At 66.8% G+C, this 54,800-nt stretch carries 57 protein-coding genes and 1 pseudogene (1 of these 58 running past the window's edge); 20 read left to right on the plus strand and 38 right to left on the minus strand.

Annotation, left to right across the window (positions count from 1 at the left end):
• From AC5RWD_RS02535 to AC5RWD_RS02580, 10 genes are all read right to left on the minus strand, one after another.
• The coding region (locus AC5RWD_RS02535) for a 3-oxoacid CoA-transferase subunit A (protein WP_494018544.1) at positions 1 to 664 on the minus strand (664 nt) is incomplete at its 3' end.
• A gap of 3 nt (positions 665 to 667) precedes the next feature.
• The gene (locus AC5RWD_RS02540) at positions 668 to 1,870 is read right to left on the minus strand and encodes a thiolase family protein (RefSeq protein WP_494018545.1); all 1,203 of its coding nucleotides are present in this window, start codon (positions 1,868 to 1,870) and stop codon (positions 668 to 670) included.
• Between the two features lie 77 nt (positions 1,871 to 1,947).
• Positions 1,948 to 2,460: a 4-carboxymuconolactone decarboxylase gene (pcaC, locus tag AC5RWD_RS02545; RefSeq protein ID WP_494018546.1), complete on the minus strand. Its 513-nt coding sequence runs from the start codon at positions 2,458 to 2,460 to the stop codon at positions 1,948 to 1,950.
• Positions 2,457 to 3,275, minus strand: coding sequence for an alpha/beta fold hydrolase (locus tag AC5RWD_RS02550; protein ID WP_494018547.1), 819 nt, complete (start codon positions 3,273 to 3,275; stop codon positions 2,457 to 2,459). The genes pcaC and AC5RWD_RS02550 overlap by 4 nt, the downstream gene beginning before the upstream one ends.
• Positions 3,268 to 4,752 carry a lyase family protein gene (locus AC5RWD_RS02555; RefSeq protein ID WP_494018726.1) on the minus strand — a complete coding sequence of 495 codons (1,485 nt, stop codon included), beginning with the start codon at positions 4,750 to 4,752 and terminating at the stop codon, positions 3,268 to 3,270. Before AC5RWD_RS02555 ends, AC5RWD_RS02550 begins: the two co-directional genes overlap by 8 nt.
• 98 nt (positions 4,753 to 4,850) lie before the next feature.
• Entirely contained in the window at positions 4,851 to 5,441 is a 591-nt protein-coding gene (pcaG, locus tag AC5RWD_RS02560) for a protocatechuate 3,4-dioxygenase subunit alpha (RefSeq protein ID WP_494018548.1), read from the minus strand.
• On the minus strand, positions 5,434 to 6,327 hold the full coding sequence (gene pcaH / locus AC5RWD_RS02565) for a protocatechuate 3,4-dioxygenase subunit beta (RefSeq protein ID WP_494018549.1): 894 nt from the start codon (positions 6,325 to 6,327) through the stop codon (positions 5,434 to 5,436). The genes pcaG and pcaH overlap by 8 nt, the downstream gene beginning before the upstream one ends.
• 29 nt (positions 6,328 to 6,356) lie before the next feature.
• Positions 6,357 to 8,285 (minus strand): bifunctional sugar phosphate isomerase/epimerase/4-hydroxyphenylpyruvate dioxygenase family protein, encoded by a 1,929-nt coding sequence (locus AC5RWD_RS02570; RefSeq protein ID WP_494018550.1) that lies wholly within the window; start codon positions 8,283 to 8,285, stop codon positions 6,357 to 6,359.
• Complete coding sequence (locus AC5RWD_RS02575) at positions 8,285 to 9,166, minus strand: shikimate dehydrogenase (protein ID WP_494018551.1); 882 nt, start codon at positions 9,164 to 9,166, stop codon at positions 8,285 to 8,287. The genes AC5RWD_RS02570 and AC5RWD_RS02575 overlap by 1 nt, the downstream gene beginning before the upstream one ends.
• Before the next feature lie 162 nt (positions 9,167 to 9,328).
• The gene (locus tag AC5RWD_RS02580; RefSeq protein WP_494018552.1) at positions 9,329 to 10,213 is read right to left on the minus strand and encodes an IclR family transcriptional regulator; all 885 of its coding nucleotides are present in this window, start codon (positions 10,211 to 10,213) and stop codon (positions 9,329 to 9,331) included.
• Positions 10,214 to 10,435: 222 nt separating this feature from the next.
• On the opposite strand from AC5RWD_RS02580, the gene AC5RWD_RS02585 reads away from it, so the two are divergent.
• The gene (locus AC5RWD_RS02585; RefSeq protein ID WP_494018553.1) at positions 10,436 to 11,755 is read left to right on the plus strand and encodes an MFS transporter; all 1,320 of its coding nucleotides are present in this window, start codon (positions 10,436 to 10,438) and stop codon (positions 11,753 to 11,755) included.
• An 81-nt stretch (positions 11,756 to 11,836) separates the two neighbouring features.
• Here AC5RWD_RS02585 and AC5RWD_RS02590 read toward each other — a convergent pair whose 3' ends face one another.
• Positions 11,837 to 12,904: an ATP-dependent DNA ligase gene (locus AC5RWD_RS02590; protein ID WP_494018554.1), complete on the minus strand. Its 1,068-nt coding sequence runs from the start codon at positions 12,902 to 12,904 to the stop codon at positions 11,837 to 11,839.
• A 173-nt stretch (positions 12,905 to 13,077) separates the two neighbouring features.
• Between AC5RWD_RS02590 and AC5RWD_RS02595 the strand changes: the two genes are divergently transcribed.
• Both AC5RWD_RS02595 and AC5RWD_RS02600 read left to right on the plus strand, forming a co-directional pair.
• Positions 13,078 to 14,049, plus strand: a complete 972-nt coding sequence (locus AC5RWD_RS02595) for a TIGR03885 family FMN-dependent LLM class oxidoreductase (RefSeq protein WP_494018555.1) — start codon at positions 13,078 to 13,080, stop codon at positions 14,047 to 14,049.
• Positions 14,046 to 15,740, plus strand: coding sequence for an alpha-amylase family protein (locus tag AC5RWD_RS02600; protein ID WP_494018556.1), 1,695 nt, complete (start codon positions 14,046 to 14,048; stop codon positions 15,738 to 15,740). The genes AC5RWD_RS02595 and AC5RWD_RS02600 overlap by 4 nt, the downstream gene beginning before the upstream one ends.
• A gap of 34 nt (positions 15,741 to 15,774) precedes the next feature.
• On the opposite strand, the gene AC5RWD_RS02605 is transcribed toward AC5RWD_RS02600, so the two are convergent.
• The gene (locus tag AC5RWD_RS02605; RefSeq protein ID WP_494018557.1) at positions 15,775 to 17,571 is read right to left on the minus strand and encodes a glycoside hydrolase family 13 protein; all 1,797 of its coding nucleotides are present in this window, start codon (positions 17,569 to 17,571) and stop codon (positions 15,775 to 15,777) included.
• Between the two features lie 319 nt (positions 17,572 to 17,890).
• Here AC5RWD_RS02605 and AC5RWD_RS02610 point away from each other — a divergent pair, with 319 nt between their 5' ends.
• Together AC5RWD_RS02610 and AC5RWD_RS02615 are read left to right on the plus strand one after the other, a co-directional pair.
• Entirely contained in the window at positions 17,891 to 18,277 is a 387-nt protein-coding gene (locus tag AC5RWD_RS02610) for a fumarylacetoacetate hydrolase family protein (protein WP_494018558.1), read from the plus strand.
• A 185-nt stretch (positions 18,278 to 18,462) separates the two neighbouring features.
• Entirely contained in the window at positions 18,463 to 18,699 is a 237-nt protein-coding gene (locus tag AC5RWD_RS02615) for a hypothetical protein (protein WP_306920070.1), read from the plus strand.
• 5 nt (positions 18,700 to 18,704) lie between these two features.
• Here the strand turns inward: AC5RWD_RS02615 and AC5RWD_RS02620 are convergent, their stop codons facing one another.
• From AC5RWD_RS02620 to AC5RWD_RS02630, 3 genes are all read right to left on the minus strand, one after another.
• Positions 18,705 to 18,992, minus strand: a complete 288-nt coding sequence (locus AC5RWD_RS02620; RefSeq protein WP_387102536.1) for a MoaD/ThiS family protein — start codon at positions 18,990 to 18,992, stop codon at positions 18,705 to 18,707.
• Positions 18,993 to 19,001: 9 nt separating this feature from the next.
• On the minus strand, positions 19,002 to 20,132 hold the full coding sequence (locus AC5RWD_RS02625) for a WD40/YVTN/BNR-like repeat-containing protein (protein WP_494018559.1): 1,131 nt from the start codon (positions 20,130 to 20,132) through the stop codon (positions 19,002 to 19,004).
• A 75-nt stretch (positions 20,133 to 20,207) separates the two neighbouring features.
• The gene (locus tag AC5RWD_RS02630) at positions 20,208 to 20,492 is read right to left on the minus strand and encodes a hypothetical protein (RefSeq protein ID WP_494018560.1); all 285 of its coding nucleotides are present in this window, start codon (positions 20,490 to 20,492) and stop codon (positions 20,208 to 20,210) included.
• Between the two features lie 177 nt (positions 20,493 to 20,669).
• Between AC5RWD_RS02630 and AC5RWD_RS02635 the strand changes: the two genes are divergently transcribed.
• Positions 20,670 to 21,101, plus strand: a complete 432-nt coding sequence (locus AC5RWD_RS02635) for a LexA family protein (protein WP_494018561.1) — start codon at positions 20,670 to 20,672, stop codon at positions 21,099 to 21,101.
• Positions 21,094 to 22,377 carry a Y-family DNA polymerase gene (locus AC5RWD_RS02640; protein ID WP_494018562.1) on the plus strand — a complete coding sequence of 428 codons (1,284 nt, stop codon included), beginning with the start codon at positions 21,094 to 21,096 and terminating at the stop codon, positions 22,375 to 22,377. The genes AC5RWD_RS02635 and AC5RWD_RS02640 overlap by 8 nt, the downstream gene beginning before the upstream one ends.
• A gap of 40 nt (positions 22,378 to 22,417) precedes the next feature.
• Here the strand turns inward: AC5RWD_RS02640 and AC5RWD_RS02645 are convergent, their stop codons facing one another.
• Positions 22,418 to 22,618: a hypothetical protein gene (locus AC5RWD_RS02645; protein WP_494018563.1), complete on the minus strand. Its 201-nt coding sequence runs from the start codon at positions 22,616 to 22,618 to the stop codon at positions 22,418 to 22,420.
• A 177-nt stretch (positions 22,619 to 22,795) separates the two neighbouring features.
• On the opposite strand from AC5RWD_RS02645, the gene AC5RWD_RS02650 reads away from it, so the two are divergent.
• The 4 genes from AC5RWD_RS02650 (at position 22,796) to AC5RWD_RS02665 (ending at position 26,741) form a co-directional block, all read left to right on the plus strand.
• The gene (locus tag AC5RWD_RS02650; RefSeq protein WP_494018564.1) at positions 22,796 to 23,302 is read left to right on the plus strand and encodes a universal stress protein; all 507 of its coding nucleotides are present in this window, start codon (positions 22,796 to 22,798) and stop codon (positions 23,300 to 23,302) included.
• Positions 23,303 to 23,604: 302 nt separating this feature from the next.
• Positions 23,605 to 23,961 carry a metal-sensitive transcriptional regulator gene (locus AC5RWD_RS02655; protein ID WP_494018565.1) on the plus strand — a complete coding sequence of 119 codons (357 nt, stop codon included), beginning with the start codon at positions 23,605 to 23,607 and terminating at the stop codon, positions 23,959 to 23,961.
• A 61-nt stretch (positions 23,962 to 24,022) separates the two neighbouring features.
• A complete protein-coding gene (locus AC5RWD_RS02660; protein WP_494018566.1) occupies positions 24,023 to 24,253 on the plus strand; it encodes a heavy-metal-associated domain-containing protein in 231 nt (76 codons plus the stop codon).
• Between the two features lie 82 nt (positions 24,254 to 24,335).
• Positions 24,336 to 26,741, plus strand: coding sequence for a heavy metal translocating P-type ATPase (locus tag AC5RWD_RS02665; RefSeq protein ID WP_494018567.1), 2,406 nt, complete (start codon positions 24,336 to 24,338; stop codon positions 26,739 to 26,741).
• A 9-nt stretch (positions 26,742 to 26,750) separates the two neighbouring features.
• Here the strand turns inward: AC5RWD_RS02665 and AC5RWD_RS02670 are convergent, their stop codons facing one another.
• Complete coding sequence (locus AC5RWD_RS02670; RefSeq protein ID WP_410556494.1) at positions 26,751 to 27,023, minus strand: DUF2277 domain-containing protein; 273 nt, start codon at positions 27,021 to 27,023, stop codon at positions 26,751 to 26,753.
• Positions 27,024 to 27,237: 214 nt separating this feature from the next.
• On the opposite strand from AC5RWD_RS02670, the gene AC5RWD_RS02675 reads away from it, so the two are divergent.
• On the plus strand, positions 27,238 to 27,501 hold the full coding sequence (locus AC5RWD_RS02675) for a hypothetical protein (protein ID WP_494018568.1): 264 nt from the start codon (positions 27,238 to 27,240) through the stop codon (positions 27,499 to 27,501).
• A gap of 79 nt (positions 27,502 to 27,580) precedes the next feature.
• Here AC5RWD_RS02675 and AC5RWD_RS02680 read toward each other — a convergent pair whose 3' ends face one another.
• The gene (locus tag AC5RWD_RS02680) at positions 27,581 to 28,579 is read right to left on the minus strand and encodes an EamA family transporter (RefSeq protein WP_494018727.1); all 999 of its coding nucleotides are present in this window, start codon (positions 28,577 to 28,579) and stop codon (positions 27,581 to 27,583) included.
• Positions 28,580 to 28,710: 131 nt separating this feature from the next.
• On the opposite strand from AC5RWD_RS02680, the gene AC5RWD_RS02685 reads away from it, so the two are divergent.
• Positions 28,711 to 29,256 (plus strand): CGNR zinc finger domain-containing protein, encoded by a 546-nt coding sequence (locus AC5RWD_RS02685; RefSeq protein WP_494018569.1) that lies wholly within the window; start codon positions 28,711 to 28,713, stop codon positions 29,254 to 29,256.
• A gap of 106 nt (positions 29,257 to 29,362) precedes the next feature.
• Here the strand turns inward: AC5RWD_RS02685 and AC5RWD_RS02690 are convergent, their stop codons facing one another.
• The 3 genes from AC5RWD_RS02690 to AC5RWD_RS02700 all read right to left on the minus strand — a co-directional run bounded on the left by AC5RWD_RS02690 (position 29,363) and on the right by AC5RWD_RS02700 (position 31,871).
• Entirely contained in the window at positions 29,363 to 29,764 is a 402-nt protein-coding gene (locus AC5RWD_RS02690; protein WP_494018570.1) for a hypothetical protein, read from the minus strand.
• Positions 29,765 to 29,877: 113 nt separating this feature from the next.
• On the minus strand, positions 29,878 to 30,471 hold the full coding sequence (locus AC5RWD_RS02695) for a hypothetical protein (protein WP_494018571.1): 594 nt from the start codon (positions 30,469 to 30,471) through the stop codon (positions 29,878 to 29,880).
• Between the two features lie 47 nt (positions 30,472 to 30,518).
• Positions 30,519 to 31,871: an MATE family efflux transporter gene (locus AC5RWD_RS02700; RefSeq protein WP_494018572.1), complete on the minus strand. Its 1,353-nt coding sequence runs from the start codon at positions 31,869 to 31,871 to the stop codon at positions 30,519 to 30,521.
• A gap of 158 nt (positions 31,872 to 32,029) precedes the next feature.
• On the opposite strand from AC5RWD_RS02700, the gene AC5RWD_RS02705 reads away from it, so the two are divergent.
• Positions 32,030 to 32,464 (plus strand): DoxX family protein, encoded by a 435-nt coding sequence (locus tag AC5RWD_RS02705; protein ID WP_494018573.1) that lies wholly within the window; start codon positions 32,030 to 32,032, stop codon positions 32,462 to 32,464.
• A gap of 141 nt (positions 32,465 to 32,605) precedes the next feature.
• Here the strand turns inward: AC5RWD_RS02705 and aztD are convergent, their stop codons facing one another.
• Positions 32,606 to 33,976, minus strand: a complete 1,371-nt coding sequence (gene aztD / locus AC5RWD_RS02710; RefSeq protein ID WP_494018574.1) for a zinc metallochaperone AztD — start codon at positions 33,974 to 33,976, stop codon at positions 32,606 to 32,608.
• A 151-nt stretch (positions 33,977 to 34,127) separates the two neighbouring features.
• Here aztD and AC5RWD_RS02715 point away from each other — a divergent pair, with 151 nt between their 5' ends.
• Positions 34,128 to 35,102, plus strand: a complete 975-nt coding sequence (locus AC5RWD_RS02715; protein WP_494018575.1) for an acyl-CoA thioesterase — start codon at positions 34,128 to 34,130, stop codon at positions 35,100 to 35,102.
• A gap of 17 nt (positions 35,103 to 35,119) precedes the next feature.
• On the opposite strand, the gene dnaB is transcribed toward AC5RWD_RS02715, so the two are convergent.
• Positions 35,120 to 36,505: a replicative DNA helicase gene (gene dnaB, locus AC5RWD_RS02720; protein WP_494018576.1), complete on the minus strand. Its 1,386-nt coding sequence runs from the start codon at positions 36,503 to 36,505 to the stop codon at positions 35,120 to 35,122.
• A 706-nt stretch (positions 36,506 to 37,211) separates the two neighbouring features.
• Here dnaB and AC5RWD_RS02725 point away from each other — a divergent pair.
• Positions 37,212 to 37,688, plus strand: a complete 477-nt coding sequence (locus AC5RWD_RS02725) for a hypothetical protein (protein ID WP_494018577.1) — start codon at positions 37,212 to 37,214, stop codon at positions 37,686 to 37,688.
• Positions 37,689 to 37,690: 2 nt separating this feature from the next.
• Complete coding sequence (locus AC5RWD_RS02730; RefSeq protein ID WP_494018578.1) at positions 37,691 to 38,257, plus strand: hypothetical protein; 567 nt, start codon at positions 37,691 to 37,693, stop codon at positions 38,255 to 38,257.
• Between the two features lie 24 nt (positions 38,258 to 38,281).
• Here the strand turns inward: AC5RWD_RS02730 and AC5RWD_RS02735 are convergent, their stop codons facing one another.
• Together AC5RWD_RS02735 and AC5RWD_RS02740 are read right to left on the minus strand one after the other, a co-directional pair.
• Positions 38,282 to 38,626, minus strand: coding sequence for a TFIIB-type zinc ribbon-containing protein (locus AC5RWD_RS02735; RefSeq protein WP_494018579.1), 345 nt, complete (start codon positions 38,624 to 38,626; stop codon positions 38,282 to 38,284).
• Positions 38,627 to 38,663: 37 nt separating this feature from the next.
• Entirely contained in the window at positions 38,664 to 39,290 is a 627-nt protein-coding gene (locus AC5RWD_RS02740) for an FMN reductase (RefSeq protein ID WP_494018580.1), read from the minus strand.
• A gap of 108 nt (positions 39,291 to 39,398) precedes the next feature.
• On the opposite strand from AC5RWD_RS02740, the gene AC5RWD_RS02745 reads away from it, so the two are divergent.
• A complete protein-coding gene (locus AC5RWD_RS02745) occupies positions 39,399 to 39,821 on the plus strand; it encodes a DUF1801 domain-containing protein (protein WP_494018581.1) in 423 nt (140 codons plus the stop codon).
• A 119-nt stretch (positions 39,822 to 39,940) separates the two neighbouring features.
• Here the strand turns inward: AC5RWD_RS02745 and rplI are convergent, their stop codons facing one another.
• The 4 genes from rplI to rpsF form a co-directional block, all read right to left on the minus strand.
• A complete protein-coding gene (gene rplI / locus AC5RWD_RS02750) occupies positions 39,941 to 40,393 on the minus strand; it encodes a 50S ribosomal protein L9 (protein WP_076799464.1) in 453 nt (150 codons plus the stop codon).
• 18 nt (positions 40,394 to 40,411) lie between these two features.
• Positions 40,412 to 40,651, minus strand: coding sequence for a 30S ribosomal protein S18 (gene rpsR / locus AC5RWD_RS02755; RefSeq protein ID WP_003800144.1), 240 nt, complete (start codon positions 40,649 to 40,651; stop codon positions 40,412 to 40,414).
• Between the two features lie 129 nt (positions 40,652 to 40,780).
• Positions 40,781 to 41,362, minus strand: coding sequence for a single-stranded DNA-binding protein (locus AC5RWD_RS02760; RefSeq protein ID WP_494018582.1), 582 nt, complete (start codon positions 41,360 to 41,362; stop codon positions 40,781 to 40,783).
• Positions 41,363 to 41,417: 55 nt separating this feature from the next.
• Positions 41,418 to 41,723 carry a 30S ribosomal protein S6 gene (gene rpsF / locus AC5RWD_RS02765; protein WP_003800148.1) on the minus strand — a complete coding sequence of 102 codons (306 nt, stop codon included), beginning with the start codon at positions 41,721 to 41,723 and terminating at the stop codon, positions 41,418 to 41,420.
• Positions 41,724 to 42,011: 288 nt separating this feature from the next.
• Here rpsF and AC5RWD_RS02770 point away from each other — a divergent pair, with 288 nt between their 5' ends.
• Entirely contained in the window at positions 42,012 to 42,347 is a 336-nt protein-coding gene (locus AC5RWD_RS02770) for a YnfA family protein (protein WP_494018583.1), read from the plus strand.
• A gap of 98 nt (positions 42,348 to 42,445) precedes the next feature.
• On the opposite strand, the gene AC5RWD_RS02775 is transcribed toward AC5RWD_RS02770, so the two are convergent.
• From AC5RWD_RS02775 to AC5RWD_RS02810, 8 genes and pseudogenes are all read right to left on the minus strand, one after another.
• Complete coding sequence (locus AC5RWD_RS02775) at positions 42,446 to 43,876, minus strand: amino acid permease (protein ID WP_494018584.1); 1,431 nt, start codon at positions 43,874 to 43,876, stop codon at positions 42,446 to 42,448.
• Positions 43,877 to 44,112: 236 nt separating this feature from the next.
• Positions 44,113 to 45,447, minus strand: a complete 1,335-nt coding sequence (locus AC5RWD_RS02780; protein ID WP_494018585.1) for a M18 family aminopeptidase — start codon at positions 45,445 to 45,447, stop codon at positions 44,113 to 44,115.
• A 21-nt stretch (positions 45,448 to 45,468) separates the two neighbouring features.
• Positions 45,469 to 46,149 (minus strand): annotated as a pseudogene (locus AC5RWD_RS02785) (intradiol ring-cleavage dioxygenase); the annotation flags it as partial.
• A gap of 68 nt (positions 46,150 to 46,217) precedes the next feature.
• Complete coding sequence (locus AC5RWD_RS02790; protein ID WP_494018586.1) at positions 46,218 to 46,943, minus strand: response regulator; 726 nt, start codon at positions 46,941 to 46,943, stop codon at positions 46,218 to 46,220.
• Positions 46,940 to 48,286: a sensor histidine kinase gene (locus tag AC5RWD_RS02795; protein WP_494018587.1), complete on the minus strand. Its 1,347-nt coding sequence runs from the start codon at positions 48,284 to 48,286 to the stop codon at positions 46,940 to 46,942. The genes AC5RWD_RS02790 and AC5RWD_RS02795 overlap by 4 nt, the downstream gene beginning before the upstream one ends.
• Before the next feature lie 17 nt (positions 48,287 to 48,303).
• A complete protein-coding gene (locus AC5RWD_RS02800; RefSeq protein WP_494018588.1) occupies positions 48,304 to 49,182 on the minus strand; it encodes an ABC transporter permease in 879 nt (292 codons plus the stop codon).
• A gap of 4 nt (positions 49,183 to 49,186) precedes the next feature.
• Positions 49,187 to 50,131: an ABC transporter ATP-binding protein gene (locus tag AC5RWD_RS02805; RefSeq protein ID WP_494018589.1), complete on the minus strand. Its 945-nt coding sequence runs from the start codon at positions 50,129 to 50,131 to the stop codon at positions 49,187 to 49,189.
• A gap of 163 nt (positions 50,132 to 50,294) precedes the next feature.
• A complete protein-coding gene (locus AC5RWD_RS02810) occupies positions 50,295 to 51,797 on the minus strand; it encodes a bifunctional phosphatase PAP2/diacylglycerol kinase family protein (RefSeq protein WP_494018590.1) in 1,503 nt (500 codons plus the stop codon).
• Between the two features lie 126 nt (positions 51,798 to 51,923).
• Between AC5RWD_RS02810 and AC5RWD_RS02815 the strand changes: the two genes are divergently transcribed.
• Positions 51,924 to 53,120, plus strand: coding sequence for an MFS transporter (locus AC5RWD_RS02815; RefSeq protein WP_494018591.1), 1,197 nt, complete (start codon positions 51,924 to 51,926; stop codon positions 53,118 to 53,120).
• Between the two features lie 18 nt (positions 53,121 to 53,138).
• Here AC5RWD_RS02815 and AC5RWD_RS02820 read toward each other — a convergent pair whose 3' ends face one another.
• Positions 53,139 to 54,800, minus strand: the 3' portion of a protein-coding gene (locus AC5RWD_RS02820) for an ABC-F family ATP-binding cassette domain-containing protein (RefSeq protein ID WP_494018592.1). It continues 21 nt past the right edge of the window; 1,662 of the gene's 1,683 nt are visible here — the last part of the coding sequence; its start codon lies off the right edge, out of view — the gene reads right to left on this strand; its stop codon occupies positions 53,139 to 53,141.

Genomic DNA, 54,800 nt, shown 5'->3' on the forward strand with positions numbered 1-54,800 from the left:
CGCGGGAATCAATACGGACGATGCTGTTGACGTAAATGCCGGGGGTCACGATGTTCTCCGGGTCCAGCGCGCCGGTGGGCACGATCTCGGACACCTGGACCACCGTGTGCCTTGCCGCGGCGGCCATGATCGGGCCGAAGTTCCGGGCGGTCTTGCGGTAGACCAGGTTTCCCACGCCGTCGGCCTTGAGCGCCTTGATCAGCGCGACGTCGGCGTGGATGGGGGTCTCGAACACCTGGCCGCGGCCGTCGATGATGCGGGTTTCCTTGCCCTCGGCCAGCATGGTGCCGTACCCGGTGGGCGTGAAGAAGCCGCCGATGCCGGCGCCGGCGGCGCGGATGCGTTCGGCCAGGTTGCCCTGCGGCACCAGCTCCAGTTCGATCTGCCCGGCCTTGTATTTGGTGTCGAAGTGCCAGGAGTCGGACTGCCGCGGGAACGAGCAGATCATCTTCCGTACCCGGCCTTCCTTGATGAGCAGCGCCAGGCCCTGGTCGCCCTGACCGGCGTTGTTGTTCACCACCGTCAGGTCGGTGGCGCCGCTGTCCAGCAGCGCGTCGATCAGTTCGAAGGGCTGGCCGGCGTTGCCGAACCCGCCGATCATCACGGTGGAGCCGTCCTTGACGGCCGCGACGGCCTCGCCGGCCGTGTCAACGAAATTCAGCATCGCCTATGCCTTTCCTGTAGAAGCAGTCACGTTTTCGAGCACGACGGCCAGGCCCTGGCCCACGCCGATGCAGATCGCCGCGACACCCCAACGCTGCCCGGAGGCCTGCAGGGACCGGGCCAGGGTGCCCAGGATCCGGGTACCGGACGCGCCGAGCGGGTGGCCCATGGCGATCGCACCGCCGTGACGGTTCACGATCGCGGGGTCGATGCCCCAGGCGTTGATGCAGGCCAGGGACTGCGCGGCGAAGGCTTCGTTAAGTTCGACGGCGCCCACCTGGTCCCAGCCGATGCCCGCCTTCGCGAGGGCCTTGTTCGCCGCCTCCACCGGGGCGTAGCCGAAGTACTGGGGGTCGTTGGCGTGCGCGCCGCGCCCGGCGATCCGCGCCAGCGGGTCCAGCCCGAGCAGCCCGGCGGCAGCCTCGCTGCCCACCCAGGCCGCGGAGGCCCCGTCATTCAGCGGCGATGCGTTGCCCGCGGTCACCGTGCCGTTCTCGGTCCGGAACACCGTCTTCAGCCCGGCCAACTTTTCCGCAGACGAACCCGCGCGGATGCCCTCGTCGCGGACCAGATCCGTCCCCGGCACCGGGGCAACGAGGTTGTCGTAAAAACCCTCATCCCACGCCGCAGCCGACAGGTTGTGCGAGTTCGCGGCGAACTCGTCCTGCTGCGCCCTGGTCACGCCGTACTTCTCGCGCAGACGTTCGGTGGCCTCGCCCAGGGAGATGGTCCATTCCTTCGGCATTGCCTTGTTCACCAGGCGCCAACCCAGCGTGGTGGACGCCAGGGTCATGTCCCCGGCCGGATAGGGCTTCTCCGTCTTGGGCAGCACCCACGGCGCACGGGACATCGACTCGGCACCGCCCACCAGCACCAGGTCGGCGTCGCCGGCATTGATCTGCCGGGACGCGATGATCGCCGCGTCAAGCGACGAACCACACAAACGGTTGACCGTGGTGCCCGGAATCGAGACCGGCAGGCCCGCCAGCAGCGTGCCCATCCGCGCGATGTTCCGGTTCTCCTCGCCGGCACCGTTCGCGTTGCCGAACACCACCTCATCGATCCGCTCAACGTCAAGCTGCGGGGTGCGCTTCACGGACTCGCGGATCACATGCGCGGCAAGGTCATCCGGGCGGACCGCGGCGAGGCCGGAGCCGAACTTCCCGAACGGCGTACGTACGGCGTCGTAAACAAAAGCCTGGTTCATGAATTCCTCGAATTGTCTGGACCCAACCGGGTAGCATTTCAGGGCGTTCTGGGGTCTCAGAACGCCCAACCTGCTACCTACTTGGGTGGGATGGGGGTGGTGTCGGGCCCGGCGCTGTCCATGTCGGTGTTGTCCATTTCATGGAACACCTGCTGGGCTGTCTTGAAGGCGGTGTTGGCGGAGGGGACCCCGCAGTAGATGGCGGTCTGCAGCAGGATCTCCTTGATCTCGTCCCTGCTCAGTCCGTTGGTGATGGCTGCACGGACGTGCATAGCCAGCTCTTCCCAGTGCCCGTGGGCCACCATGGCGGTGATGGTGACGGCGGAGCGCATCTGGCGCGGCAGGCCCGGGCGGGTCCAGATGCCGCCCCACGCGATGCGGGTGATCATGTCCTGGAAGTCCTCGGTGAAGGCGTCCTTCTTGGCGTTGGCCCGGTCCACGTGCGCGTCGCCGAGCACTTCGCGCCGGACCACCATGCCGCCGTCGTAAATCTCCTGGCTGGTGGCGTCCGGCTGGACCACACCGTTGCGCCGGGGGTCGACAGTCTGGGTGCCGGCCGCTTGGGTACCGGTAGCTTCGGCGCCGCTCATTTGCTTCCTCCGCGGGTTTCGGTCCAGGACATGAGGCTCCGCATCAGCTCGGCCACGTGGGCCGGCGCCTCGGCGGGCGCCAGGTGCGCCACGCCCTCGAGCGTGGCTGCGGACGCTGTGCCGCCGCCGGCGGTGATGCCTGCGGCCACCTCTTCGGCGAACGACGGCGGGGCCACCCCGTCCAGGGCGCCCGCCACCACCTGCGTCGGGACGGTGATGCTGCCGAGCTGGTCGCGCACGTCGAAGCCGGCCAGCGCCTCGCAGCAGAATGCGTAGCTGAACCGGTCGGCGTCGCGCAGGGAGTGCAGGAGCCGGCTGCTGTATTCCGGTTCGCGGTCCATGAACCCCGGCGCGAACCAGCGTTCGGCCGAGCCTTGGATCATCACCGGGGTGCCCTGGGTACGGACCGTCTCGGCGCGTTCCAGCCAGCCTTCCGGGGTGCCCAGCTTGGCACCGGAGCACTGCACGGAGAGGCTCTTGAGCCGGTCGCCGTGCTTGATGCCCAGCTGCAGGCCCGTGGCCCCGCCCAGGGATACTCCGGCGTAGTGGAACTTCTCGCCGGGGGCGATCGAGTCAACGAGTTCGACGACGGCGTCCGCTAGATCCGCGACGCTGAACGTTTCGGCGGCGGGGGCAGAGACACCGTGTCCGGGCAGGTCCCAGGCGACGACGTCGAACTCGTTGCCCAGGAGCGAGCCGACCTGGGCCCACAGCACCGAGGAGGTGCCGAGCGACGGCCCGACGATCAGGAGCGGTTTGTCCCCCAGCGCGCGCTGGGGGGAAAGCAGCACGGCCTTCACTGCTGGTTTAGCCACGGGAATCTCCGTTTCCGTCTGGTTCGGTTGAAGTAAGCGCAAAATCCGGGAAAGCCGCCAGGATCCGCCGCGAGATCTCGGCTGCCTGCCCCAGGTAGCTGGCGGGGTCGAGCAGCTTCTCCAGCTGCGCGTCGGAGAGCCTGTCCGCGGGGACGGCCTCGCGCAGCAGCCGGCGGTAGGTGGCGGCCTGTTCGGCCTGCGGTGCCTGGAGCGTCTTATCGACGACGGCCTGCAGCTGCTGCTTCCCGTCCAGGCCGGCTCCGTCGGTGCCGCCGCCGGCTCCATCGGTGGAAAGCAGCGGCGCCACCGCGGCGGAGACGCCCTCGCTGAGCAGCAGCGGGCCGGACAGGTCCAGGTTCCGCCGCATGCCGTCGGGGAAGACCTGCAGCCCCTCCACGAGTTCCCGCACGTGCCCGGCGGCGCCGAGGGCAAGGGCGAGCAGCTGGCGCAGGGCCGGCCATTCAGTGTGCCACGCACCGTCAGGGCGTTCGTCGTTGAAGGTGGCCGCGGCAAGGTGCAGCTGCGCAGCCAGGCCGGGCGCCTGCAGGGCCGCGCTGCGGACCAGCACAGACAGCACGGGGTTCTGCTTCTGCGGCATCGCCGAGGACACTCCGCGGCCGGGGGCGCGCGGTTCCGCCACCTCGGCCACCTCGGGACGGCTCAGGAACAGGACATCCGCTGCGATCTTGCCGAGCGCGTCCACCACGGAGGCCACGGCGTCGCCCAGCGAGGTCACGGCCAGCCGGTTGGTGTGCCACGGTGCAGGCGCGGCGGCGAGCCCCAGCTGGGCTGCCAGCGCGTCAGACAGTGCGAAGGGGTCCGTGGCCGGGCCGGAACTCGGCCCGGCTTTTGAAGTCAGCCCGGCTTTTGAAGTGAGAACAGTGCCAGCGGCCAGCGTGCCGGCCGCGCCGCCGAACTGCACCGGCAGCTTCAGCGCTTCAAGCCGGCGTGCCGCGGCTGCCAGCCCGTGGAACCACTGCGCCGCCCGAAGCCCGAAGGTGAACGGCAGTGAATGCTGGGTCAGGCTCCTGCCGACGCACAGCGTGTCCGCGTGCTGTTCCGCCAGGCGGGCGAGCACCGCCGTCGTGCCTTTCACATCGGCGAGCAGCGCCGCAACAGTGTTGCGGGCCACCAGCATCAGGGCCGTGTCCAGCACGTCCTGGCTGGTCAGCGAGGTGTGCACTGCCTTCGCGGCACCGACGCCGGCGGCGTCCAGCGCCTTGGCCTGGCTCCGGAGGTCGCCCAGCAGCGGGATCACCGGGTTTCCGCCGCCCTGCGCCCGCCTGGCAATATCGGCAACATCGTACCGGGAGGCGTCGGCGGCGTGGGCCACCACGGCAGCGGAGCCGGCGGGAGCGAGGTCATGCTGCTCCAGCACAGCTGCCCAGCCGGCCTCCACGGCGAGAATCGCAGCGAGGACGGCCCGGTCGCCGGTCAGTGCCGCCACGAGGGGCGACGCCGACACAGGGCTCAGCAGGCCGACGTCGCCTAACCCGGCGTCGCGGCGAAGCGCAGTGTCGCCGTGGAGCGCAGCGTCGCCGTAAAGCCCGCCGGTGCACGCTGCCTGGAAGCCGGTCACTTTGCGGCGCCCCCGGTGCCGGTTCCCTCGAAGTCGAGGAAGACGGTTTCGTCCTCGCCCTGCAGGCGGATGTCCCAGGTGAGGCCGCCGTCGGCGTCGCGGCGTGCGATCAGCGTCTTGCGGCGCTCGGGGTCCAGCGAGGACAGCAGCGGGTCCTTCTCCAGTGCTTCGGCGTTCTCCGGCAGGTACACGCGGGTGAAGAGGCGGTTCATCAGGCCGCGGGCAAAGACCGCGACGGAGATGAAGGCTGCTGCGCCGGGTTCGGTGGGTCCGGGGTTCACCGTGGTGAAGGTGTAGACGCCGGTGTTGCCGACGGCGCTGCGGCCGAATCCGGTGAAGGTGTAGCCGTCCCGGACCAGGGAGCCGGTCCGGTGGACAATGTTGCCCTCGGAGTCCGGCTGCCAGATTTCGAGGATGGCATCCGGAATCGGGTGCCCGGCGCCGTCGTAGACGGTGCCCTGGAGGCGGATGGAGCCCGGCGATCCGGGGGCCAGCAGCTCGCGGTCCTTGTTGTAGGGCAGGGCGTAGCCGTAGAACGGGCCTACGGTCTGGCCGGGGGTGGGAACCAGCTTGGTGGAGTTACTCATGGTCGTCGCCTTCCGCGCCAAGCGCCTCGTTCTCGGTCCAGGTCCGCTTGGAACCCGTCAGGATGATGTCCCAGTTGTAGCCCAGCGCCCATTCTGGCTGGGTGAGGCTGTGGTCGTAGGCGGCCACGAGGCGGTCGCGGGCATCCTGGTCCACGATCGACTGGTAGATCGGGTCCAGCGGGAAGAGCTGGTCGCCCGGGAAGTACATCTGGGTGACGATCCGCTGCGTGAATGCCTGGCCGAACAGCGAGAAGTGGATGTGCGCGGGACGCCAGGCGTTGAGGTGGTTCTTCCACGGGTAGGCGCCCGGCTTGATAGTGACGAAGCGGTAGGAGCCGTCGGGTCCGGTGATGCAGCGCCCCACGCCGGTGAAATTGGGGTCCAGCGGTGCCGGGTGCTGGTCGCGCTTGTGGATGTAGCGGCCGGAGGAGTTGGCCTGCCAGATCTCCACCAGCTGGCCGGCTACCGGGCGGCCGTCGCCGTCGAGGACCTTGCCCTGGACGATGATCCGCTCACCCAGCGGTTCGCCGTTGTGCTGGATGGTCAGGTCCGATTCCAGCTCGTGTACGTCCTGGTGCCCGAACGCCGGGGAGTACAGCTCGATGGTTTCCGGGTCCGCGTGGTGCAGGCTCTTGGTGGGGTGGCGCAGGAGGCTGCTGCGGTAGGGCGGGAAGTCCAGGCGCGGCTGGGTTTCCGGCGCCGCACCGTCCTTGAGCGCGCGGGCGTAGGCATCTCCGATGGCCTTGATCTCCGCGTCGAGATCCTGCTGGGTTTCCACACGGGGTGCTTCAGCGGGGACAGCCGCCGGGGTTGCGGGTACTGCGTCCGACAGGTCCTCGGTCAGCGCGTCGGCGTTGTACGTTGCGAGATTCACGTCTTCAGGCACAGCAGCCTCCTTTCAATCTGTGGTTGGAATCAGTGGTTGGTTTGGGTCAGGTCGTGCAGATGGTCGTACTGGACGGCGTGGCGCACCGGTGCGTTGGGCGCCCCGTAGCCGTCGTAGTTGCCGCGGCGTTCCACCATTTCGAAGAACACGCTGCCCACCGTGGCGGTGTAGAAGTGCAGGAATTCGCCGTCGGCGTCGCGGTCGTACAGCAGGTTGAGGTCCCGGAGCGTGGCCAGGAAACCGGGGTCGAGGTCGAAGCGGGCGTCCAGGTCCTCGTAGTAGTTTTCCGGGATCTGCAGGAAGGCCAGCCCACGGTCGCGGGCGGCGCGGGCGGTGGCCACCAGGTCATCCACCGCGAAGGCGATGTGCTCCTGGTAGGTCTTCCGCGGGGCCGCCCCCGGGTCCGCGCCGTCCTGCTGGATGACCGGGGCCAGGTTCAGGACCAGGCGCACGTCCCGGTCCGAGGTCTGCATGACCTGCGACCGGACCAGCCCGCTGGGGCTGGCCACCTCGGCGTACGGCAGCGGCTCCAGCGCCAGGGCGCTCGTGTAGAAGAGGACAGCCTCGTCGAAGTGCTGCCACGGCTGGGCCAGGTTCACGTGGTCGATCACCGCGCTCCGGGCGCCGGAGGGCACCTCGAGCCCCTCGCCGAATTCACGCGTCCAGGCGGCGGTGCCGTCCGGGCTGCCCTGGCACAGGAAGATCTCGGTGGAGTCCGGGGCGGCGAAGCCCTGGAACACTTCCTCGTTGGCCTGGCTCTTCCGGGGAACCACGGGGGCCTTGAGCTGCTGGGCGCGGGCTGAGGCAATCACCGGGGAGTCGACGTCGAACCCCAGGGCTGCGATGGCGGGTTCGGCAGCTTCGGGGGCCTGTTCGTTGATGATCACCCGGGCGTGGCCCATGGTCCAGAGCTGGACGTCCTTGGTGCGGTGGCGGCCGTTGAACTCGAAGCCGAGCTGGCCGAGGACGGTTTCCAGCACTCCGGTGTCCGCGGCCTTGACCTCGGCGAAGTTGAAGCCGGCAGGCTCTGCCACCTGCGGGAGCGTTGCCAGTTCCATGGGATAGCGGCGGCGGGCGGCGGCCGGAGGACCACCAGCAACAGTGCCGCCGGCACCGACGGAGGAGGCCGGCGCGTTGGCGTCCAGCCACTTGGCGCTCTGCTCCTCCAGCCAGATCAGGGAGCGCATGGCGTCGACGGCGGTGCGTTCGACGTCGGACTGGCGGAAGACGTCGTTGAAGACCTCCAGGGACACCGGCCCAGTGTAGCCGGCGCGCACCACGTGGCCCATGAACTTCGCAAGCTCGAACTGGCCCTCGCCCGGGAAGACGCGGTAGTGCCGGCTCCAGGAGAGCACGTCCATGGAGAGCTTGGGGGCGTCGGCCACCTGCACGAAGAAGATCTTGTCGGCGTTGATGTCCTCGATGGGCGCGGTGTCCCAGTCCCGGGACAGGATGTGGAAGGAGTCCAGGCAGGTGCCGAGGCTGGGGTGGTCCACCTTCTCCACGAGGCGGTGGGCGTGCTCGTAGTCGTTGACGTACTTGCCCCAGGCGAGGGCCTCGTAGGCAACCTTAACGCCGTGCTCACCCGCCAGGTCCGCCAGGGCGGCGAGCTGCTCGGCGCGGAGGTCGTCGTCGTCGATCGTGGCGGTGGCGACGTTGGTGCAGACCAGGATGGTGTTCATGCCCAGCCGGGACATGAGCCGGAACTTGGCCGCCGCCCGGCGCAGGTTGGCTGCCAGCAGGTCCTCGGCCACGCTGTCGAAGTCGCGGAACGGCTGGTAGAGGTCCAGCGTGAGGCCCAGGTCCGCGGCCATCTTGCGGACGTCCTCGGGGCTCAGCGACGAGGTGACCAGATCCTGCTCGAAAATCTCGATGCCGTCGAAGCCCGCGATGGCGCAGGCCTGCATCTTTTCCTTCAGCGTGCCGGAGAGGCACACGGTGGCGATCCCGGTGCGCATCAGACGGCCACCTCTTCGGCGGCAATGAGCTCCAGGAAGTGGGCGCGCATCCGTTCGGCGTCGGGCTCGAGTCCGGTGAAGATCCGGAAGGCGTCGGCGGCCTGGCCCACTGCCATGCGTCCGCCGTCGAGCACCCGGCAGCCTTTGGCCCGTGCTTCGCGGACGAGTTCGGTTTCGATGGGGCGGTAGACGATGTCCGCCACCCAGTGCCGGGGCTCCACGAGGGCCATGTCCAGCGGTGTGCCGGGGTGGGCGGCCATGCCCACGGGCGTGCAGTGCACCAGCCCGTCCGCGGCGGGCATCAGCTGCGGCAACTCCGCCGTCGTGCGAGCGGAGACGGTACGGTCCGGGAAGAAGCCGGCCAGTTCGGCGGCGCGTTCGGCACTGCGCGCCGGATCCATGTCCACAAGCTCCAGCGTCTGCACGCCGGCCGTGAGCAGGGCGTAGGCGACGGCGGATCCGGCGCCGCCCGCTCCCAGCTGCACCACCCGGTCCAGCTTGGCGTCCGGAAGCCCGGAGGCGAGGGCGGCGGCGAAGCCGGAGAAGTCTGTGTTGTGGCCGATGAACCGGCCGTCCTGGATCACCACGGTGTTGACGGCACCCAGGCGTTCGGCGTCCGGGGCGATCTCGTGGAGGTGCTCGAGGACCAGCTGCTTGCACGGGTGCGTGATGTTCAGCCCGTTGAAGCCCATCCGGTGGGCGCTTTGCAGCAGGTCGCCGACGGCGGTGGCCGGCAGGCCGAGCTCGTGCAGGTCGATGGGCCGGTACAGGTAGCGGACGCCCTGGACGTCGCCTTCGCGCTCGTGCATGTGGGGCGAGAGCGATGGCATCACGCCATCCCCGACAAGTCCTATGAGGTAGGACTCGGTTCGATTGCTCATGCGTGCGGCTCCTTTGACAACGGCACTCGACCGCTTGGGGCGCCTGCTGCGCCCCGCGCTGGCCGGGTGATACGGATAACAGTACAGGAAAAGTTCATATGATGCACTCTTGTTCTAGATACGAACAAGGGAGATTGTAGCCGCAGCGTTTTCCGGTGCGGGTTACCGCTGGGGCAGCCGGGCGGAAAGCTCAACGGCGGCCGCCTGCAGCAGCGGAACCAGCGCCACCAGCGCCTCCATGCTGAGCCGGAACACCGGAACGGCGGTGGCCAGGGACGCAAAGGCCGTGCCCTGGGAGTTGAAGACCGGCACCGCCACGGCGCGCATGCCCAGCTCGTTTTCCTCATCCATGACCGCATACCCCTGCCGCCGCACCTTCTCGATCTCGGCGCGGAAGGCGTCCCGGTCGGTGATGGACAGGGCGGTCAGCGGCTCCAGCGGAAGCTCCTCGAGCAGCCGTTCGCGGTCCTCATCCTCCGCGAATGCGACGAGCGCCTTGCCGACGGAGGTGGTGTGGAGCGCGCCGAGAAACCCGGGGTCACTGGTCACGCGGAATGTCTGCGGCCCGTCCACCTTGTTCACAGTGAGGTGGTGGATGCCGTCGCGGACGGAGAGGATGGTGGCCTCCCCCGTTTGCTCGGTGACGCGGCGCAGGATGGGCAGCGCCGTGCCGGCGAAGCCGTGGTGGTTGGAGACCGCCTGGCCCAGCTGGAAAATGCGAAGGCCAAGGTGGTAGCGGCGGCCGTCCGGCTCGTAGTCCACGAACCCGTCGCGGGTGAGCGAGCCGAGGAGCCGGTAGGTGGTGCTGAAGGGGAGGTCAGCGCGCCGGGAAATCTCCGCCGCGCTGGCTCCGCGGGGCTCATCCCCCAGCAGGACCAGCAGGCCCAGGGCCTTGCCCACCATATCGGTGCGGGATTCCCCCTTGGCGGGCTTTGCTTCCCCAGCAGGGGCGTCCGGTTCAACGGTGGCATCTGGTTCCGTGGCGGCATCCGGCTCAACGGGGGCACTTGGGGAGGCGTCTTCGCCTGTGGCTTCCTTCACACTCATAACTCGATGTTGCCACAATGTGAGAGCTATTTCTAGATCGTGAGCAGGTTTCTTGACAGGTGACTGCCCTCACAGCCATCATTGCTGTATCGCACAAGTAGCTCTCACCATGTGGCTACTCAGTCCGGGTCTTCCAAGGACCTCCAGCCGCCCCCTCCCCAAACGGACGGCGGCCGCGACCTGATTTATCCCGCGACAACGTCGTCCCCCTGAAGGAACACCATGAGCCAGACCATTCCGTCCGCCGCGCCGGGCACTGTTGCCCCGGCCGGGACACCGAAGAAGGCAGCCCTTGCCAGCTTCCTCGGCAGCGCCGTCGAGTACTACGACTTTTTTATCTTCGGCTCGGCAGCCGCATTGATCTTCCCGCACGTGTTTTTCCCGAACGCTGACGCCAACGCCGCCATCATGTCGTTTGCGACGTTTGGTTTTGCCTACATCGCGCGGCCCGTCGGCGCCGTTGTCCTGGGACACTTCGGCGACCGGGTGGGACGGCGCAAGGTCCTCATGTTCACCCTGGTCCTCATGGGCGCCTCCACGTTCCTGATCGGCTGCCTGCCGGACTTCAACACCGTTGGCTGGTGGGCTCCGGCCCTGCTGGTGCTGGCCCGCCTCTGCCAGGGCCTCTCCGCGGCCGGTGAACAGGCCGGCGCATCGTCCATGACCCTGGAGCACGCACCGGACAACCAGCGTTCCTTCTTCACGTCGTGGACGCTGACCGGCACGCAGGGCGGCCAGATCCTGGCGGCACTCGTCTTCATTCCGGTGCTCGCACTGCCCGACGAGATCAAGTACGGCATCGGCTGGCGGATCCCCTTCTGGCTCAGCGCCGTGGTTGTTCTGATTGCCTTCTTCATCCGCCGCACGCTGCACGAGCCGCCGGCGTTCGAAGCCGCGCAGAAGTCAGCCGAGATTGCCAAGCTGCCCGTGGCCGACCTGCTCAAGGCCCACTGGCGCGATGTCCTCCGGGTCATCTGCTGCGCCTTCATCGCCGCAGTGTCCACCGTGTTCGGCACCCTCGCCATCAGCTACGCCAAGACCGTTGCCGGCGTGGACGGCACCACCACCCTCTGGCTCGTGGTTGGCGCCAACCTCGTGGCTCTGGGCACCCAGCCGCTGTTCGGAAAGCTGGCCGACCGGATCGGCCGGAAGCCCGTCTACATTTACGGCGCCCTGTCCAGTGCGGCCCTGGCCCCGCTGTTCCTGCTGAGCCTCGAGTCCGGCAACGTGCCGCTGATGTTCCTGGCCGCCATCGCCTTCTTCTCCTGCGGCTACGCCGCCGCGAATGCCGTCTGGCCGTCCTTCTACGCAGAGATGTTCAGCACCAAGGTCCGCTTCTCCGGCCTGGCCATCGGTACGCAGCTCGGCTTCCTCATGGCCGGTTTCGCTCCGGCCATCGTCGCGGCCATGGGCGGCATCAAGCCCGGCGGCTGGGTGCAGATCAGCATCTTCACCGCGGTCATCTGCGGCATCGCTGCCATCTCGGCCCTGACGGCGAAGGAGACCTACAAGGTTCCCACCAAGGAGCTCGGCCTCAAGTAGGCCTGCCCAAGCCAACCGCTTTACGACGGCGGTCCGCCCTTTTTCGGAAGGGGCGGACCGCCGTCGGGGTTTAAGCAGCCGTCAGGTGGCGAGCACTTCGGCGAGGTCAAACTTCACCGGTTCCTCGAGCTGTTCAAAGTTGCAGGACTCGGGGTCCCGGTCCGGGCGCCACCGCACAAACTGGGCGGTGTGGCGGAACCGTTCGCCTTCCATGTGGTCGTATTTCACTTCCAGCACCCGCTCCGGCCGCAAGGGCGTGAAGGACAGGTCCTTGCCCGCGCTCCACCGGCTGCCCTCCGCGTTGCGCGGTGTCCGGGTGCCTTCCTCCTGCTTGGCCCAGGCCCACGGGTGCTCATCGAAGCTGGTGACGAGGGGCTGGAGCTCCTCGAAAAGCTCCTTGCGCCGCTTCATTGGAAAGGCGCCAACCACGCCCACGCTGGCGAGTTCGCCGTCCGGTCTGTACAGGCCCAGCAGCAGCGACCCGATGGTGTCGGGGCCGCTCTTGTGGACGCGGTAGCCGGCCAGGACACAGTCGGCGGTCCGTTCGTGCTTGATCTTGAACATCACCCGCTTGTCCGGCTGGTAGGACCCGTCCAGCGGCTTGGCAATGATTCCGTCCAGGCCGGCGCCCTCGAACTGGTGGAACCATTTTCCTGCCAGCTCCGGGTCCTGTGTGGCGGCAGTCAGGTGGACCGGGGCGGCGGCGGCGGCGAAAGCCTGTTCCAGGGCCGCCCGCCGCTCAGCGAAGGGGCGGCCGCTGAAGTCCTCGTCGGCGAGGGCCAGCAGATCGAAGGCCACGAACCTGGCCGGTGTCTGTTCGGAGAGCAGCTTGACCCTGCTGGCCGCGGGATGGATCCGCTGCTGCAGGGCGTCGAAGTCCAGCCGGTCCCCGGACGGCCCCACCAAAACGATCTCACCGTCGATCACGCATTTGGGCGGCAGGTTGGACTTCAGTGCCTCCACAAGTTCGGGGAAGTAGCGCGTCATCGGCTTCTCGTTGCGGCTGCCGATCTCCACGTCGTCGCCGTCGCGGAAGATGATGGAGCGGAATCCGTCCCATTTCGGCTCGTAGCTCAGGCGGCCTTCGGGGATGGCACCGACCGATTTGGCCAGCATGGGGGCGACAGGGGGCATGACCGGCAGCTGCATAGGCCCCATTCTTGCCCGGGACCCTGCCGGACGCCACCCCCCGGGTCAGGACTGGTCCGTTTGAGGATCGCGGGTCGGTTTGAGGATCGCGGGTCCAAGTGACGATCGCCGGCCGCCCACCGCGACACGGCCCCGCCCTCGACATGCCCCCCGCCCGCCGGTAGACATTAACGATGGCAGCTATCGGATTTCACGCATCGCATGAACAGATCAGCCCCGGCCAGCTCCTGAAGGACGTGCGGCTCGCCGAGGAGGCGGGCTTCGACGCCGCCATGTGCTCGGACCACATCGAACCGTGGTCGGCGCGGCAGGGGCATTCGGGCTTCGCGTGGTCCTGGCTCGGGGCTGCCCTGGCCACCACCGGCCTGCGCTTCGGCGTGGTCACCGCGCCCGGGCAGCGGTACCACCCTGCGATCATCGCCCACGCCTCTGCCACGCTGGCGTCCATGTTTCCGGGCAGGTTCTGGATGGCCCCGGGCAGCGGCGAGAACATGAACGAGCACGTCACGGGCGACCCCTGGCCGCTGAAGGAGACGCGGCAGCGCCGGCTGGAGGAGTGCGTGGACGTCATCCGCCGGCTGCACGCGGGCGAGGAGGTGACCCACCACGGGCTGGTCACCGTGGAGCAGGCGCGGATCTGGGATGTGCCCTCGCCGCCGCCGCCCCTGATCGCACCGGCCATCAGCGTGGATACGGCCCGCCGGGCCGCCGGCTGGGCTGATGGCCTGGTGACGGTGAACCAGCCGGCCGAAAAGCTCACCGAAATGCTTGCTGCGTACCGGTCCGGGGGCGGCAAGGGGAAGGCCGTGCTGCAGATCCACCTGTCCTGGGCTCCCCGGGAGGAGGACGCCGTCGCCATTGCCTTGGACCAGTGGCGTTCAAACGTCTTCACCCCGCCCATCCCCTGGGACCTGCCGACCGCGGCGCACTTCGACGGCGTCAGCGCCGACGTCGGGGAAACCCAGGTGCGGAAATCGGTGAACGTCTCCGCCAGCCTGGACCGCCACGTGCAGTGGCTGGGCGAGTATCTGGACCTCGGCTTCGACGAGCTGTACCTCCACTTCGTGGGACAGGAGCAGGCGCCGTTCATCGACGCCTTCGCGCAGAGCGTCCTGCCGCAGCTGCGGAAGGTGCCCGTGGCATGAACATCGCGGAGACATCGGACCTGTGGTGGAAATCCGCCGTCGTCTACTGCCTGGACGTGGAAACCTTCTTTGACTACGACGGCGACGGCACCGGTGACTTCGGCGGCCTGACCCAGCGCGTGGACTATCTGGCGGCGCTGGGCGTGAACTGCATCTGGCTCATGCCCTTTTATCCGTCACCGGACCGGGACGACGGCTACGACGTGACCGACTTCTTCGACGTCGACCGCCGGCTGGGCACGCTGGGCGATTTTGTGGAGTTCATCCGCACCGCGAAGGACCGCGGCATCCGGGTGATCGCTGACTTCGTGGTAAACCACACCTCCAACCAGCACCCCTGGTTCGTCGAGGCCCGCAAATCCGTGGACAACCCATACCGGGACTACTACGTCTGGCGAAGCGATCCGCCGCCGGACACGTCCTCCGAAGTGGTGTTCCCGGGCGAACAGACCTCCCTCTGGACGCAGGACGATGCCACCGGCGAGTGGTACCTGCACATGTTCATGGAGCACCAGCCGGACCTCAACGTCACCAACCCCAAGGTTCGCAACGAGATCGCCAAGGCCATGGGCCTCTGGCTGGAGCTCGGGCTGGACGGATTCCGGCTGGATGCGGTCCCGTTCTTCCTGGAGACCCGCGGCGCGCCCAAGGACGAGGCGGCCAGCATCGACCCGCATGACTACCTCAGTGCCCTGCGCAGCTTCGTCAACCGGCGCAACGGCGGCGCGGTTCTGCTGGGCGAGGTGAACCTGCCGTACAAGGACCAGCTGGAGTATTTCGGCGGCGCCGAAGGCAACGAACTGAACATGCAGTTCGACTTCATGTCCATGCAGCACATCTACCTGTCGCTCGCCAGGCAGGACGCCCGGCCGCTGGCCGAAACGCTGAAAACCCGTCCGCAGCTGCATCCCGACAACCACTGGGCGATGTTCGTGCGCAACCATGACGAGCTCACGCTGGACAAGCTCAGCGACGGCGAGCGGGAAGAGGTCTTCGCCGCGTTCGGACCGGACAAGAACATGCAGCTCTACGGGCGGGGCCTGCGGCGCCGGCTGCCGCCGATGCTGGACGGCGACACCGACCGGATCCGGATGGTCTACTCGCTGATGTTCTCCCTGCCCGGCACACCGGTGCTCTTCTACGGCGAGGAGATCGGCATGGGCGAGGACCTGCGGCAGAAGGGCCGGGCCGCCGTCCGCACGCCCATGCAGTGGAACGACGAAAAGAACGGCGGCTTCTCCAGCGCCAAGGTGTCCGAGCTGGTGGTCCCGCTGCCCCGCGGGGAGTACGGCCCGGAAAAGGTCAATGCGGCCAGCGCCAAACGGGACCCCGGGTCGCTCTGGAACTTCATGGCCACCCTCATCCAGCGGTACCGCGAGTCGCCGGAGCTGGGCTGGGGCGAGTTTGCCGTCCTCGAACAGCCCGAGCCCGCCGTGTTTGCGCACCGCTGCAGCTCGCCGGAGGCCACGGTGGTGCTGCTCCACAACTTCGGCGACGCGCCGGTCAAGGTCACCGCGAACGTCGGGTCCGGGGACAGTCCGCCGCGGGCGTTCAGGGACGCCATGCTGCTGGATTTGTTCGACGGCGGGAACGTTCCGTTGGAGGCCGACGGCGGGTTCACCGTTGAGCTGGGCCGGTACGGCTACCGTTGGTTCCGCGTCCACCGGCCCGGCGACCGCCTGGCGCCCTGAGGTCAGCCCTGCGCCGTAGGGGCAGGTGCACTGGCTACAGGCTCCGGCGGAAGACCTTCACTTCCCACGGACGGAGATCGAACGGCTGCACTTCCCCGGCGTCCGGCGGGTAGTTGCCGAGCACTGGCTCGGCGCCCTCGGTGGACCAGGTGCCGCCGTCTACGTCGGCCGTCCGGCCGGTCCCCGAAAAGTTGGCCAGCACCAGAAGTTCAGCACCGGCTGCCTGATTGTTCGGTGCTTCACTGTTGGTTGGTTCGCCGTTCGGGAGGGAGCGCTTGAACGCGTAGACGTGTTCGTCGTCGGGCAGCAGCATGCTGAAATCGCCGTAGGCCACGACGGGATCCGAGTGCCGGAAGGCGATCACCTTGCGGTAGAAGCTGAAGACGGACTCGGGGTCGTCAACCTGGGCGGCGGCGTTGATCGCGTTGGCGTTGGGGTTCACCGCAATCCAGGGCGCCCCCGTGGTGAAGCCGCCGTGCCGGCTCGCGTCCCACTGCACGGGAGTCCGGGCGTTGTCCCGGTTGAGCCGTGCCAGGGCCGCGAGGACCTCGGCGTCGGTGTGGCCCAGGTGCGTGGTGGCTTCGCGGTGGTGGTTGAGGACTTCGATGTCCCGGTAGTCGCTGATGGCGCCGAACGCCATGTTGGTCATACCCAGCTCTTCGCCCTGGTAGACGTACGGCGTGCCGCGGTGCAGGTGCAGGACGGCGGCCAGCATCTTCGCCGACAGCTCCCGGTACTGGCCGTCGTCGCCGAACCGGGAAACGGCGCGGGCCTGGTCGTGGTTTCCCCAGTAGAGGCTGTTCCAGCCGCGACCGGCAAGCCCTTCCTGCCAGCGGCCCAGGGACTTTTTGAGGTCGGTGAGCAGCAGCTTCTTGGGCCGCCACTTGTTGCCGCCCTCCTGGTCGAGTGCCACGTGCTCGAACTGGAACACCATGTCCACCTCCCGCCGGCCGGGATCGGTGAAGAGGACGGCATCCTCGACGGTGACGCCCGGCATCTCGCCCACGGTCAGCAAGTCCTTGTCCCGCCCCGCGAAGACTTCCTGGTGCATCTCCTGCAGGAATTCGTGGATGCGCGGACCGCAGATGAAGTGCGGGCCGCCGTCGCCGTAGAGCATCCCTTCGGCCTGCGGACCGTCCGGCAGCGACTGCTCCTTGGAGATGAAGTTGATGACATCCATCCGGAAGCCGTCCACCCCGCGGTCAAGCCACCAGTTCATCATGTCGTACACCGCGGCCCGCACCTCCGGGTTTTCCCAGTTGAGGTCCGGCTGCTTCCTGGAGAACAGGTGCAGGTAGTACTCCCCTGTCTCGGCGTCATACTCCCAGGCAGGCCCCGAGAAGGCAGAGCCCCAGTTGTTGAGCTCGGCACCTGGTGCACCCGGCTCGGCGCCCTCGCGTGGCGGCCGCCACCAGTACCAGTCCCGCTTCGGGTTGTCCTTGCTGGAGCGGGATTCCACGAACCACGGGTGCTCGTCCGAGGTGTGGTTGACCACGAGGTCCATCACCAGCTTCATGCCCCGCGAGTGCAGGCCGTCCAGCAGTTCGTCGAGGGTCCCCAGGTCGCCGAACACGGGGTCGATCTCGCGGTAGTCGCTGATGTCGTAGCCGTTGTCATCCTGCGGTGACCGGTACACCGGGGACAGCCAGACGACGTCGACCCCCAGCTTGTGCAGGTAGTCCAGCTTGCCGATGATCCCCCGGAGGTCGCCGATGCCGTCGCCGTCCGAATCAGCGAAGCTGCGCGGATAGATCTGGTACACGACCGCACTCTTGAACCACTCCGTGCCGGCCCGGTAGGCCGCCTCTGCCTCGGTTTCCTGCGTGGTCATCGCTGGCTCCTCCTGGTCGACGGTGGCGGGCTGCTGGCCCACTGAAAGTCTTGTTCCAGAAGAATCGGCGGTCAATGGCTTCGGTCAATGGCTTATGCCGGCCGGTGCTGTCCGCACCCATCCTATGACCTTTCAATTACCGAACGGGGCGTTCACCCGTGGCTGCCGGGGCTACACCATCACATACGTGCGGGCCACCACCGTCTTCCGTTCTGGCGTCAGCTCAAGACCTTTACTGCAGTCAGCCGGCTGCGGAAACGGCGTTGCGGGCCGCGACAGCCAGTAGGATGCCTCGCAGGGCATTAGCCGGCCACGCGTCTTGTCGCACGCGCCCACGAACATCCCGGCGGACAAGGCGTGGAGGCACGTCGCCAGGATCATGGGGCAGGACCTGTCCGAACGCACCATGCAGTCAACCGGGCCGGCGCCACAGTACAGCCTCGCCAAGTCCTTCCCCCGGTTCGGGCGGCCCGGTCCGCTGCTGGTCACCGCCGACGAATTTGAGGATCCGGACAGCATCGAACTGGGCTGTGAGATCAACAGCGAACAGGTCCAGAAGGGCAACACCTCGGACATGGTCTTCCAGGTTCCGGAGATAGTGGGAGTCGGCCGCGTGCCCCAGCGCTTCCTCGCCCCCGCCGACGAACTCGTCACCTATCTGCGCGGCGTCGGCGAAATGCGCCACCGGATGCAGGCACCCTCGTAGGGTCCCCGACCTAGGGTGCCCGATGGCCGCCATTGGGGCCCTCAGCTGCGATGACGCGCGGAAACCGCGTCGGCTCCGGAAACTAACCGGGCGCTAACGGGCAGGAAACGCGTGCGCAACAATGCCGCGCCACACTGGACGTGCCGGCAATTGCAGGCACCAGCTCCAGCTCAGGAGGCCACGCCATGTTAAAGGAAGCCAAACCCCATATCACCCGGGTCCGTGCCCTGGACCAGCTGCACCGCGGCGACGAGATCGAGGCCCGCCTGTCGGTAGGCCCCAGCTACGACGACGTCATTATCCGCCGTGGCAGCGTCCAGGAGACCGCCCCGGGCATCGGCGTCGTGTGGATCATGGATCATCACACGGGCATGCGCAAAGCCATCAATACGGACGAATGCAGCGTTTGGCGCGTCGCCTGAACCACCTAACCGCCGGCCACCGACTGAATAATCAGCACTTCCTGGCCGGCAGAAACCTCCGTTTCCAGGCCGCGGAGACGCCGGACCTCCTCACCGTTCACGTAAATATTCACGTAGCGGCGGAGCGCACCCGTCTCGTCCCGCAGCCGCCTGGCGAGCACCGGGTAAGTCCCGGTCACGGAATCCAGCAACCACCCCACAGTCACCGCCCCGTCGGCGGGTGTAGTCAGTATGGACTGCCCGCCGGCGAGCGGCTGGAGGACGCTGGGAAGGACCACGCTGATCTCAGCCACAGCACATCCTCATGCAGACGCCGCCTCAGTAACCAGTGCCCCGGCCACAACAGCAGCGCGGACGCACAACACATCCGGCAGGTGGGACGCCACCTCCGCAAAGGTTTCGCCTTCGTCGGCACTGGCATACACGACGCCGCCGCGCGTTCCGAAGTACACCCCGGCGGGTTCGGCAGAATCCACGGCGGCCGCGTCACGGAGCACGGCATTGAACTCTGACTGCGGCAGCCCGGAGTCCAGGCGCTTCCACGTGACGCCGGCGTCGTCGGTGCGGTGCACGGCGAGCTTTCCGTCCGGCGGGATGCGTTCGCCGTCGGCCTTCAGCGGGACAACCCAGGCTGTGCCCGCACGCCTGGGGTGCGTCAGCATGACGAAGCCGAAGTCGGCCGGCAAGCCCTCCGCTATCGATTCCCAGTTCTCGGCATTGTCATCGGTGCGGTACACGCCGTGGTGGTTCTGCGCATAAAGGCGGCCTTCGACGGCGGCATCCGCCGCTATCTTGTGCACGCACTGGCCGAATTCCGGGTTGGGATCGGGCATGAAGTAGGCGGAGATGCCTTTGTTCCGCGGCTCCCAGGACGTCCCGCCGTCGAGCGAGCGGTACACGCCTCCGGTGCTCATGGCCACGTGCACGTTGTCCCCGGCAGGGTTGACCACGATCGAGTGGGCGGCCGCGCCGCCATAACCGGCACCCCACTCACTGCGGTGCGGGTGGTCCCAGAGACCGCGGTTCAGCTCGAAGTGCTCACCGCCGTCGGTCGATTTCCACACCGAAATAGGCTCGGCGCCAGCCCAGATAACCCCCGGTCGGGATTCCGCATCGGGGTAGATCTGCCAGATGCGTTCCACGGCGGCGTCGGTGCCTTCGGGGAACTTGATGGCGCCCTGCTCGGGCTCGGTCCAGTTGGCGCCCAGGTCGTCCGAGTGGGCGACGTACGGGCCCCAGTGCTCGGACCGCACCCCCACCATGATGCGGGTGCGGCCGTCCCGGGTGTCGATTCCGATGCTCGGTATCTCGCTCATCAGGAAGTGCGGGCCGGAAAAGGACCACTGTTTCCGGTCCTGGCTGGTGGCCAGCCAGAGGCCCTTTTTGGTCCCGATTGCTAAAACGAAGCTCTCTGAGGCATTCATGCACCCCATGCAACCACTCGGGCGGAGGAGCTGCAATGGTTTTGGCCCCCACGGGTTCGCCCGGACAGGTCGCGAGAGACGGCCCTAGGACCCAGTCCTCGCACGGTCTTTGGCGGTGCCGGCTTTCGCGGCACGGTTTCGCCACCACCGGCGGAGCAGATCGGCGGCGGCCAGGATTCCGGCCAGCGGCGTCAGGACGGCGGCGGCGTAAACGAACAGCAGCCAGGTGAGCGTGGCGATCGGCGGCTGGCTCCGGCTCAGCAGGGACAGTCCGCCAAACAGGCCCGCAACCCAGAAGACCACCACCAGCGTCAGCACGGCTGCTGCCGGAAAGTACTCGTTCCGCACCACCCTCTTCAAGGTTTCCACCACTGATCCTCCTGCGCCTTGCATCCCCATGAGACCAGTATGCGACGCCGACCCGCTGCGGCGGAGACGGCACGACGAACGTGTGATGAATACAACCGCTGCCCGTGCCGGGCTGCTTTCTGTCGGCGCCGGGGACTACACTGGATTATCGAACATATATTCGAAAAAAGGTGTGTTGTGGGCGTGATTATTGGTCCCCGCGTGATAGAGGCGGGACTTTCCTTGCGGCTGGTGCTGATCTCGCCGGTGGCCGTGGCGGCGGGCTTCCCGTCGCCTGCCCAGGACTACTTTGACGGGCGCATCGACCTGAACGAGCACCTGATCAAGGACATCACCAGCACCTACATCGTCCGGGTGTCCGGGGACTCCATGGAGCAGGCCGGCATCAGCGACGGCGACGAACTGATCGTCAACCGTGCACTGGAACCGCGGGACGGATCCGTGGTGGTCGCGGTGCTGGATGGCGAGCTCACCATCAAGCGTTTGAAGATCACCGCGGCCGGTGTGGTGCTCCAGGCGGCCAACCCCCTGTATCCGGACATCAGCGTCCCCGCCCTCGCCGACCTCACCATCTGGGGAGTAGCCACGAGGTGCCTGCACCATGTCTGAGGCGCGGCAGCAGATTGCGCTAGTGGACGTGAATTGCTTCTACGCCAGCGCGGAGCGTGCCTTCGACCCCTCCCTCGAAGGCAAGCCGCTGGTGGTGCTCTCCAACAACGACGGCTGTGCCGTGACCCGCAGTCCGGAGGCCAAAGCTTTGGGAATCAGCACGGGTGAACCGTGGTTCAAGATCGCCCCACGGGCCAAGGAGTGGGGCCTCGTTGCCCGGTCCAGCAACTACGAACTGTACGGCGACATCAGTGCCCGCGTCATGGAACTTCTGGGACGCTACTCTGCCTGGCTCGAGGTCTACAGTATCGACGAGGCTTTCCTGGGCATCAAGGGCAGCCCCGAACAGGTGATGGCACTTGGACGGGCCATCAAGGCCGCGGTCCAGCGCAACGTCGGGGTGCCCGTGTGCGTCGGCATCGCCGGCACCAAGACGCTCGCCAAACTCGCCAACCGCTGGGCCAAGAACAACGCCGCGCTGGGAGGGGTGTGCCGCTGGGAGTCGATGCCCCCGGAGGCGCGTGAACTGCTCATGGCCCGGCTGCCGGTCTCGGAAGTCTGGGGCGTGGCGGGCCGGCTGGAAAGGCGGCTGAACGCCATGGGGATCTGCTCCATCCTGGAGCTGAGCCGGGCGGACCCGGTGATGGTGCGCGACCGCTTTTCGGTGGTGCTGATGCGCACCGTACTGGAGCTGCGCGGCACTCCCTGCATTCCGCTGGAGGAGGAGCGCGTGGGGCGGGACCAGCTGATCTTCTCCCGCTCGTTTTCCACTCCCCTGACCTCGGTCCCCCAATTTCGACAGGTCCTGAGCGTGTATGCCCAGCAGGCCAGTGCCCGGCTCGCCCGGCACCACCTTCAGGCCAAGGTCCTGACAGCATTCGCCGGCACGTCCCATTACAACCCGAACGACAAGTCGTTCCCCTCGGTGTGCGTTCCCCTGCCCATGGCCACCGCAGACCCGGTGCTGCTCACCCGGGCCGCCCACGCCCTGCTTCCCGCGATCCGGGACGGCGTCAAATACGCCCGTGCCGGCATCATGGTCACGGACCTGCGGCCTTCCGGCAATCAGCAGCCACTCGAGCCCTTCACCAACCCGCACGAGGAACGCGGAATCGGCCCGCTGCTTGAGCAGATCAGCCGGAAGTACGGCAGGGGCACGATCGGGCTCGGGTTCGCAGGCCTGAGGAGCGGCCTTGACTGGACCATGAAGCGTGACATGCGTTCGCCGCGCTACACCACGCACTGGGACGAGTTACCTGTGGTGCGGGCGGCCTGACCGGCCCGCGGGTGCGCGAACCGGTGAGTCCACGAACTCCTCAGTCCACGAACTCAGACTGCGTCTCGATGAAATCCCACTCGGCTTCGGTGAGGACTGCCTGCGGGGTATCCGGGTGCGGACCTCCCGCTTCGGCGATCCCCTGCATCACGAACAGCGGAATGTCGCCGGCCCGCAGGTTCTCACGAAGCCATTCCTTGCTTTTCAGGTCCAGATCAAGCCACCACATGTAAATCTGCATGGGATGCCGCCTTTCTACGTCTCCACGCTAGGCTTGCGGCGGCCGGGATTCAAGGAGAATTCTGTAGCCGCCCGCACGGAGCAGCCGCCGCACCGCAGGGTCTAAAACAGCCGCTGAGCTGGGGCGAAGGCGCGGATGGCTCTGGTGTTTCCCGACGCCGCGGGCACACAATTGATTATGGATGCAGAGCATTTCAGCGGGCCGCCTCCCCTCCTCGTGGGCATGGTCCCCGGCCAGCATCCGGAGGTCCTTAAGACCGCAGTCACCCTCGCCCGGAAGCTGTCGGCCCCTTTGCTCTGCGCCTATGTGGACGAGGCAAGCTATCTCGTCGAGTGGGACCCGGCACGCTCCGCGCACCGCCTTTCCCTGCATCCGGACAGGGACGACGACGATATCCGTTCCGTGACCACAGAACTGAAGTCTGTTATCACGTCGGCCCTCCAGGACGGCGGCCCGGCCTGGACCTTGCGCACGCTGGCCGGGGACCCCGCCCGCGCCCTCGGCAGGCTGGCCTCGGAAGTCAATGCCCCGATGATCATTGTTGGCACGCCGGAACGCGGCTTCGGGCACCGCATAACGGAACTCCTCAACGGTTCCGTGGCTGCCTGGCTCACCCATCACCAGAGCAGGCCCGTACTGGTGGTTCCCTTCCGGATGGCAGCGCATCAGGACCAGCCGGAATAGCCTGACGGCGGCTTCGGCACCGACTCCAGGCACCTGATTCATGCGCCCGGGGAAAGTAAAGCGAAAGTAGTTATTCGAGCCGGTGGCCAACTTGGCTACCGGCAAGTAAGCTAATCAGGCAGGCCGATAAAGAGGCCGCCCAAAGACTGCTCCGGAGTGCGTATCCCCCAATAACGCGCTCCGGAGCTTTTTGTTGCCCGAAATCTCGCCGGGTTTCCTTTCGCTTCCCAAGCTTTCGCACCCTCGCTGACCGTCCCGCATCTTCCTTGACTGATACCCCCTAGGGGTATAAGTTGGAGCGTATGGAGACTTCCGAAGGTCGGACGCCCACGGCGCCCAGCGAAGAAGCTGTAACTGATCCCCTGCAGCACGGCTACACGGCGGACAAGGATGCGTACCTGCGCCGGCTCCGGCGGATCGAGGGACAGGTCCGCGGAATCGCCCGGATGGTCGAGGAGGACAAGTACTGCATCGACATCCTCACGCAGGTCGCGGCCGTGACCAAGGCCCTGCACGCCGTCAGCCTGGGCCTCGTGGAAGAACACATCGGCCACTGCGTTGTCGGGGCTGCCTCTGAACCTGATCCTGGTCTGCGGGCCGAGGCCATCGACGTCAAGGTCAAGGAGGCGGCTGGTGCCATCGGGCGCCTGCTGCGCTAACGGCAAACCCACCACCCATCCAGCTGGCCAACCCAGTCAGCGAACCAACGAGGAGTCAGCAATGAGCACCATCTCCACAAAGGTCCACGTCTCCGGAATGACCTGCGGGCACTGTGTTTCCGCCGTCAGCGAGGAGCTCGAGGCACTGGCTGGCGTCGAGGACATCGACATCGACCTCAACGCGGGCGGCATTTCGACTGTCACCATCACCTCCACGCAGAAGCTCTCCCCCTCGGAAATCGGCGAGGCCGTGGCCGAGGCGGGCTACCTGGTGGTGGCCAACGAGGCTTGACCCCCGCCTCCAACTCGCACTGAGCACGGCCAGAGCGCCGGATACCACCACAGCACCGAGCACCACCACAGAAGGACCATTCATGCGCACCGAACACCTTCCCGCAGGCTCGGCCGAGCGGGTGATCGAACTCGACGTCGAGGGTATGACCTGCGCGTCGTGCGTGAACAGAGTGGAAAAGAAGCTCGCCAAGCTCGACGGCGTCCAGGCCACCGTCAATCTCCCCCTGGAAACGGCGCACGTAACAGTCCCGGCAGGCATCACGGACCAGCAGATCACCGACCAGGTGGCCGCCGCCGGCTACAAGGCAAAAGTCAGGCCAGCCCACTACCCGACGACGCAGGCAGCCGACGCCGGTGCCGGAGTGCAGAAGCGTGCGCCTAAGCAAGGAACGAGCGAGCACGCGGAGCATGGCGGACCGGCGGAGGACCAGGACCACATGGCCCATGGCGGCAAGGCATCCGAACTGAAACCGCGCCTGCTGGTCGCGGCAGTCCTGGCCGTCCCGGTGTTCCTGATCTCGATGTTTCCCGCCTTCCAGTTCCCCAACTGGGGCTGGGTGGTGGCTGCCCTGGCGCTGCCCGTGGTCAGCTGGGCGGCCTGGCCGTTCCACAAGGCGGCCGCCATCAACGCCCGCCACTTCGCTTCCACCATGGACACCTTGGTGTCGCTCGGCGTCATCGCCGCCTACCTGTTTTCCGCCTGGCAGCTCCTCGCCAGCCCCCGCCTGACCGAACACCCCGGCATGGAGGAAATGGGGACGGGTTCCGGCGGCCTGTACTTCGAGGTGGCCAGCGTGGTCACCACTTTCCTCCTGCTGGGACGTTTCCTGGAGGCTAACGCCAAGTCGAAGGCCGGGGACGCCCTGCACGCCCTCCTGGACCTCGGCGCCAAGGATGCCACAATCCTGCAGGACGGCACCGAGATAAAAATCCCCGCCAGCCGGCTGGCGGTCGGGGACCTGATAGTGGTCCGCCCCGGGGAGAAGATTGCTACCGACGGAGTGGTGGTGGACGGCGCCTCGGCGGTGGACGCCTCGCTGGTCACCGGCGAATCGGTTCCCGTGGACGTCGGTCCGGGCAGCCTGGTCACCGGTGCCACCATCAACACGTCCGGCCGGGTGCTGGTCCGGGCCACGCGTGTCGGCGCCGAAACCACCCTGGCCCAGATGGGGCGGCTCGTTTCGCAGGCGCAGACCGGCAAGGCGCCGATCGCCCGGCTGGCTGACCGGATCAGCTCCGTATTCGTGCCGGTGGTCCTGGCCATCGCCGTCCTCACGTTCGGCGGCTGGCTGCTGACCGCCGGCCCGGACATCACGGGGCCGGAGCTTCGCGCAGCCTTCACGGCCGCGGTGGCCGTGCTGGTCATCGCATGCCCCTGCGCCCTTGGCCTGGCAACCCCCGTGGGCCTCCTGACCGGGACGGGCCGCGGTGCCCAACTGGGCATCCTCATCAAGGGTCCGCAGGTCCTGGAAGACACCCGCACTGTGGACACCATCCTGCTGGACAAGACCGGAACCGTCACCAGCGGCCAGCTGTCTGTCGTCGCAACCGAAGCGTTCGTCCCGTTCAGCGAGGCGGAGGTCCTGCGGCTGGCCGGTGCCGTCGAGTCGGCGTCGGAGCATCCGATCGCCGCCGCGATCGCTGCGGCCGCAAGGTCAGCCGTGCCCGCCGCGGGCCGGCGGCCGTACACCAGCCACAGCGGCAGCGAAGCGGACGACGGCGCGGGCCTGCCCGCCGTCGTCGGCTTCCGTTCCGCGCCGGGCGGCGGAGTGGTGGGAACCGTTGAAGGCCGGCTCGTGGTTGCCGGGCGCAGCGGTTGGCTCCGGGAGAACGGCGTTGAGCCCACGCCGGCGCAGGATCAGGCGCTCCGCACCGCTGAAGAGTCCGGCGCCACGGCAATCTGGGTGGCCGTGGACGGCGAGGCTGCCGGCATCATCGAGCTGCGCGACACGGTCAAGGCGGGGTCGAAGGCGGCTGTCGCACGACTCAAGGCACTGGGCCTGCGGCCCATCCTGCTCACGGGCGACAACGCCGCGGTCGCAGCCCAGGTGGCTGCCGACGTCGGAATCGACGCGGATGATGTCTTCGCCGGCGTGCTGCCAGAAGGCAAGGTGGAAGCCGTCCGTCGGCTGCAGGCCGGCGGCGCGACCGTGGCCATGGCAGGTGACGGCGTGAACGACGCCGCGGCCCTGGCGCAGGCCGACCTCGGCATCGCAATGGGCTCCGGCACGGACGTGGCGATCGAAGCCGCCGACCTGACCGTCATGGGCAACGACCTCGGGCAGGTGGCCACCGCAATCGAGCTGTCCCGGCGCACGCTGGCCACCATCAAGACCAACCTGTTCTGGGCCTTCTTCTACAACGCGGTGGGCATTCCGGTGGCGGCCCTCGGCCTGCTCAACCCCATGGTGGCCGGCGTGGCGATGGCCGCGAGTTCGGTGCTGGTGGTGGCCAACTCGCTCAGGCTGCGCCGATTCGGCAGGTAGTACCCAACGCTAGGCCGTCCCGAAGCGGACGGCCGCACGCGCCTTCGCCTTGGCCGCTTCCTCGTCGCGGTCCTTCGCGGGGGCATGGGTCACAAGGGACTCGAGCAGGTGCTGGGTCACATGTGCTATCTCGTGGACGGCGCGCTCGAACGCCTCCTCGTTGGCCTTCGAGGGCTTGGTACTGCCGCTGATTTTTCGCACATACTGCAGCGCCGCGGCGTGTATCTCCTCTGACGTTGCGTGCGGTTCGTAGTTGTGGAGGGTACGGATATTCCGGCACATACCCTCATGCTAGGCTCTGGAACGCCGAGGATCGACCCTTCCGTGTCCGCTTCGGGCGGAGCATGTGCCCATGGGGAGGACTGCATGGGGAGCGCTGCCCATCGACACTCTTTTGGGCCGGAGGATAGTTTTTAGGCAATGGATCTTCCGGACGAGCCGGAGGCCGCTGGGGATGCCGACTGGATCGGGTCCGTTGATTAAAGGAGATTATCTAATGGCTCTTATGGGTGCAGACATTCAGCAGCTGAAGACCCTGGGCAGCAAGCTGCAGGCTGGTTCGAATGAAATCGAGAAGCAGAAGTCCCTGCTGTCCAAGGCGCTTGAAGGCACCGACTGGAGGGGCCCGGACGCTGACAAGTTCCGCAGCGACTGGCAGGGCCACGCCGCAGCCCTCACCAGGGTGGCCCAGGCCCTGGACGAGGCCGGCAAGCAGGCCAGCCGCAACGCTTCCCAGCAGGAGGAAGCATCCCGCAGCTAGACCGGGAACGCACCGGAGGGCCGGACGCGTTGCGTCCGGCCCTCCGGCATTTAAGCTCTGTAACCAAGTCAATGAAGACTCAGGGAACGGGTTCGACGTCGTTCGCATGGTCAAGCTGTGCACACACCGCAGCCTGGGCCCCCGATTTGGCACCCCGGAGCTCGTCCAGCCGGACGAACAGCACCCCGCCGACGATCAGCACTCCCCCGAGGAGCTGAATGGCACCGGGCAGTTCACCCAGCAGCAGCCAGGCCCAGATCACGGCAAACAGTACTTCGGTGAGGGACACGAACGAGGCCACTTTGGTGCCGAGTGCGCGTGCAGCCATGATCCCGGAGACGTAGGCCAGGACAGTCGCCAGCACCACCAGACCGCCCAGCGGAACCCACCACGGCGTGGTCCACGGACCGAGCCTGGTGTCGGCTGTGCTCATGGCCATGGGAAGGAGGCCGGTGGCCGCCGCCAGCCACATGACCGCGGCACCCACCAAGAGCCCGCCCGACGCAAGGACGATGGGCGGCAGGGTGTCGTTCTCCTTGGCCGTGAGGAAGAAATAGATAGCTAGGCAGACAGCCGCGGCAAGGCCCCAAAGCACCCCGACGGCGTCGACCTTCACAGCACCGGTGAGGTCAAGGACGAGGATCAGACCGCCCAGGGACAGCAGCGTTCCTGCGATCGTGAGGGGGCGCGGCCGCTTCCGGCTGACCACCCAGAGCCACAGCACAATCAATACGGGGCCGAGGTATTCGAGCAGAAGTGCCACGCCAACGGACAGCCGGGCCACTGCGTTGAAGTAGAACAGCTGGCACCCTGCGACGCCAATCAGGCCAAACAGGACAATGGTCAGCCAGTTCGACCTCAGCTGGTGCCACCGGCCCCGGAGCGCCGGAACCGCGGGGATTGCGAGGATCAGCGCGGCACCGGTCAGCCGGGCGGTGACGGCAGCCCCGGGCGTCCAGCCGGTTTCCAGCATGGCCTTGGCGAAGGAGCCGGAAAGCCCAAAGATCGCGGAGGAAAAAAGGGCGACACCCAGTCCTGACGCGAGGAAGCCGGAGGCATTGGCCGTGGCCGGAGCCACCCCCGAAGCGGGAGCCGCGGAAGTTGGAGCCGTTTCGGCGCGGTTGTTCGATGCGGGCACGGATGCCTCCCGTCAGGAGTAAAATGGGGTATTGGTCCTGACACTACGCCCCCGCATTGTAAGGAGTCAAGGTGGTCTTTGCCCCTGACACGGAAGTCTCGCTGCGCTTCGTGGTGAACCTCATCAACTCGGCCGCCAACGGCGAGGAACACCTCGCCGCAGTGGAGGATCTGGACGAGTTCCTGCGGCAGGAAGGCTTCACCGGTTCCCGAACCCACGACGCGGCGGAACTGTCCAGCATCCACGCACTGCGGACTGAACTGGCAACCCTGTGGACGGCGGATGAGGATACGGCCGTGGCTGGCGTGAACCGGCTCCTGCGCGAAGCCCAGGCACTCCCCCAGCTCCTCAAGCACGACCAGTGGGACTGGCACCTACACGCCACCACGCACGATGCCCCGCTGGCGGACAGGATGGGCACCGAAGCGGCCATGGCGCTGGCTGATGTGATCCGCAGCAAAGAGATGGACCGCATGCTCGTGTGCGCGGCCGATGACTGCGACGCGGCCGTGCTCGACCTCAGCCGGAACCGCTCCAAGCGATACTGCGACACGGGAAACTGCGCCAACCGCGCGCACGTGGCGGCGTACCGGGCGCGCCGTGCCAGCGGAGAGTAGTTAGGGCCAACGGAGAGTAGTCAGCGCCCACCGGGAAGTAGTCAGCGGAAGGCAGGCAGCGCGCGGCAGAGACTAAACCGCGCCGGCGCGGCTGGCTGCCGGGGCGTTAGGAGGCTGCGCCGTCGGGTCCGGAGTCACCGGATCCGGCCGAACCCGGGGCATCCGGGCGGCGCTGGGTGCCCTCATTTCGGGTACCCTGCGTCCCGTGGCCTCCGTGTCCCTGCGACGGCTTCCGGGCGGAGCTCAGGTTCACTCCGGAGCCCTTCCCCAGGTGGGCGGCGTTGTCCTTGTAGCTCATGGACAGCATCGCGGCGATGACAAGGGTGACAATAAAGGCAATGCCGGCGGCAGTGAAGGCCAGGTCGAACCGCGGCGACCGGGCACTGCCGCCGGAAGCAAAAATCAGCACTGCGAAGAACGCAACCACAGCCCAGAAGGCGGAGAACATCAGGGGTCCCTTCACCGAGGTCCGCAGATTGCGCGGTTCTCCTGGTTTCTGGTGTGCCAAGGTGATTCCTCCCGTGCGGGCGGCGTGATGCGGCCTGCCCGCTGTGATGTGTGCTGGTCCTGAAGGGGTGCTGGTTCGCGAAGGCTGTTCTACAAGGGGTAGAAGCCCTGACACTAGTTTACGGCCTTTGGCACGTCCGCCCGCGCATCGTGCCGGAGCGAGAGGCCCGCCAGGATCCAGAGCACGCCCGAAATAATTGCGCCGCCGCCGGCAACCCCCAGCAGCGCATGCGGGCCAAGGCCCGCAAAGAATGGCAGCGTGCCGGCCGTGCCCAGCCCGATAATTCCGGAGGCCAGCCAGTCGCGGGCCAGGACATGCCGTCCGCGGAACCTGATGCCCAGGTACAGTTCAGCCGCCGCCGCCGCGGCCAGGCCCAGAGCGCCAATCACGGCGAACACCAGGCTGCCATGCAGGAACAGCAGGGCCACACCGGCACCGGTGAGGGCAGCTCCCGCGGCCGACAACACGCGGCCGGCAGGCGCGTCGCGGCGGAAACCGGTCAGCGGAATGCCCCACAGCAGGATCAGGCCGGTGGCCAGCAGATACACTCCGCCCGTCAGCGACATTCCGGTCACGGAAGGCGCCGCCCAGAACACAGTCATCGCACCGAAGACCAGCGCGGCGGCGGCCCGCAGCAGGGCGGGTTTCCACAGCTCCGCCGAGGAGGCAGGCACATCGGATTCAGCAGGCTTAGCGGGGGAAGTCACCGCTCCAGTTTAGTGCGCCGGCCTCCGCCCGCGAATCCGGCAGCAGGCTAGGAGCCGAGCACCATCCAGCGGTCTGTCCTGGCTCGCAGTCCCAGCGTCACCGCGCGGGCGCACATGTAGCCCAGCGAAAAGGCCACCCACACCCAAACCAGCGCCGCCGCGCCGTCGGCACCGGCGAGCGGCACCGCAAGCAGCAGCGGAAGGTACACCGCAAGATTTACGACGCCGGCAATCGCCAGATACTTCGCGTCGCCAGCCCCGATCAGCACGCCGTCGAGGACGAACACGTACCCTGCAAGGGGTTGGCCTGCGGCCAGAACCCACAGGGCCGCGGTCAGCACCGACTGGACACCGGCGTCGGGCGTGAAAAGGGCACCGGCGAACGGGGCCGCCAGGGCGAGCAGCACCCCGGTAGCCATACCGAAGCCTGTGCCCCAGCGGATCATGGTCCGGGTCAGGATCCGGGCTTTGCCGGGGTTGGACGCCCCCAACTCCTTGCCGATCAGCGCCTGCGCTGCGATGGCCAGGGCGTCCAGCGCGAAGGCGAGGAATGTGAAGACCGTCATGGCCAGCTGGTGGGCAGCCAGGTTCACGGCACCCTGGGCGGTGACCACGAGCACGGTGGCAAGGATGGCGATGCGCAGGCTGAGGGTCCGCAGCATGAGCCAGGAGCCCACCTTGGTCATGGCCCGGATCCCGTGCCAGTCGGGCAGCAGGCTGACGCCGTGGCGACGGGCGTTGCGCTGCACCATCACCAGATACACGGCGGCCATGGCCCACTGCGCGATGCTGGTTCCCAGGGCAGACCCGGACACAGACAGCCCAAGTCCGTAAACAAACACCAGGTTCAGCACGATGTTCAGCGAAAAACCCGCCGTGGCCACCACCAGCGGCGTCCGGGTGTCCTGCAGCCCCCTCAGCACGCCCGTGCCGGCAAAGATCAGCAGCATCGCGACCAACCCGGGCATCGACCAGCGTAAATAGTCCACGGCGAATGTGCGGATCTCCGGACCCGGTCCCATGAGCCCGATCAGCGGCTCCGCGGCGAAGAACCCAGCCATCGCCAGCGCGGTCCCGAGCAGCAGGGCGAGCCAGACGCCGTCGCGTCCGGCAGCCAGCGCCCTGCCCAACTGGCCGTCCCCTACCGCCCGCGCCACCGCGGGGGTGGTGGAGTAAGCCAGGAAAACCATCAGCCCCACCGCGGTATGCAGCACCGCCGAGGCCAGTCCGACGCCGGCCAACTGGGCAACGCCCAGGTGCCCCACGATGGCCGAATCGGCAAGCAGAAAGAGCGGTTCGGCGATCAGCGCGCCAAAGGCGGGCACGGCAAGCCGGAGGATTTCACGGCCGTGGCTCTCGGGTTTTGGCGTGGAAACGGCGGCGGAAGGCGAGTGGGGCACGGGTTCAGCCTAGCTGCCGCAAAAAAGATAACCACGACACATTAGTTGACACTTCAACAAAATTTCGGGAGAGTGGAAGAGAAGCTTCACCCGACGCGCTCCGGACCGCATGCGCAACAGAGACAACCCCCCAATCGATTCGAACGGTGAGAATCTCCATGAACCAGTCCACCCAGACCACCACAGCCCTGACTATCCTGCGAGTGATCGCGGGATTCCTCTTCGCCGCACACGGCTGGCAGAAGTTCAACGAATTCACCATCGCCGGCACGCAGGCGTCCTTCGCCAAGATGGGGGTACCGGCCGCGGAGATCGCCGCTCCCGTTGTCGCCACCCTGGAGCTGGTGGGCGGCGTTGCCCTCATCCTCGGCGTGCTGACCCGCGTTTTCGCCGCCCTGCTCGCAGTGGACATGCTTGGCGCCCTATTCCTGGTCCACGCCTCGGCCGGGGTTTTCGTGGCCACCGGCGGTTACGAACTGGTGCTCCTGCTTGCAGCCGGGGCACTGGCTGTCGCCGTCGCCGGAGCCGGCCGCCTCTCGGCCGACGCAGCCCTGTTCGGCCGCAGCGATTCAAAGCTCAAGGTACTCGCGTAACCTTCCCGGTTATGCAGCACCGCTCCAGAGCGGTGACTGTCCAGATAACAACGACGGCGGCTGCTCGCCTGGCGCTTCGGTGCCCGGTGGGCGGCCGCCGTCGTTTTAATCTCTTCGATGGTTTCAGCCGGTGTTGCTAACTCAGCCGGTGACGCCCGTCAGTTCATCGGGCGTGTGGGCCAACGTTGCTGTGCGGACGGTCTTCCCTGTCTTCAGATCGACCGCGTGGAGTTTCCGCGTGGCCGGTTCGGTTACGTAGGCGGTGGAACCCTGGACGTACAGGGTGGGCCGCGGGTCCTGCCACGCCTCGGGCTCCTGCCACGCGGGCACTACAGGGACCGTGGTCACGGTGGCGCCGGTCAACGGATTGAGAACACGCAGCGTGCCGTCGGTGCCAAGAACCACCGCCTCACCGGCTGGCCCGCGCCCCAATGACCGGAAGGAATAGCTGGTCCCGAGTTCCACCAGCTTTAGGGATTTGGTGCCGGTGTTCACGAGTGAAATCCTGGTGGGCCGCTCCAGGACGGCATCCTTGTCCACCTTGTAGTCCCCGAGCACGACGGGCGACGCCGGGGAGCCGGCCTGGTTGCCCATCCTGCCGTAGGCGTCAGGGCTGGAGACCTTCGCGAACTTGCCGTCCTTGAACACCAGCATCCCGTCCTCACATCCGAAAACCACGGTGTTTTCGCCGGCTACCGCCTCACCATGGACGCCGGGGCAGCGCTGGCTCCGGAGGATCTCCTGACGGCCCTGACCCTCACCCTGCCCCAGGAGGGCCACGGCGTTGCGGGCATTCTCGTCCCCCACCGTCACCAGCAGCCTGCCGTCCGCCAGCTCCACCGCCACCCCATGGTGGGCTTTGGGCACGGTATAGGTTGACGTTTCCGGAAGACCGTCCTCCGCCAGCGATCCGAGTGCAGCCGATTCAAAGGACTCCACCTTGCCGGACCCGTCACTGAACAGGACGGTCCTGCCGGCGTGCCGCACCACATGGCCCGGCCTGCTCGCCTCAAACGCGTGGTCCGTCAGCGCGGGCCGGGCGGCGTAGGAATGGCCGTGGTCGCCGTGCCGCTCGGTCCAGGTGCCGGCATCAAGGACACGGAACGAGTCATTCGCCGCCACCAGGACGTGGCGGCCGTCCCCGGCAGGGCTGACGCGGTTGTAGCCGTCCAGTGCAACGTCCCCGGCAGGCTGAAGGGTGGCGGCGTCCAGCACTCCAATTCCGCCAGCATAGGTGTAGACCAGGCGCGCCTTAGGTGCGCGAAGCTCGGTGGGTGCTGTGGCCTCTGCGGACGGGGAAGGGTTGGCCGGACCGTCGGCGGCACCTTGCACGGGGCCAGCGGCACAGCCTGACAGCAGCAGGGCAGCTCCGCAGGCGGCGGCCAGCGGCGCCACGAGCGGCTTCCTGAAGGGGGTCTGGAGCCGCAGTGCGGACTTCCCCGCAAATGGCTCCGTCGAGGGGCCGCGGCGGGTGGTGGTCGGGGCAGGAAAAGTAAACTGTCTCTTCAGCATGGTACTAATGATAATCATTATCGTTAGAACAACTGCCACTCCGGCTCTTGCATGACGCGGGGATGCCGGGCCCGCTCGCCTTATGGCGTCCATGCACGCGTTTGTGAAGGCCGGGATCCGCGCCAGGGATAGCTGTCAGTAAACTGCGGTCATGAGCGAGACTGCCGCCAACTCAGTAACCCTCCGCTTCCTTGCCGCCCCCATGGACGTGGGCCACAGCGGATCCGTTGACGCCGGCACGGTGCTCGAATGGGTGGACAAGGCGGCATATGCGGCCGCCGTGGGCTGGGCCAAGTCCTACTGCGTCACCGCCTACGTGGGAAACATCCACTTTGCAGACCCGGTGAACATTGGCGACATGGTTGAGGTCACGGCCACTATCGTCTACACCGGCCGCTCCTCCATGCATATCCGAACAGCGGTTTCCTCGGGGGACCCCAAGGGCGGGCCGGCTACCATGCGCAGCCAGTGCATGGTGATCTTTGTGGCCGTTGGCGAGGACGGGAAACCCGTCCCCGTAAGGCAGTTCGAGCCGGTAACGGCAGAGGAACTGGAACAGCGGGACCACGCCCTGGCACGCATCGGGATCCGGGAGCGCATCGTGCAAGCCATGAGCGCCCAGGAATATACCGACGCCGGCACCGCCGAGCGCGTCGTCCTACGGTTCATGGCGGCGCCCACCGACGTTAACTGGGGCGGAAAAGTCCATGGCGGCATCGTCATGAAATGGATCGACGAGGCCGCATATGTCTGCGCCTCGCGCTACTGCGGCCGGGACACGGTAGCCGTCTTCTCCGGCGGCGTGCGCTTCTACCGGCCGCTGCTGATCGGCCACGTGGTGGAGGTGGAGGCCCGGCTGGTCTACACGGGCACCAAGGGCATGCACATTGCCGTACATGTCCGCTCCGGGGACCCCAAGGGCCGTGAATTGAACCTGACCACCTACTGCCTCACCGTGATGGTTGCCCGTGACGCCGAAGGCACCTCGGTCCCCATCCCGGCATGGACCCCCGTGTCCGAGGAGGACAAGCGGCTCCACGCCCACGCGCGGGAGCTCCTGCAGATCAGGGCAGCAGCCCCGGGAAACAGGCTCCCCAACCACCTGCTGCAGTCACAGCCGCACTAACCCCGGCAGCCTGCAGCCTAGAAGCCGCCGCCTCCTCCGGCATCCCCCGCCATGTTGGCGAACCGTGAGTAGTGGCCCTGGAACGCAACCACGATGTCCTTGGTGGGGCCGTTACGGTGTTTCGCCACAAGGATGTCTGCCTCGCCGGCACGCGGCGATTCCTTGTCGTAGACGTCCTCGCGGTGCAGCAGGATCACCATGTCGGCGTCCTGCTCGATGGACCCCGATTCACGCAGGTCCGAGACCATGGGGCGCTTGTCCTGGCGCTGCTCAGAACCACGGTTGAGCTGCGACAGCGCGATGACAGGGACCTGGAGTTCCTTCGCGAGCAGCTTCAGCGCACGGGAGAACTCGGAGACTTCCTGCTGGCGGGACTCCACCTTCTTGCCCGAACTCATCAGCTGCAGGTAGTCAAGGATCACGAGTTTGAGGTCGTGCTGCTGCTTGAGGCGGCGGCACTTGGCCCGGATCTCCATGAGGGACATGTTGGGGCTGTCATCAATGAACAGCGGGGCATCATTCATGCGCCCCATGGTGGTGGCGATCTTGGACCACTGCTCGTCCTTGATGGTGCCCTTGCGAAGGTCCTGCAGGCCGATCGTGGCTTCGGCGGACAGCAGACGCATGGCGATCTCGTTGCGCCCCATTTCCAGGGAGAACATCACGGTGCTCAGGTTGTTCTTGATGGCGGCCGAGCGGGCAAAGTCAAGCGCGAAGGTGGATTTACCCACGGCAGGACGGGCGGCAATGACGATCATCTGGCCCGGATGCAGCCCGTGCGTCAGCTCGTCCAGCTCGTAGAAGCCGGTGGGAACGCCCACCATGCCTTCGCCGCGGTGGCCGGAGGCCTCGATCTCATCCACCGTGGATTCCATGACGTCCTTCAGGACCACATAGTCTTCCGCCGTGCGGCGCTCGGCGACCGCGTAGACCTCCGCCTGGGCCTGGTTGACCAGGTCTTCCACCTCGCCATCCTGCCCGTAGCCGAGCTGGACGATCTTGGTGCCTGCATTGACCAGCCGCCGGAGTACGGCGCGCTCGGCCACGATCTCGGCGTAGTAGCCCGCGTTCGCGGCCGTGGGTACCGTCTGGATGAGCTCGTGGAGGTAGGCCGGTCCGCCGATCCGGTTGATCTCGCCGCGCTTGGTCAGCTCATCGGACACCGTGACGGCATCCGCGGGTTCTCCGCGGCCATAGAGGTCGATGACGGCCTCATAGATGGTTTCGTGGGCAGGACGGTAGAAGTCCTGCCCGCGCAGGATCTCAACCACGTCTGCAATGGCGTCCTTGGAGAGCATCATGCCGCCCAGGACGGACTGTTCGGCGGGGATGTCCTGGGGAGGTTTACGGCTGCCTTCGGATTCGCGGGTACCTTCGATTGAGTCCAGGTGCGTAATTGACAAAGCTGCCGTCCTCCATTGTGTCCGCAGTCCGTGCAGGAGGACTGAGGCGCGTGTGCCGTGTGCCGTGGGTGGTCCGCGCAGCAGGAATCTGCTGCCCGGGCTAATGCAACTACACCAGCAGGCCCTGACATTTTCGGTCCGGGCCGGTGAACCCCGGCGACGCCTCATCCACAGGTTTTCCACAGGGCAGCACAAACTTCCCGGAGCCCGGCTGGTCGCCGGCTCCGGTCTTCAGGCCGGTAGGAAAACTCACCCGAATGGGGCGTCTCCGCTACGTTAGCGTCCTGCTGGCCACTCACAAAGCCGGCAGTTTCGCACCTCTGTGGATAACGTGTGCACAAGATCCTGCTGCTTGTGCACAGCCTGTGGGGGAAGCTGTGGATAGAAATTTTCTTTGCCGCATATATGGGCCCTGACCTGCGGAAACATCAAAACTGGCCTGTGGACAAATTAAAATTTTGCAGCAACCTTCATCCACAGCCTTAACCGTCCGCTGGGGATACTGGCCGGTAGGTCCGCCGCCGGAGGGCGTTCTTGGCGCTTACATTCCCGCTTTGTGATACGGATCACCGGCATATGTCCCAGCCCGTCCCGCACTCATGCCATCTGGACGAATCTTCCCCTCAGGGGTCCTCACCGTCGGGCCGCACTATGCGCAGCCGGGCATATGCTGTGGATAAAACGGATCTGGCGTTAAGCTCTAGGTATGGGCGACGTACTGACAGTCTTGGTTCCTGCCCTTGTCCTCGCCGCAACCCTCTGGGCTCTCGCTACGGCACTGAAGCCGCATGATGGGGGCATGTCCGACGCCGACCGCTACCAGCTGGATCTGGCCCGGCGTTCCCAGGCCCACTACGCAGCCCAGGTTCAGTCGGCCATGGAGGCCAGGGCGCGCCTGGAGGCGGCGACCCTGCCAAGCCAGAACCGGCAGCAGCAGATCCAGCAGCAGGACCATCGCCCGAGGCCGCCGGGCAATCCTGGTTACGGTCCCGGCCACCATGCTGAGCAGCGGCACAGCTCTTATCCGGCGGCACTTGTGCCCGGTACGGTGCTTGACCCGCAGCTGGCGCTGCAGCTGCAGGCACTGGTGGGCAACGGGCAGAAGCTCCAGGCCATCAGGCTGTTGCGCCAGGCCACCCATTCCAACCTTTTGACCGCCAAGCAATATGTAGATCGGCTGTAACCATGGAATCGCTCCTGATCCCCTCACTGATCCTCGTGGCCGTGGCTGTCGCCGTGACCCTCGCGGCACGTGCGTTGAGCCGCCGCCGGCGCACGGTCCGGGAGCCGGCCAAACCGCCGGCGGAGTCCGCCGAGCTGGCAAGGGAAGCCGCAGCCAAGCTGTCCGAGGACGAACACAGGCGGCTGTATGCGCTTATTGCCCAGGGCCAGGCCATGGCGGCCATCAAGCTGTATTACGAGGTGTCAGGACAGGGACTGCGCGCGTCACGGGACGCGGTGGCCGCGCTGGCGGCCCACCCGCAGCCGTTCCGCTCTCCGGCCCAGGAACCCGGCGAACCTGAGGACGACGACGAGCCACCCCAGCGGTTCCCGTACAGGTACCGGGCCATTGCCAGCAAAGGCGATGTCACCCGGGAGGTCAGCAGCAACATGCTCAATGACGAGATCTATGGCCGCATCCGCACGCTCGCCAAGAGCGGCAACATCGAAGCGGCTGCCACCGCGCTGACCCGGCACTCGGACATCACCATGAAGCAGGCACGCGAATTCATCGCCCTGCTCGACGACTGACTGCCGCCGGGTGGCTGCAGCCTCCTAGAAGTCGAACAGGTCTCCCAGCCAGCCTTCCTTTTTCTTGTGGCGGCGGCGGTCATGATCGCGGTCGTACCCCTTGCCGTAGCTGCGGTCGTCGTAGCGCGGCTGGTCACGCCGCGGTTCGAAGTTGCGGTACAGCGGCGGAGCCATGCCGGGCGCAGGTGACGCCGGGGCAGGGGGAGCGGGCGCCGAAGGTGCGGCCGGCGCCCCCGCGTTGATCCGGTCGATGATCTTGTCCAGTTCGCCGCGGTCCAGCCACACACCCCGGCACTGCGGGCAGTAGTCGATTTCCACGCCGCTGCGTTCGCTCATGACCAGGTCTGAAGAATCAATGGGACATTTCATGCCCGGCACAACGAGCGGGTGCGGCGATTAGTTCGCGTCACTGCCGGCCTGAGATTCCGGCCAGCAGCTGTTCAAAGGGCAGCGACTCCAGCAGGGCCGGTTTGCGGCCCGGCTGGTCCCCTTCCAGGAGCCGGCTGAACTCCGCCGCCGCCCGTTCGATCCGCACCGAAAGGGGGGTGCCGCCGTCGTCCGTGTTTCCCCAGTCCTGGGGGCCGGCGAAGACGGCCGTGGCGGCAGTCCTTGTGCGCAGGTAGCTGAACAACGGACGCATGGCGTGGTCGAGGACCATCTGGTGGCGGTCCGTTCCGCCGGTGGCCCCCAAGAGGGCAGCCTTGCCGTCCAGGGACTTGGGGTCGAGCACGTCGATGAAGGACTTGAACAGCCCGCTATAGGAGGCGCTGAACACCGGTGAGACCGCGATGATGCCGTCGGAGGCCTCGACCCCGGCAATCACCTCTGCCAGCCGGGGCGGGGCAAAACCAGTGACGAAGTTGTTGGCGATGTCCGCGGCCAGTTCACGGAGCTCCACGATGTCGGTGGTCACTTCGTAGCCGGCGGCCGTCAGCTCCCGGGTGGCGGCAGCCGCCAGCTGGTCGGCCAGCAGGCGGGTCGACGACGGCACTCCCAGGCCGGCGGACAGAACGGTAATGCGGCGGGTCTCCATGGCGGTCTCCTCTGGTTGGCTCTGTATATGCATTTGCATCTATTCGCTAAACCGGGGAGGGTCTGCCTTTATTCCGCTGCGCAGTAAGCAGCCCAGTACACTGCGTCCATGGCGGATAACAAGACACAGGTGACAGGGGTTTCGGCGGACGACTTCATCGCGGCGCTGGAGCATCCGGTACGCCGGCAGGACGGCATGCGCCTTCGAGCCCTCATGGCGGAGCTGACGGGCCAGGAACCGGAGATGTGGGGTCCGACGATCGTCGGATTCGGCAGGGTGCACTATAAGTACGCCACCGGGCGCGAAGGAGACACTGCAGCGGTGGGGTTTTCTCCCCGCAAAGCCAGCCTGTCGCTGTATGGCCTTACAAACGCACCGGAGTCGGCTGCGCTCCTCGCCCGTCTGGGGAAGCACAAGACGGGCGCCGGCTGCCTCTACATCAATAAGCTGGCCGATGTCGATGAGACCGTGCTGGCCGAGCTGATCAGCCTCGGCTACCGCTATGGAACCACAGTCCTGCACAGCCCTTAGGCGGCCGGAGGAAAGCCGCCGAACGACGAAGCCCCCGCCGTCGGCTTCCCGGAGGAATCCGACGGCGGGGGCCGTCAGCAGTTCAGGACTGCAGGGTGATCCGGCCAGTGCCGGATCTACTACTTGCCTGCGACTACGTCGAGTTCGATCACAGCGGCAACGTCGTCGTGCAGACGGACGTTGGCCTGGTAGGAACCGACCGACTTGATGTGAGCCGGCAGTTCAACCTTGCGCTTGTCGATGCTGCCAAGGCCTGCGGCCTCAACGGCGTCGGCAACGTCGGCCTGCTTGACCGTGCCGAACAGGCGGCCGCTTTCGCCGGCCTTGACAACCAGCTTGACCGGCTTGGCGGACAGAGCGGCGGCCTGCTTCTGAGCATCTTCCAGGGAAGCGTGCTCGCGGGCGGCGCGGGCAGCCTTGATGGACTCAACCTGCTTCTCGCCACCCTTCGACCAGGTCAGGGCGAAGCCGCGGGGCAGCAGGTAGTTACGTGCGTAACCGTCCTTGACCTCGACAACGTCGCCAGCAGCACCGAGACCGGTTACTTCGTGGGTCAGAATGAGCTTTGCCATGTTAGTTAATCCCTTTCCTTAGCCCCGGCCAGCGCCGGAGTAGGGCAGCAGAGCAACTTCGCGGGCGTTCTTGATTGCCTGGGCGATCTTGCGCTGTTCCTGCACCGTGACGCCAGTGACGCGACGGGCGCGGATCTTTCCGCGGTCGGAGATGAACTTGCGCAGCAATGCTACGTCCTTGTAGTCGATGACAGTGATGTCAGCGGCCTTCAAGGGGTTGGACTTTGGTTTGGGCTTACGGAGTTCAGCCTTAGCCATCGTGGAGCTCCTATTCTAGGGAGCCCGTGAATCGTGATCCACGGGATGGTGGTGGTCCGATCGCGGCATGCCCGGAGCGTTCCGTGCGGAACGCTCTGGCGGAAGCTGCGCCGGACCTTTGTTTGTTGTTTAGAAGGGAGGTTCGGAATCCGGGCCGTTGCCCCAGCCGCCGCCCGCATTGCTGACTCCGGGCGTTGCCCATGGGTCATCCTGCGCTGCCGGCTGGTTGCCGCCCCAGGTTCCTCCGGTGTTGCCGCCCTGGTTTGCACCCTGGCCGCCACCGAATCCACCGCCACCGAAACCGCCGCTGTTGCCGCCGCCGCCGAAACCGCCCTGACCGCCGGAGCGCTGGGTGCGGTTGACCTTGGCATTGGCGTAACGCAGGCTCGGGCCGATTTCATCGACCTCGAGCTCGATAACGGTGCGCTTTTCGCCTTCTTTTGTTTCGTAGGAACGGCTCTTCAGGCGGCCGGAAACAATCACGCGGGTGCCCTTGGTGAGGGACTCGGCGACGTTCTCTGCTGCCTCGCGCCAGACCGAAGCGCGGAGGAACAAGGTTTCCCCGTCCTTCCACTCATTGGACTGGCGGTCGAAGGTGCGAGGAGTGGACGCGATGGTGAAGTTCGCTACTGCCGAACCTGACGGTGTGAACCTCAGTTCGGGGTCATTGGTGAGATTACCGATGACCGTAATAGTGGTTTCGCCTGCCATCTACTGCCTCCTTGTTCGTTCCTGCGGGGTAAAGAATGAAAATTGGTGGCTGAAATTACTCAGCAACAACCTTCTGCTCTTCGGGGCGGATGATCTTGGTGCGCATGATGGTCTCGTTGAGACCCAGCTGGCGGTCAAGTTCCTTGGCGGTAGCCGGCGTCGCGGTGAAGTTCACCACGGCGTAGATACCTTCAGACTTCTTCTTGATGTCGTAAGCCAGACGGCGACGGCCCCAGATGTCAACCTTTTCGATGGTTCCACCATCGTTGGTGATGACGTTCAGGAACTTCTGAAGCGACGGCTCTACGGTACGCTCTTCGACCTCGGGGTCGATGATTACCATCAATTCGTAAGGACGCATATGTGAACCCACCTCCTTTGGGCTAAGCGGTTACGGTATTTCCGTAACAGGAGGTTCATTTGCGATGCCGTGCACGCCCGCGTCCAAAAACGGACCAGGGCGCAGCACAGACTTCACTATCTTAGTGCATCGGGGAGGAATTCCGCGATTCGGACAGCTCCAAGGCTAATGGCCCCGCCGGCGGCCCGGAAGTGCCGGGCAGGCTATGTGGAAAACCGCCGGTGCCGGTCACCTAACCCGGTTCACATGACCCGCGGCTGACAACGACGGGCGCGGAATACTGGAGCCATGACGATTCTGAAATCCGTGCTCCTTTTCACCCTGGCTGCCGTGGCGGAAATCGGCGGCGCCTGGCTGATCTGGCAGGCCGTGCGGGAGGACAAGGCGTGGTGGTGGGCCGGACTCGGAATTGTGGCGCTGGGACTCTACGGCTTCGTGGCCGCCTTCCAGCCGGATGCCCATTTCGGCCGGGTCCTGGCGGCGTACGGCGGGGTCTTCATCGTCGGCTCGCTGGTGTGGGGCGTGGTTCTGGACGGTTTCCGGCCGGACCGCTGGGACCTCATCGGCGCCGCCGTCTGCCTCGTTGGCGTCGCCCTCATCATGTTCGCCCCCAGGCAGGGCTGACCCCCAAATTAAAGACCATCCGCCCGGTCAGGCCGTAACGGCCAGCCGGGCGGATGGTTACCCAAAAGATGTTTGGGGAGACGGGTGCCGGGGCATGATTACGACGCCGGGCCGGCACCTACGCCTGCATCCGCGGTTTGGGCGGACGTTTCGGAGGCGGCCGTCGCCTCAGCCCGGCCCGGACCGCCCTTGCGGTAGCGCCACACACCGATGCCGACCACCACGACGGCCAGCGCCACGGAGAGCAGGAGGGACTCGCGGGTGGACTCCAGAATCACCATGCCGATAATGAGCGCCACAATGCTGCCGATCGCCAGCCAGGTGAGGTAGGGGAAGAACCACATCTTCAGCGTCAGGTCCTTCGCTGCGGCCCCCATCCGGCGGCGCAGCACCAGCTGGGACGATGCAATGACCAGCCAGACAAAGAGTGCGATGGCGCCGGAGGTGTTCACGAGGAACAGGAAGACCGTGTCGGGGGCGATGTAGTTCAGCCCCACGGTGAGGAAGCCAACCACGGTGGAGGCCAGCACTGCTGCTGCGGGCACGCCGCGCTTGGAGATGCGGGTCCAGGACTTCGGGGCATCGCGGCGCTGCGAGAGCGAGAACAGCATGCGGCTCGCCGTGTAGAGGCCGGAGTTCAGGCAGGACAGCACCGAGGTCAGCACCACGACGTCCATAATGGTGCCGGCACCGGGAATGCCGAACAGCTCGATGACCGCGACGTACGGGCTTTTGGCCACGTTGGCGGAGTTCCAGGGGAGCAGCGTGACAACGATTGCGATGGAGCCAATGTAGAAGACGAGGATGCGCCAAACGGTTGACCTCACGGCCTTCTTGACCGCTTCAACCGGGTTCTCGGATTCACCTGCTGCGATGGTGGCGATCTCGGCGCCGAAGAATGCGAAGACCACCACGAGGATTCCGGCCAGGACGGCTCCCGGGCCGTTGGGCAGGAAGCCGCCGTTGCCCGTCAAGTTGCTCAGGCCCGGCGCCGGAACGCCCGGAACCAGTCCGAGGATCGCTGCCACACCGAAGAGGAGGAACAGGATGATGGCCGTGACCTTGATGGAGGCGAACCAGAACTCGAACTCCCCGTAGGACTTCACCGAGCCCAGGTTGGTCAGCGTGAGCAGGATCATGAGCGCCAGCGCCCAGACCCACTGGTCGATGCCGGGCACCCAGCGGTGCATGATCGCCGCGCCGGCCGTGGCTTCGATGCCCAGCACGATGATCCAGAACCACGCATAGAGCCAGCCGATGCTAAAGCCGGCCCAGCGGCCCAGCGCCTTGTCCGCGTAGGTGGAGAAGGAACCGGTTTCGGGGTTTGCGGCCGCCATCTCGCCAAGCATCCGCATGACGAGGATGACCACGATGCCTGCGGCCATGTAGGCCAGCAGGATGCCGGGACCGGCCTGCTGGATGGCCGCGCCGGAGCCGACGAACAGGCCGGCACCGATGACGCCGGCAATGGCGATCATTGACAGGTGCCGGGGCTTTAGGGATTTCGACAGTTGTTGATCAGCGTGCATGGCTGCGCCATCCTCGTTTTGATTGCAGGTTTTGGGCAGTGGCCGGGCGGCGAAGTCTGTGCCGGGGACCACACTGTGCGTTTCACACTAAGGGAGCCGGGGTCAGGTCCGGGCTGTGCAAAGACACAGTTTACGGCAACCGAAAACAGACACCTTTCCAGCCGGACAGCCTAATAGGCAGCAAACGTTTCCCTGAGGGCACTTTTGTAACCGCGCGGAAACCTGCCCCCTGCGCACTAAGCGTGGGCTGCAGCTCCGAAGAACAGCTCAGTCACCCGGGCAAGGCGGTGCGGATCCTCCACGCCGCAGAGCTCCCTGACCGAGTGCATGGACAGCAGCGGAACACCCACGTCCACGGTCCTGATGCCCAGCCGGGTGGCGGTCAGCGGGCCGATCGTGGAACCGCACGGCATCATGTTGTTGGAAACAAACTCCTGGAAGGGAACCCCGGCCTCGCCGCACAGTCGCGCCCAGGTTGCAGCCCCGGCGGCGTCAGTGGCGTACCGCTGGTTGGCGTTGATCTTGAGCAGCGGCCCGCCGTTGAGGACGGGGCGGTTGACGGGGTCGTGCCGTTCGGCATAGTTGGGGTGGATAGCGTGGCCGGCGTCGGCAGAAACACAGAACGACGCCGCAAACGCCTGCCGCCGCTGGCTTACCGAGGCGCCCAGCCCGTCCGAGATCCGGACCAGAATGTCCTCCAGGACCGGCCCGCACGCCCCCGACCGGGACGCCGAACCGATTTCCTCATGGTCGAAGGCCGCGAGCACGGCAATCGGCGCGGTTCCCCCGGAAGCCGCCGGGCCGCCGTCGGAATTCTCAGCGTGCGCCATGAGCGCTGTGATCCCGGCGTGTGTGGCGGACAGGTTGTCCAGCCGGCCGGAGGCGAAGAACTCACTCCTGACTCCGAAGACCGCAGGCGGCTGGGTGTCCGCGATGACGATGTCGTAGCCGCCGATCTGGTCCGGGTCAACGGGGGTGCCCTCGCCGAACACCCGTTCGGCCAGCACCGCCAACAGGTCCTCCCCATTCGGATCGCCGAGCCCGAACACCGGGTTCATGTGCTGCTGTTTGTCGAGGGTGAGGCCCTCGTTCACGGCCCGATCCAGGTGGATGGCCAGCTGCGGAAAGCGCAGCAGCGGGCCGGTGGCGGTCAGGTGCTGCGTGCCGTCCAGCATCACGAGGCGCCCGGCAAGCTGCAGTTCGCGGTCCAGCCACGAGTTCAGCAGCGGACCGCCGTACACCTCCACACCGGCCTGGAGCCACCCAAACCGGCCCGTGGTCGGCTTCGGCTTGAGCTTGAACGACGGCGAATCCGTGTGGGCGCCCAGGATGTTGAAGCCGGTGGTGGGCCCTGCGCCTTCGGGCGTGACCCAAGCGATGAGCGCACCGTCCCGAACGACGTAGAACCTGCCTGCCGTCGCGTCCCAGGGCTGCAGCTCGTCCAGGCCGGTGAAGCCGGCCTCCGCCAGCCGCCGGGCGCCCTCGTGGGCGGCGTGAAAGCTCGACGGCGACGCGCTGACGTAGTCGCCCAAGTCCCGGATGTGCTCGGCGGGGGAGGAATGGAGAGGCATGGCTCCGAGTCTAGCGTTGGCCTAGATGGTGACGTTGAGCCCTGCCGTGTAGCCGCCGGAGACGGAACCCGACATGGCGGCCAGCTGGTAGATGCCGCCGTCCTCGCCGAACACGTTGTCCGACTGCAGCGTGGTGTGGGGGAAATTCGCGGCGCTGGTTTCGTAACCCGCGGAGGCGTAGACCTGCCTGCAGGCGGCATCCGTCAGGGCTATCTGCGAGACAGCAAGGACCTGCCCTCCCGCCGTGGCGTTGTTCATGGACTCGAACACTTCGAAGTGGATGTGCGGCCAGCGGCCGTTGTAGGCGCCGGGATAGATGGTCTTGAAAGTGACCCGGCCGTTGGCGTCCGCCTCCTGCACGCCGCGCAGGAAGTTCTCGTTCTCCAGCCCCGCATCATAGAGCGAGTACTTTCCGTCGCGGTCGCAGTGCCAGGCGTAAACGGCCGCGCCGGCCAGCGGGACGCAGCCGTTCGCGTTGTCGAGCAGGGTCAGCGTGACGGTCAGCGGCACACCGTCCACTTTCGTGGTGGACGTGCCGAAGCTTGAGGTGATGTCCTGCCGGACCACTCCGGAGGCTTCCAGCACGTTCGGTCCGTTGGAACCGTCGCCGGGGTATGGCCCGGCGGTCTCCTGCGGGATCTCCGCGCCGCATTCGGCAATGGCACGGGTCACGGTGGGGGAAGCGGAAGCCGAGGCGGTTGCCTGCTATGGCCTGCATAGGGACCTGCTGTGTGCACGCTGTGGAGCCCTGTTTGCAGTAACTTGCCGGTTCAGTAGTCCGGGTTGCTCGGGGTCACGAGGCCGGTTTCGTAGGCGTACACCACGGCCTGTACGCGGTCACGGAGGTGCAGCTTGGTCAGGATCCGCCGCACATGGGTCTTCACGGTGGCTTCCGAAAGGAAATAACGGTGCGCGATCTCGGCATTGGACAGCCCCTCGGACATCGCTTCCAGCATCTCGGTCTCCCGGGGCGTGAGGTCGTCCAGCAGCGGGTCACGGGGAGCAGGTTCCGCGGCCGGCGGGGACACCATGCCCGGAGCATCCGGTGCGGGAGCGCCGGCACCGCGGACGTATGTCTCAAGGAGCCGCTGCGTCACCCGGGGGGCCACCACGGCGTCCCCGCTGGCCACCACCCGGACGGCCTGGACCAGTTCGGCGGGTGCCACATCCTTCAGCAGGAAGGCCGAGGCCCCGGCCTGGAGCCCGGCGAAGGCATACTCGTCCAGGTCGAAGGTGGTCAGGATGATGATCCTGGCTCGCGAACCCGAGCTGGTGATGGCCCGGGTAGCCTCGATGCCGTCGAGTGTGGGCATCCGGACATCCATGAGCACGACGTCGGGATCGAGGTGGCCCACCTGGCGGACTGCGTCTGCCCCGTCGGAGGCCTCGCCCACCACCTCAAGGCCGGCCTCACCCTCCAGAATGAGCCGGAAACCCATCCGCAGAAGCGGCTGGTCATCCGCCAGCAGGACCCGGAGACGTCCGGACTCGTTCATTCGTTCCCCCATTTGCCATTCTCCAAGTCGCCGTCCCGCATCCTGCCGGCCAGCGTGCCGCCGTCCCGCATCCTGCCGTTCAGCGCCAGGACCGCCCGCACCCGCCAGCCCCCGCCGGCGGCCGGGCCTGCCTCCACCGTACCGCCGTAGATTCGGGCCCGTTCCTTCATCCCGGTCAGGCCCTGTCCTGTGCCGCCGGAAGCGGCGGTATCAACGGTGCCCCGGCCGTCGTCGAGCACTTCAATGGTGACGGTGGAATCGTCGCGCACCACCAGCACCTCCACCCGGCTCAAAGCGCGGCCATAGCGCAGCACGTTGGTCAGAGATTCCTGCACGATCCGGTAGACAGTCAACTGGAGCGCCACGTCCTCCGGCAGCGCCGGACCCGTGTGCGAGTAATGGACCGGAAGGCCTGCAGTCCGGAAGCCGTCCAGCAGCTTCCCGAGGCTGGCGCCGTCCGCGAGCGGCTCACGGGGCGCCTGCCCGGTGGACGCGTCATCCCGCAGGACCCCGAGTACCCGGCGCATGTCCGCCAAGGCGGCGCGGCCGGTCGCGGACAGCTCTGCCAGGACCTCCGAGGCGCGTTCCGGATCCCTGCGGACCACGACGGCGGCCCCGTCGGACAGGGCGACCATCACAGTCAGGGAATGGGCAACGACGTCGTGCATCTCCCGGGCAATCCTGTTCCGTTCGTTGACGGAACCTAGGCTGGCGGCCTGCGCGGCCCACGCCGCGATTTCCTGCTCGTGCTCACGCCGCTGGCGGACAGAAATGCCGATCCCGGTGGCAATGATGTTGGAAAAGGCGATGCTGGTGCCCGCGGCAATGCTGGTCACCAGGTGGAACTCCTCGGGCGAGGCGGGAGGGTTGGGCAGTTCCCGCTCCAGCGGTCCCACGGCAGCCAGGAAGTACAGCAGGGCCAGCGGTGCGGTGGCCACGGCCATCGTGACCAGGGCAAAACGGCGGGTATGGACCATGGCAACCGCGTAGAGCGAGAACCACAGCCCTGCCGAGACATTGGATCCCCACGGATGGAGCAGGCTCACGCCAACCTCGGCCAGCGCAACGAACACCACCACGGCCACCGGGCGCCGGCGCCGCAGGAACAGCGACAGCGCGACGGCCCCGAGCAGCCCGACGGCGGCCCACCTGCCCGCATTCACGGCGTCGATCACGGTGGGCACCACCAGCACCGCATAGCAGGCGACGACCACGGCATCCATGGCCCGCGGACGCCGGTGCAGGTAGCGCCGGAGCAGGCCCCGCCGTCGGGCGGCAAGCTCGGCGAAGGACGCGTCAGCCGGTGTGGCTGGCGCGTCCTTCACGGAAACAGCATCAATCATGGACAGGACCGGTGCTGCTAGACGTCCCGTTTCTTCAGCAGGACCATGGCAAGGACCACCGGCACAACCACCCAGGCGCCGAGCACGAGGGCCGCCTGCCAGACTTCGAGCGTGCCCGGGACGTGCTCCACCGCGGTCAGCGGGTTGATCGTATTCCCGGGGAGGTATTTTCGGGCCTCCTCGAAGAAGTCGCCTGGAATGAGCTGGAACGCGATCGGCGCCACGAAGAACAGGCCAACGAGGGTCATAATGCCGCCGGCGGAATTCCGCAGCAGGGTGCCAAGCGCCATGCCGATGGCGGCCACGGCGGCCACATAGGCGCTGGTGACGAGGAGCAGCTTGACCGACTGCGAGCTGGCGAGGTCGAGCTTGAGGTCGAAATTGTCCAGGATCGGCACAGCCGCCAGGCCGGCGATATAGGTGGACACCGCCGTCAGGACGAAGGCACTGACGATGACCACCACGAGCTTGGCAACGAACGCCGGAAGCCTTTTGGGCACGGCCGCGAAGGTCGAGCGGGCCATGCCCGTGGTGAACTCGGAGCTCATGAGCAGCACGCCCAGTGAGCCCAGGATCAGCTGCGCAAAGGATACGCCGGAGGTGGGGACCGTGACGGCGAGGTCACCGCCCTGTGCCGCGATGGCTGCAGCCGCCTCCGGATCGGAGGCGGCTTGGTCCGCGAACTGGCCGGTGCCCCAGGCGGACAGGGCGCCGAAACCGACCATGACGACGGCCGTCGAACCAAGCAGGATCACTGTGGACAGGAGGGTGCGGAACTTGATGAATTCCGAGTTCAGCACCCGGAAGAAGCTTGGACCGGGCCCCGGGTTAGCGGCGTTGCGGGTGGCGGCGCGGCCGCGACCGGCGGCGGGCTGGGTGGAAGTCGATGTGCTCATGGCGTCAGTTGCCTCCGGACTGGGCGGGAACCGGGGCTCCCGTGGTGATCAGCGAGTGGTATTCGACCTCGTCCTTGGTCAGCTCCATGTAGGCCTCTTCAAGGCTCGCCTGGAGCGGGGTGAGTTCGTAAATCAGGACCTGGTTGTCCAGGGCGCTGCGGGCGATCTGCCGGGGGTCCAGGCCCGAGACCTCAAGGAGTTCGTGGTCCTGCAGCTCCACCGAGACACCCGTTCCGGCGAGAACGTGCATGAGCCGGTCGGGCTGGTCGGAGCGGACCCTGGTCCGGCTCTGGCCCTTGCCCGTGATGATGTCCTTGATGGGGGCATCGGCGATGATCTTTCCGCGGCCGATCACGATCAGGTGGTCGGCGGTCAGGGCCATCTCGCTCATGAGGTGGCTGGAGAGGAACACCGTGCGCCCCTCGGAGGCGAGGTACTTGACGAGGTTCCGTACCCAGACCACGCCTTCCGGATCGAGCCCGTTGACGGGTTCGTCCAGGATGATGGTCTGCGGATCGCCGAGGAGCGCGGCGGCGATGCCCAGCCGCTGGCCCATGCCAAGGGAGAACCCCTTGACCTTTTTCCGGGCCACGTCCGCGAGGCCCGTCATGTCGATGACCTCGTGTACGCGCTTTCGCGGGATGCTGTGCGTGGCAGCCATGGCCAGCAGGTGGTTGTACGCGGAGCGGCTCGTGTGGACGGCCTTGGCGTCCAGCAGCGCCCCGATCTCACGCAGCGGTGCCGTGTGCCGGGCGAACGGGACGCCGTTGACGGTGACCGTTCCCGCCGTCGGCGTGTCCAGGCCCATGATCATGCGCATGGTGGTCGACTTGCCGGCCCCGTTGGGTCCCAGGAAGCCGGTGACCTGGCCGGCTTGGACGGTGAAACTGACGCCGCCGACGGCGGTTTTGTCGCCGTAGACCTTTGTCAGGCCTTCTGCCTCAATCATGGAAGCTTTCCTTTGCGTAGCTGCGGGCGTGCTCTCTGGTGTGCACGTTCCACGCTACCGACGCCGCCCGCCTAATTCGCCGGTCTCAGGGATGATTCAGGGGCCAATCAGGGTACCAGGGTGTCATCCGGTGGGATGAGCGTCCCGCGCCGCGGGCCACTGCTCAGCTATCTTCCGCCGGTGAGTAGTAGCGCAGCGCGGCGCGCTTCAGGGTGAACTCGACGGCCCGGACCCCGGGCATGGTTTCACCGTCCACCGCCAGCACCATGGGTGCGGTGCCGCACTCCACGCGGACACGCGTGGCCTCGGTGAGATGGGTGATCCTGGACGTCGCCACCGTTCCCGTCAGCACGGACCAGAGCATGCGCAGCCGGGCGAACGACTCGTCGGCTGTCATCATCCTGATGTCCAGCACACCGTCGTCCAGCACCGGCCGGAAGAGCGGGGCGTGGTCCCGGGGGTAGTAGCGGCCGCGGCCCAGATACATGATCCACAGCCTGTGCCGGACGCCATTGACGATCAGTGTGATCGGCTTCTCCACGGCGAAGGTCCGGAACATCGCCACGACGCCGGCCAGCGGCTTGCCCAGCGCGGGCTGCAGCTGTTCGCGGCGCCGCACGAGGTTCGGGTACAGCCCGATGCTCGCGGTGTTGAGCATGATCAGCTCGACCTTTTCGGGATCGTCCGCCAGTCCGCGTTCAACAGCCACGGCGCCCACGTCCGCCAGCGCCGCTTCGCCGCGTTCCGCTGCGGCCACCGCCTCCACCAGGGAGGGCGTTCCCGCGTCCCGGGCGAAGTGGTTGAGGGTTCCGCCGGCCAGCACCAGCAGGGGAAGGTCATGTTCGACGGCGGCAGCCGCGGCGGTGCCAACCGTACCGTCGCCTCCCCACACGCCGAGAGCGACGATTCCCGGCAGGGTGGCAGCCTCCTCCATCCGCTGGGCAACATCGTCCTCGGGTGCCATGAGCGTTATATGCGCTAGCGGGAATACCTCCTTCAGGGCGGCAGCCGTTTCCTCGGTAAACGAGCCACCCAACGTGTTCACGGCGATGCTCAGACCCTTGCCCTGCGGGAGACGGGCCGCCTGCACCCTGCGCCTGGAGGTGGCAGGCATGGGCGGACGGACGGGCCACCACTTCCTCGTGACGAGGGCAGCGCCGGCCCCGATCGCGGACCCGAACAGCACGTCCGAGGGCCAGTGAGCGCCTGTATGCACTCTGGAGTATGCAACGCCTGCGGCCACGGGAGCCACGGCGGCGCCAAGGACCGGCTGCACCAGTCCGGTGCCGAGGGCGAACGCCACCGCGGAGGCAGAGTGGCCCGACGGCATGGACGAGCTGGTGGGCTGCGGGTGGACGAACCGAAACACCGGCAAGTGCTCCGGCAGGGGCCGGGCGCGGGGCAGCAGGGTCTTGAAGACGAGGTTGGTCACGGCCGACGCCACGCCTTGGGCCAGCAGCCCGTGGACGGCCGCGCGCCTGGTGCGCCCCGGGATGGCGGCAGCCACGGCAGCCACGGCAAACCACAGCTTTCCCTTGTTGGCCGAGGCCGAGAGCCGCCTGAAAAAAGTGTCATGGTGCCCGCCCGGAAAGCCGGAGACGGCCCGCATTAGTGTGCGGTCGAGGGCGGCAACCCAGCCGGGTCCGCGGCGCAGCATTCGTCGCATTTCCCCACCCTACCGCCCGGTAGCGCCACGGCGCAGAAACGCCGAAGATCCCGCACATCCGGCCGCAAGCTGAGTTCAAATAGTCCACGTGGGGGTTCAGCCGGCGGACATCGATAGAGTTGTCGGATGACTACCACCCAGCAGCTTGCCGGCCGGCAGGTGTCCGCCGCTGCTTTGGCAACGTTCATCATTTTCGGCGCCAATGGGCTGGTCTTTGCCAGCTGGGCGGCCCGCATTCCGGCGGTCACGGAGATCCTGGGGATATCGTCCGGCCAGATGGGAACCCTGCTGCTGTGTACGGCCATTGGGTCGCTCATTGCCCTGCCCACTGCCGGCCGCGTCATCAGCAGGATCGGCACAGCCAACAGCGTTCGTGCCAGCGGTTTCCTTGCCGCGTTGGCCAGCGTGGGCATTGCCGCGTCGCTGCTCGCTCAATCAGTCCCGGGCACGGCGGTCGCGCTTTTCTTCTTTGGCATGGGCGTCGGGCTGTGGGATGTTTCCCAGAATGTTGAAGGGGCCGACGTCGAGCACCGGCTGCGCAAAACCGTCATGCCAAAGTTCCATGCGGCGTTCAGCGGCGGTGCTTTCCTCGGCGCGTTGATCGGGGCAGGCCTGTCCGGGATAGGCGTGGGCCTGCCCCAGCACCTGCTGGTCATCGCCGCCGCAGTGGCTGTGCTGACCTTCATCACGCCCCGCTACTTCCTGCCGCACGCAGCCCCCGAGCAGCCGGCCGACGGCGAGCCCAAGGCTCCGCGCGGCCCGTCGGCGTGGCGCGACGGCCGGACACTGCTCATAGGTGTGGTGGTGCTGGGTGCCACGCTGACCGAGGGTGCCGGCAACGACTGGATCGCCAAGGCATCTGTCGACGGCCTGGCAACCTCCGAGGCAACCGGTGCACTGCTCTTCGCCCTCTTCGTCCTGGCCATGACTGCCATGCGCTTCTTCGGCGGGACCGTCATCGACAAGTATGGGCGGGTAGCAGTACTCCGCGGCAGCATGGCGGCCGCGGCCGCAGGCCTGGCACTCTTCGTCTTCGCCGGCAACCTCTGGTTGGCCGCCGTGGGCGCTGCCCTGTGGGGGTTGGGCGCAGCGCTGGCGTTCCCCATGGGAATGTCCGCCGCCGCCGATGATCCCCGGCATGCGGCAGCACGGGTCTCAGTTGTTTCCACGATCGGCTATGTGGCGTTCCTGGCAGGGCCCCCGCTGCTGGGGTACCTCGGCGATCTGACCGGGATCCATCTGGCACTCCTGGCCATCGGTGTGCCGATCCTGGTTGCCCTGTTGCTCGCTGGCGCCGCCAAGCCCCTGCCAGCCAGGCAGTAACGCGGGAGGGTTTGGGGATCAGCGGGCGCGTTCCACCCGTTTCTCATCCCAGACCGGCTCGGCGGACTCGTACACCTTGCCGTCGGAGCCGAAGACCAGGAAGCGGTCAAAGGTCCGGGCGAACCAGCGGTCGTGCGTGACGGCGAGGACGGTGCCCTCGAAGTGGTCGATGGCCCGTTCCAGGGCCTCGGCCGAGTGCAGGTCGAGGTTGTCGGTGGGCTCGTCCAGCAGCAGCAGCGTGGCGCCGGAGAGCTGCAGCAGCAGGATCTGGAACCGGGCCTGCTGTCCGCCGGACAGTGACTCGTATTTCTGTTCCGACTGTCCGGCCAGCCCGTAGCCGTCGAGTGCGCCCGCGGCGGCCTCACGGCCGAGGCCTGAACGGTGTTCGTCGCCGCGGTGCAGGATCTCCAGCAGGGTGCGGTTCATGAGGTCGGGCCGGACGTGGGTCTGGGCAAAGAATCCGGGGCGGATACGGGCGCCAAGTTTCACCGTGCCCTCGTGGGGCACTTCGGCGATTTCGACGTCGGACACCGGAAGGTGTTCCCGCTCCGGATCGGTGCCTCCGGTGGCGAGCAGCCGCAGGAAGTGCGACTTGCCGGAACCGTTAGAGCCCAGCACGCCCACCCGGTCCCCGAACCAGATCTCCGTGGAGAAGGCCTGCATCAGGCCGGTCAGCTCCAGCTTTTCGGCGACGATGGCGCGCTTGGCGGTGCGGCCGCCCTTGAGCCGCATCTGCACGTTCTGCTCGATCGGCAGCGCTTCGGGCGGGCCGGCCTCGAGGAACTTCGCCAGCCGGGTCTGGGCTGCGTGGTAGCGGTTGGCCATGTCCGAGCGGAAGGCAGCCTTGTTCTTGTACATGTTGACGAGTTCCTTGAGCTTCGCGTGCTCCTCGTCCCAGCGCTTGCGAAGCTCCTCGAAGCGCGCGTTCCGGTCCGCCCGCGCCTCCACGTAGGAGCCGAAGCCGCCGCCGTGGATCCAGGCACCGGCCCCGTTGATGCCCGGCTCGAGGGTGACGATGCGGCCCGCGGCGTTGTTCAGCAGCTCCCGGTCGTGGCTGATGAAGAAGACTGTTTTCTTCGATTCATTGAGCTTGTCCTCGAGCCAGCGCTTGCCCGGGACGTCGAGGTAGTTGTCCGGTTCGTCGAGGAGCAGCAGCTCGTCGGGACCGGCAAAGAGCGCCTCCAGCACCAGCCGCTTCTGCTCGCCGCCGGACAGCGTGGACGCGCGGCGGTGCTGGGCGCGGTCAAAGGTCAACCCCAGTGCGGCCATGCACACCTCGTCCCAGACGGTCTCGACGTCGTACCCGCCGGCATCTCCCCAGTCGACGATTGCCTGGGCGTACCGCATCTGGGTGGGCTCGTCGTCGTGCTCCATCATGGCCAGCTCAGCCTCATCGACGGCGCGGGCGGCGTCCGCCAGCGCCGGCGGCGCGGCGGACACCAGGAGGTCGCGGACCGTGGAGTCATCGCGGACCTGCCCCACGAACTGCCGCATGATGCCCATGTTGCCGGAGCGGCCGATCACGCCTTCGTCCGGGGTGAGGTCTCCGGCAATGATCCGGAACAGGGTGGTCTTGCCCGTTCCGTTGGGTCCGATGAGCGCCGTCTTGGTGCCGTCGGGGACCTTGAAGGTCACCCCGTTCAGCAGCTGGGTGCCGTCGGAGAGGAAGTAGTCGATGCC

The organism is Arthrobacter sp. CMU6 (genome assembly GCF_059090205.1).

Coding starts and splice junctions, on each gene's coding strand:
- AC5RWD_RS02730 (WP_494018578.1), top strand. CDS start 37,691: ATGGAATCGCTCCTGATCCCCTCACTGATCCTCGTGGCCGTGGCTGTC.
- AC5RWD_RS02605 (WP_494018557.1), bottom strand. CDS start 17,571: ATGACCACGCAGGAAACCGAGGCAGAGGCGGCCTACCGGGCCGGCACG.
- AC5RWD_RS02670 (WP_410556494.1), bottom strand. CDS start 27,023: ATGTGCCGGAATATCCGTACCCTCCACAACTACGAACCGCACGCAACG.
- AC5RWD_RS02570 (WP_494018550.1), bottom strand. CDS start 8,285: ATGCGCACCGGGATCGCCACCGTGTGCCTCTCCGGCACGCTGAAGGAA.
- AC5RWD_RS02640 (WP_494018562.1), top strand. CDS start 21,094: ATGTCTGAGGCGCGGCAGCAGATTGCGCTAGTGGACGTGAATTGCTTC.
- AC5RWD_RS02615 (WP_306920070.1), top strand. CDS start 18,463: ATGTTAAAGGAAGCCAAACCCCATATCACCCGGGTCCGTGCCCTGGAC.
- AC5RWD_RS02595 (WP_494018555.1), top strand. CDS start 13,078: ATGGCAGCTATCGGATTTCACGCATCGCATGAACAGATCAGCCCCGGC.
- AC5RWD_RS02770 (WP_494018583.1), top strand. CDS start 42,012: ATGACGATTCTGAAATCCGTGCTCCTTTTCACCCTGGCTGCCGTGGCG.
- AC5RWD_RS02780 (WP_494018585.1), bottom strand. CDS start 45,447: ATGCCTCTCCATTCCTCCCCCGCCGAGCACATCCGGGACTTGGGCGAC.
- AC5RWD_RS02810 (WP_494018590.1), bottom strand. CDS start 51,797: ATGCGACGAATGCTGCGCCGCGGACCCGGCTGGGTTGCCGCCCTCGAC.
- AC5RWD_RS02580 (WP_494018552.1), bottom strand. CDS start 10,213: ATGAGTGTGAAGGAAGCCACAGGCGAAGACGCCTCCCCAAGTGCCCCC.
- AC5RWD_RS02650 (WP_494018564.1), top strand. CDS start 22,796: ATGGATGCAGAGCATTTCAGCGGGCCGCCTCCCCTCCTCGTGGGCATG.
- AC5RWD_RS02760 (WP_494018582.1), bottom strand. CDS start 41,362: ATGGCAGGCGAAACCACTATTACGGTCATCGGTAATCTCACCAATGAC.
- AC5RWD_RS02625 (WP_494018559.1), bottom strand. CDS start 20,132: ATGGGGTGCATGAATGCCTCAGAGAGCTTCGTTTTAGCAATCGGGACC.
- AC5RWD_RS02805 (WP_494018589.1), bottom strand. CDS start 50,131: ATGATTGAGGCAGAAGGCCTGACAAAGGTCTACGGCGACAAAACCGCC.
- AC5RWD_RS02655 (WP_494018565.1), top strand. CDS start 23,605: ATGGAGACTTCCGAAGGTCGGACGCCCACGGCGCCCAGCGAAGAAGCT.
- AC5RWD_RS02815 (WP_494018591.1), top strand. CDS start 51,924: ATGACTACCACCCAGCAGCTTGCCGGCCGGCAGGTGTCCGCCGCTGCT.
- AC5RWD_RS02795 (WP_494018587.1), bottom strand. CDS start 48,286: ATGATTGATGCTGTTTCCGTGAAGGACGCGCCAGCCACACCGGCTGAC.
- AC5RWD_RS02675 (WP_494018568.1), top strand. CDS start 27,238: ATGGCTCTTATGGGTGCAGACATTCAGCAGCTGAAGACCCTGGGCAGC.
- AC5RWD_RS02600 (WP_494018556.1), top strand. CDS start 14,046: ATGAACATCGCGGAGACATCGGACCTGTGGTGGAAATCCGCCGTCGTC.
- rplI (WP_076799464.1), bottom strand. CDS start 40,393: ATGGCAAAGCTCATTCTGACCCACGAAGTAACCGGTCTCGGTGCTGCT.
- AC5RWD_RS02735 (WP_494018579.1), bottom strand. CDS start 38,626: ATGAAATGTCCCATTGATTCTTCAGACCTGGTCATGAGCGAACGCAGC.
- AC5RWD_RS02705 (WP_494018573.1), top strand. CDS start 32,030: ATGAACCAGTCCACCCAGACCACCACAGCCCTGACTATCCTGCGAGTG.
- aztD (WP_494018574.1), bottom strand. CDS start 33,976: ATGCTGAAGAGACAGTTTACTTTTCCTGCCCCGACCACCACCCGCCGC.
- rpsF (WP_003800148.1), bottom strand. CDS start 41,723: ATGCGTCCTTACGAATTGATGGTAATCATCGACCCCGAGGTCGAAGAG.
- AC5RWD_RS02790 (WP_494018586.1), bottom strand. CDS start 46,943: ATGAACGAGTCCGGACGTCTCCGGGTCCTGCTGGCGGATGACCAGCCG.
- AC5RWD_RS02715 (WP_494018575.1), top strand. CDS start 34,128: ATGAGCGAGACTGCCGCCAACTCAGTAACCCTCCGCTTCCTTGCCGCC.
- AC5RWD_RS02645 (WP_494018563.1), bottom strand. CDS start 22,618: ATGCAGATTTACATGTGGTGGCTTGATCTGGACCTGAAAAGCAAGGAA.
- AC5RWD_RS02575 (WP_494018551.1), bottom strand. CDS start 9,166: ATGAGCAATCGAACCGAGTCCTACCTCATAGGACTTGTCGGGGATGGC.
- AC5RWD_RS02745 (WP_494018581.1), top strand. CDS start 39,399: ATGGCGGATAACAAGACACAGGTGACAGGGGTTTCGGCGGACGACTTC.
- AC5RWD_RS02775 (WP_494018584.1), bottom strand. CDS start 43,876: ATGCACGCTGATCAACAACTGTCGAAATCCCTAAAGCCCCGGCACCTG.
- AC5RWD_RS02740 (WP_494018580.1), bottom strand. CDS start 39,290: ATGGAGACCCGCCGCATTACCGTTCTGTCCGCCGGCCTGGGAGTGCCG.
- AC5RWD_RS02540 (WP_494018545.1), bottom strand. CDS start 1,870: ATGAACCAGGCTTTTGTTTACGACGCCGTACGTACGCCGTTCGGGAAG.
- AC5RWD_RS02665 (WP_494018567.1), top strand. CDS start 24,336: ATGCGCACCGAACACCTTCCCGCAGGCTCGGCCGAGCGGGTGATCGAA.
- AC5RWD_RS02725 (WP_494018577.1), top strand. CDS start 37,212: ATGGGCGACGTACTGACAGTCTTGGTTCCTGCCCTTGTCCTCGCCGCA.
- AC5RWD_RS02590 (WP_494018554.1), bottom strand. CDS start 12,904: ATGCAGCTGCCGGTCATGCCCCCTGTCGCCCCCATGCTGGCCAAATCG.
- pcaG (WP_494018548.1), bottom strand. CDS start 5,441: ATGAGTAACTCCACCAAGCTGGTTCCCACCCCCGGCCAGACCGTAGGC.
- AC5RWD_RS02585 (WP_494018553.1), top strand. CDS start 10,436: ATGAGCCAGACCATTCCGTCCGCCGCGCCGGGCACTGTTGCCCCGGCC.
- rpsR (WP_003800144.1), bottom strand. CDS start 40,651: ATGGCTAAGGCTGAACTCCGTAAGCCCAAACCAAAGTCCAACCCCTTG.
- AC5RWD_RS02800 (WP_494018588.1), bottom strand. CDS start 49,182: ATGAGCACATCGACTTCCACCCAGCCCGCCGCCGGTCGCGGCCGCGCC.
- AC5RWD_RS02660 (WP_494018566.1), top strand. CDS start 24,023: ATGAGCACCATCTCCACAAAGGTCCACGTCTCCGGAATGACCTGCGGG.
- pcaC (WP_494018546.1), bottom strand. CDS start 2,460: ATGAGCGGCGCCGAAGCTACCGGTACCCAAGCGGCCGGCACCCAGACT.